The 57,671-nt window shown below is 50.2% G+C and carries 56 protein-coding genes and 3 tRNA genes (2 of these 59 running past the window's edge); 29 read left to right on the plus strand and 30 right to left on the minus strand.

Annotated features, from left to right (window positions below; genetic code table 11):
- Positions 1 to 328: the end of a Na/Pi symporter gene (locus tag QP938_07265; GenBank protein ID WIO73113.1), read on the plus strand. Its footprint begins 1,352 nt before the window's first position; the window shows 328 of its 1,680 coding nt (coding positions 1,353-1,680); the start codon falls outside the window, past its left edge; its stop codon occupies positions 326 to 328.
- On the opposite strand, the gene QP938_07270 is transcribed toward QP938_07265, so the two are convergent.
- From QP938_07270 to QP938_07280, 3 genes are all read right to left on the minus strand, one after another.
- Entirely contained in the window at positions 278 to 1,471 is a 1,194-nt protein-coding gene (locus QP938_07270; GenBank protein WIO73114.1) for a cation:proton antiporter, read from the minus strand. The genes QP938_07265 and QP938_07270 overlap by 51 nt on opposite strands.
- A 7-nt stretch (positions 1,472 to 1,478) precedes the next feature.
- Positions 1,479 to 3,311: an SLC13 family permease gene (locus tag QP938_07275; GenBank protein ID WIO73115.1), complete on the minus strand. Its 1,833-nt coding sequence runs from the start codon at positions 3,309 to 3,311 to the stop codon at positions 1,479 to 1,481.
- A 69-nt stretch (positions 3,312 to 3,380) separates the two neighbouring features.
- Complete coding sequence (locus tag QP938_07280) at positions 3,381 to 4,802, minus strand: mannose-1-phosphate guanylyltransferase/mannose-6-phosphate isomerase (protein ID WIO73116.1); 1,422 nt, start codon at positions 4,800 to 4,802, stop codon at positions 3,381 to 3,383.
- A gap of 148 nt (positions 4,803 to 4,950) precedes the next feature.
- Here QP938_07280 and mfd point away from each other — a divergent pair, with 148 nt between their 5' ends.
- Both mfd and QP938_07290 read left to right on the plus strand, forming a co-directional pair.
- Positions 4,951 to 8,427: a transcription-repair coupling factor gene (gene mfd / locus QP938_07285; GenBank protein WIO73117.1), complete on the plus strand. Its 3,477-nt coding sequence runs from the start codon at positions 4,951 to 4,953 to the stop codon at positions 8,425 to 8,427.
- Positions 8,428 to 8,440: 13 nt separating this feature from the next.
- A complete protein-coding gene (locus tag QP938_07290) occupies positions 8,441 to 9,376 on the plus strand; it encodes a CsiV family protein (protein ID WIO73118.1) in 936 nt (311 codons plus the stop codon).
- Between the two features lie 211 nt (positions 9,377 to 9,587).
- On the opposite strand, the gene QP938_07295 is transcribed toward QP938_07290, so the two are convergent.
- The 6 genes from QP938_07295 to nagZ all read right to left on the minus strand — a co-directional run bounded on the left by QP938_07295 (position 9,588) and on the right by nagZ (position 14,412).
- Positions 9,588 to 10,019 (minus strand): hypothetical protein, encoded by a 432-nt coding sequence (locus tag QP938_07295; protein ID WIO73119.1) that lies wholly within the window; start codon positions 10,017 to 10,019, stop codon positions 9,588 to 9,590.
- Positions 10,020 to 10,247: 228 nt separating this feature from the next.
- Positions 10,248 to 10,817 carry a DUF4878 domain-containing protein gene (locus tag QP938_07300; protein ID WIO73120.1) on the minus strand — a complete coding sequence of 190 codons (570 nt, stop codon included), beginning with the start codon at positions 10,815 to 10,817 and terminating at the stop codon, positions 10,248 to 10,250.
- Between the two features lie 106 nt (positions 10,818 to 10,923).
- On the minus strand, positions 10,924 to 11,673 hold the full coding sequence (locus tag QP938_07305; GenBank protein WIO73121.1) for an S-methyl-5'-thioinosine phosphorylase: 750 nt from the start codon (positions 11,671 to 11,673) through the stop codon (positions 10,924 to 10,926).
- A 16-nt stretch (positions 11,674 to 11,689) separates the two neighbouring features.
- Positions 11,690 to 12,250: a hypoxanthine-guanine phosphoribosyltransferase gene (locus QP938_07310; GenBank protein WIO73122.1), complete on the minus strand. Its 561-nt coding sequence runs from the start codon at positions 12,248 to 12,250 to the stop codon at positions 11,690 to 11,692.
- Positions 12,251 to 12,253: 3 nt separating this feature from the next.
- Positions 12,254 to 13,372 (minus strand): mechanosensitive ion channel family protein, encoded by a 1,119-nt coding sequence (locus tag QP938_07315; protein WIO73123.1) that lies wholly within the window; start codon positions 13,370 to 13,372, stop codon positions 12,254 to 12,256.
- A gap of 29 nt (positions 13,373 to 13,401) precedes the next feature.
- Entirely contained in the window at positions 13,402 to 14,412 is a 1,011-nt protein-coding gene (gene nagZ / locus QP938_07320; protein WIO73124.1) for a beta-N-acetylhexosaminidase, read from the minus strand.
- A gap of 168 nt (positions 14,413 to 14,580) precedes the next feature.
- Between nagZ and QP938_07325 the strand changes: the two genes are divergently transcribed.
- The 4 genes from QP938_07325 to QP938_07340 all read left to right on the plus strand — a co-directional run bounded on the left by QP938_07325 (position 14,581) and on the right by QP938_07340 (position 18,174).
- Entirely contained in the window at positions 14,581 to 15,774 is a 1,194-nt protein-coding gene (locus QP938_07325) for a glycine C-acetyltransferase (GenBank protein WIO73125.1), read from the plus strand.
- Between the two features lie 134 nt (positions 15,775 to 15,908).
- Entirely contained in the window at positions 15,909 to 16,934 is a 1,026-nt protein-coding gene (gene tdh, locus QP938_07330; GenBank protein ID WIO73126.1) for an L-threonine 3-dehydrogenase, read from the plus strand.
- A gap of 95 nt (positions 16,935 to 17,029) precedes the next feature.
- The gene (locus QP938_07335) at positions 17,030 to 17,518 is read left to right on the plus strand and encodes an asparaginase domain-containing protein (GenBank protein WIO73127.1); all 489 of its coding nucleotides are present in this window, start codon (positions 17,030 to 17,032) and stop codon (positions 17,516 to 17,518) included.
- Between the two features lie 344 nt (positions 17,519 to 17,862).
- A complete protein-coding gene (locus QP938_07340; protein WIO73128.1) occupies positions 17,863 to 18,174 on the plus strand; it encodes a hypothetical protein in 312 nt (103 codons plus the stop codon).
- 25 nt (positions 18,175 to 18,199) lie between these two features.
- Here the strand turns inward: QP938_07340 and QP938_07345 are convergent, their stop codons facing one another.
- Positions 18,200 to 18,856, minus strand: coding sequence for a TIGR00730 family Rossman fold protein (locus QP938_07345; GenBank protein ID WIO73129.1), 657 nt, complete (start codon positions 18,854 to 18,856; stop codon positions 18,200 to 18,202).
- A 116-nt stretch (positions 18,857 to 18,972) separates the two neighbouring features.
- Here QP938_07345 and lexA point away from each other — a divergent pair, with 116 nt between their 5' ends.
- Complete coding sequence (gene lexA, locus QP938_07350) at positions 18,973 to 19,587, plus strand: transcriptional repressor LexA (GenBank protein WIO73130.1); 615 nt, start codon at positions 18,973 to 18,975, stop codon at positions 19,585 to 19,587.
- 81 nt (positions 19,588 to 19,668) lie between these two features.
- Here the strand turns inward: lexA and QP938_07355 are convergent, their stop codons facing one another.
- A complete protein-coding gene (locus QP938_07355; GenBank protein WIO73131.1) occupies positions 19,669 to 19,920 on the minus strand; it encodes a hypothetical protein in 252 nt (83 codons plus the stop codon).
- A gap of 158 nt (positions 19,921 to 20,078) precedes the next feature.
- Between QP938_07355 and QP938_07360 the strand changes: the two genes are divergently transcribed.
- The 9 genes from QP938_07360 to minE all read left to right on the plus strand — a co-directional run bounded on the left by QP938_07360 (position 20,079) and on the right by minE (position 28,786).
- Entirely contained in the window at positions 20,079 to 20,963 is an 885-nt protein-coding gene (locus QP938_07360; GenBank protein WIO73132.1) for a S1-like domain-containing RNA-binding protein, read from the plus strand.
- Positions 20,964 to 20,972: 9 nt separating this feature from the next.
- Complete coding sequence (locus QP938_07365; GenBank protein WIO73133.1) at positions 20,973 to 21,878, plus strand: histone deacetylase; 906 nt, start codon at positions 20,973 to 20,975, stop codon at positions 21,876 to 21,878.
- A gap of 42 nt (positions 21,879 to 21,920) precedes the next feature.
- Positions 21,921 to 22,406, plus strand: a complete 486-nt coding sequence (locus QP938_07370; protein ID WIO73134.1) for a YajQ family cyclic di-GMP-binding protein — start codon at positions 21,921 to 21,923, stop codon at positions 22,404 to 22,406.
- A 28-nt stretch (positions 22,407 to 22,434) separates the two neighbouring features.
- The gene (locus QP938_07375; GenBank protein ID WIO73135.1) at positions 22,435 to 24,195 is read left to right on the plus strand and encodes a DEAD/DEAH box helicase; all 1,761 of its coding nucleotides are present in this window, start codon (positions 22,435 to 22,437) and stop codon (positions 24,193 to 24,195) included.
- 109 nt (positions 24,196 to 24,304) lie between these two features.
- Entirely contained in the window at positions 24,305 to 25,786 is a 1,482-nt protein-coding gene (locus QP938_07380; protein ID WIO73136.1) for a glutamate--cysteine ligase, read from the plus strand.
- Complete coding sequence (locus tag QP938_07385) at positions 25,787 to 26,791, plus strand: succinylglutamate desuccinylase/aspartoacylase family protein (protein WIO73137.1); 1,005 nt, start codon at positions 25,787 to 25,789, stop codon at positions 26,789 to 26,791.
- Positions 26,792 to 26,899: 108 nt separating this feature from the next.
- A complete protein-coding gene (gene minC, locus QP938_07390; GenBank protein WIO73138.1) occupies positions 26,900 to 27,646 on the plus strand; it encodes a septum site-determining protein MinC in 747 nt (248 codons plus the stop codon).
- A gap of 76 nt (positions 27,647 to 27,722) precedes the next feature.
- Entirely contained in the window at positions 27,723 to 28,535 is an 813-nt protein-coding gene (gene minD / locus QP938_07395) for a septum site-determining protein MinD (GenBank protein ID WIO73139.1), read from the plus strand.
- Entirely contained in the window at positions 28,535 to 28,786 is a 252-nt protein-coding gene (gene minE / locus QP938_07400) for a cell division topological specificity factor MinE (GenBank protein WIO73140.1), read from the plus strand. Before minD ends, minE begins: the two co-directional genes overlap by 1 nt.
- A gap of 46 nt (positions 28,787 to 28,832) precedes the next feature.
- Here the strand turns inward: minE and QP938_07405 are convergent, their stop codons facing one another.
- From QP938_07405 to QP938_07415, 3 genes are all read right to left on the minus strand, one after another.
- Positions 28,833 to 29,393 (minus strand): hypothetical protein, encoded by a 561-nt coding sequence (locus QP938_07405; GenBank protein ID WIO73141.1) that lies wholly within the window; start codon positions 29,391 to 29,393, stop codon positions 28,833 to 28,835.
- 63 nt (positions 29,394 to 29,456) lie between these two features.
- Positions 29,457 to 29,753, minus strand: coding sequence for a winged helix-turn-helix domain-containing protein (locus QP938_07410; GenBank protein WIO73142.1), 297 nt, complete (start codon positions 29,751 to 29,753; stop codon positions 29,457 to 29,459).
- Between the two features lie 2 nt (positions 29,754 to 29,755).
- Entirely contained in the window at positions 29,756 to 29,950 is a 195-nt protein-coding gene (locus tag QP938_07415) for a hypothetical protein (GenBank protein ID WIO73143.1), read from the minus strand.
- A gap of 185 nt (positions 29,951 to 30,135) precedes the next feature.
- Between QP938_07415 and QP938_07420 the strand changes: the two genes are divergently transcribed.
- Complete coding sequence (locus QP938_07420; GenBank protein WIO73144.1) at positions 30,136 to 31,362, plus strand: GGDEF domain-containing protein; 1,227 nt, start codon at positions 30,136 to 30,138, stop codon at positions 31,360 to 31,362.
- Between the two features lie 3 nt (positions 31,363 to 31,365).
- Here the strand turns inward: QP938_07420 and QP938_07425 are convergent, their stop codons facing one another.
- Together QP938_07425 and QP938_07430 are read right to left on the minus strand one after the other, a co-directional pair.
- Positions 31,366 to 31,968: an SRPBCC family protein gene (locus QP938_07425; GenBank protein ID WIO73145.1), complete on the minus strand. Its 603-nt coding sequence runs from the start codon at positions 31,966 to 31,968 to the stop codon at positions 31,366 to 31,368.
- Positions 31,969 to 32,062: 94 nt separating this feature from the next.
- Positions 32,063 to 33,265, minus strand: a complete 1,203-nt coding sequence (locus tag QP938_07430; GenBank protein ID WIO73146.1) for a PilT/PilU family type 4a pilus ATPase — start codon at positions 33,263 to 33,265, stop codon at positions 32,063 to 32,065.
- 225 nt (positions 33,266 to 33,490) lie between these two features.
- Between QP938_07430 and QP938_07435 the strand changes: the two genes are divergently transcribed.
- Together QP938_07435 and QP938_07440 are read left to right on the plus strand one after the other, a co-directional pair.
- Positions 33,491 to 33,955, plus strand: a complete 465-nt coding sequence (locus QP938_07435; GenBank protein WIO73147.1) for a hypothetical protein — start codon at positions 33,491 to 33,493, stop codon at positions 33,953 to 33,955.
- Between the two features lie 60 nt (positions 33,956 to 34,015).
- Positions 34,016 to 35,143, plus strand: a complete 1,128-nt coding sequence (locus tag QP938_07440) for a DUF2891 domain-containing protein (GenBank protein ID WIO73148.1) — start codon at positions 34,016 to 34,018, stop codon at positions 35,141 to 35,143.
- Positions 35,144 to 35,323: 180 nt separating this feature from the next.
- On the opposite strand, the gene folD is transcribed toward QP938_07440, so the two are convergent.
- Positions 35,324 to 36,166, minus strand: coding sequence for a bifunctional methylenetetrahydrofolate dehydrogenase/methenyltetrahydrofolate cyclohydrolase FolD (gene folD, locus QP938_07445; protein WIO73149.1), 843 nt, complete (start codon positions 36,164 to 36,166; stop codon positions 35,324 to 35,326).
- Positions 36,167 to 36,462: 296 nt separating this feature from the next.
- Between folD and fusA the strand changes: the two genes are divergently transcribed.
- Positions 36,463 to 38,547 carry an elongation factor G gene (gene fusA, locus QP938_07450; protein ID WIO73150.1) on the plus strand — a complete coding sequence of 695 codons (2,085 nt, stop codon included), beginning with the start codon at positions 36,463 to 36,465 and terminating at the stop codon, positions 38,545 to 38,547.
- A 406-nt stretch (positions 38,548 to 38,953) separates the two neighbouring features.
- Positions 38,954 to 39,172: a hypothetical protein gene (locus QP938_07455; protein ID WIO73151.1), complete on the plus strand. Its 219-nt coding sequence runs from the start codon at positions 38,954 to 38,956 to the stop codon at positions 39,170 to 39,172.
- A 171-nt stretch (positions 39,173 to 39,343) separates the two neighbouring features.
- Here the strand turns inward: QP938_07455 and QP938_07460 are convergent, their stop codons facing one another.
- On the minus strand, positions 39,344 to 40,687 hold the full coding sequence (locus QP938_07460) for a dicarboxylate/amino acid:cation symporter (protein WIO73152.1): 1,344 nt from the start codon (positions 40,685 to 40,687) through the stop codon (positions 39,344 to 39,346).
- Between the two features lie 272 nt (positions 40,688 to 40,959).
- Positions 40,960 to 41,571 carry an SOS response-associated peptidase family protein gene (locus tag QP938_07465; protein WIO73153.1) on the minus strand — a complete coding sequence of 204 codons (612 nt, stop codon included), beginning with the start codon at positions 41,569 to 41,571 and terminating at the stop codon, positions 40,960 to 40,962.
- An 80-nt stretch (positions 41,572 to 41,651) separates the two neighbouring features.
- Between QP938_07465 and umuD the strand changes: the two genes are divergently transcribed.
- Complete coding sequence (gene umuD, locus QP938_07470) at positions 41,652 to 42,077, plus strand: translesion error-prone DNA polymerase V autoproteolytic subunit (GenBank protein ID WIO73154.1); 426 nt, start codon at positions 41,652 to 41,654, stop codon at positions 42,075 to 42,077.
- Positions 42,071 to 43,321 carry a Y-family DNA polymerase gene (locus QP938_07475; protein ID WIO73155.1) on the plus strand — a complete coding sequence of 417 codons (1,251 nt, stop codon included), beginning with the start codon at positions 42,071 to 42,073 and terminating at the stop codon, positions 43,319 to 43,321. Before umuD ends, QP938_07475 begins: the two co-directional genes overlap by 7 nt.
- A gap of 36 nt (positions 43,322 to 43,357) precedes the next feature.
- Here QP938_07475 and QP938_07480 read toward each other — a convergent pair whose 3' ends face one another.
- The 4 genes from QP938_07480 to QP938_07495 form a co-directional block, all read right to left on the minus strand.
- Positions 43,358 to 44,443, minus strand: a complete 1,086-nt coding sequence (locus tag QP938_07480) for a beta-eliminating lyase-related protein (protein WIO73156.1) — start codon at positions 44,441 to 44,443, stop codon at positions 43,358 to 43,360.
- A 198-nt stretch (positions 44,444 to 44,641) separates the two neighbouring features.
- Positions 44,642 to 44,717 (minus strand) — tRNA-His (locus QP938_07485).
- A gap of 28 nt (positions 44,718 to 44,745) precedes the next feature.
- Positions 44,746 to 44,822 (minus strand) — tRNA-Arg (locus QP938_07490).
- 100 nt (positions 44,823 to 44,922) lie between these two features.
- A tRNA-Pro gene (locus QP938_07495) sits at positions 44,923 to 44,999 on the minus strand.
- 231 nt (positions 45,000 to 45,230) lie between these two features.
- Here QP938_07495 and gap point away from each other — a divergent pair.
- Genes gap through QP938_07510 form a run of 3 tightly spaced genes read left to right on the plus strand, consistent with a single transcriptional unit; the run spans position 45,231 to position 48,210 of the window.
- On the plus strand, positions 45,231 to 46,241 hold the full coding sequence (gap, locus tag QP938_07500) for a type I glyceraldehyde-3-phosphate dehydrogenase (GenBank protein WIO73157.1): 1,011 nt from the start codon (positions 45,231 to 45,233) through the stop codon (positions 46,239 to 46,241).
- Positions 46,241 to 46,984 carry a glycerophosphodiester phosphodiesterase family protein gene (locus tag QP938_07505; GenBank protein WIO73158.1) on the plus strand — a complete coding sequence of 248 codons (744 nt, stop codon included), beginning with the start codon at positions 46,241 to 46,243 and terminating at the stop codon, positions 46,982 to 46,984. Before gap ends, QP938_07505 begins: the two co-directional genes overlap by 1 nt.
- Entirely contained in the window at positions 46,984 to 48,210 is a 1,227-nt protein-coding gene (locus QP938_07510; GenBank protein WIO73159.1) for an FAD-dependent oxidoreductase, read from the plus strand. Before QP938_07505 ends, QP938_07510 begins: the two co-directional genes overlap by 1 nt.
- On the opposite strand, the gene QP938_07515 is transcribed toward QP938_07510, so the two are convergent.
- The 5 genes from QP938_07515 to QP938_07535 all read right to left on the minus strand — a co-directional run bounded on the left by QP938_07515 (position 48,155) and on the right by QP938_07535 (position 54,429).
- Positions 48,155 to 49,561 (minus strand): FGGY family carbohydrate kinase, encoded by a 1,407-nt coding sequence (locus QP938_07515; GenBank protein ID WIO73160.1) that lies wholly within the window; start codon positions 49,559 to 49,561, stop codon positions 48,155 to 48,157. The genes QP938_07510 and QP938_07515 overlap by 56 nt on opposite strands.
- 41 nt (positions 49,562 to 49,602) lie before the next feature.
- Entirely contained in the window at positions 49,603 to 50,085 is a 483-nt protein-coding gene (locus tag QP938_07520; protein ID WIO73161.1) for a DUF2269 domain-containing protein, read from the minus strand.
- Positions 50,085 to 51,221, minus strand: a complete 1,137-nt coding sequence (locus tag QP938_07525) for a saccharopine dehydrogenase NADP-binding domain-containing protein (GenBank protein WIO73162.1) — start codon at positions 51,219 to 51,221, stop codon at positions 50,085 to 50,087. The genes QP938_07520 and QP938_07525 overlap by 1 nt, the downstream gene beginning before the upstream one ends.
- Positions 51,222 to 51,278: 57 nt before the next feature.
- Entirely contained in the window at positions 51,279 to 52,658 is a 1,380-nt protein-coding gene (gene cysS / locus QP938_07530) for a cysteine--tRNA ligase (GenBank protein WIO73163.1), read from the minus strand.
- Between the two features lie 112 nt (positions 52,659 to 52,770).
- Complete coding sequence (locus QP938_07535) at positions 52,771 to 54,429, minus strand: glutamine--tRNA ligase/YqeY domain fusion protein (protein WIO73164.1); 1,659 nt, start codon at positions 54,427 to 54,429, stop codon at positions 52,771 to 52,773.
- A gap of 528 nt (positions 54,430 to 54,957) precedes the next feature.
- On the opposite strand from QP938_07535, the gene QP938_07540 reads away from it, so the two are divergent.
- Positions 54,958 to 55,467, plus strand: coding sequence for a peptidylprolyl isomerase (locus tag QP938_07540; GenBank protein WIO73165.1), 510 nt, complete (start codon positions 54,958 to 54,960; stop codon positions 55,465 to 55,467).
- 93 nt (positions 55,468 to 55,560) lie between these two features.
- The gene (locus QP938_07545; protein ID WIO73166.1) at positions 55,561 to 56,277 is read left to right on the plus strand and encodes a UDP-2,3-diacylglucosamine diphosphatase; all 717 of its coding nucleotides are present in this window, start codon (positions 55,561 to 55,563) and stop codon (positions 56,275 to 56,277) included.
- 243 nt (positions 56,278 to 56,520) lie between these two features.
- Here QP938_07545 and QP938_07550 read toward each other — a convergent pair whose 3' ends face one another.
- Positions 56,521 to 57,039, minus strand: coding sequence for a YbaK/EbsC family protein (locus QP938_07550; GenBank protein WIO73167.1), 519 nt, complete (start codon positions 57,037 to 57,039; stop codon positions 56,521 to 56,523).
- Positions 57,040 to 57,212: 173 nt separating this feature from the next.
- A protein-coding gene (locus tag QP938_07555; protein WIO73168.1) for a paraquat-inducible protein A crosses the window boundary here: on the minus strand, positions 57,213 to 57,671 show its 3' portion. Its footprint extends 27 nt past the window's final position; 459 of the gene's 486 nt are visible here — the last part of the coding sequence; the start codon falls outside the window, past its right edge; it ends in the stop codon at positions 57,213 to 57,215.

The raw sequence follows: 57,671 nt of genomic DNA on the forward strand, positions 1-57,671 counted from the left end.
CTCGAAAAAATACCGAAACAGCCTGAAAACTATCTATCAGGATCTACTGGAACTGGCCTGCTCGGAGCATAGCGAAGACTACATGAAAGAAGAGCTGGAAAATTTACGAGAGGTTAACGAGCGGCAACACCAGCAATTTCACGACTTGATTTCACAGGACAGCCAGCAGGGGGCAATCCAACCTGAACAGCTTTCCACATTGTTGAATGTAAACCGTATGCTGTGGCTATCGACACAAACCCTCTTGAAAGCAATGACCTACTGGCAAGGCCTCGAATCACCGATCACTCTCAACCCCCTCCCCTCCGGCCTCACCAAGCCGAAATAAAACCATTCTGGTAGCTACCGGCCCGATCAACTCAAACACCACTGTCGAAACCACCACAACGGTAAGCAGGACACTCTGGTATTGGGGCATCAACTGTGCAGATACAAACGCCATTGCCATCGCCACACCGGCTTGCGGAAGCATGGCTGCTCCAACCCATTGATTGCGGGGAGCATCGCACCAACTCGGTATAGTTACCAAGCGGGCACCGATAAGCCGTGCGACAACCCGAAGCAACAGGTAAGCAGCCCCTACCCAGCCAACGTAAGTCAGGGCCTCCACGGAAAGACTGGCACCAGACAACACAAAAAACAGGATCACAAACGGCCATTCAATATCTTCAATGGCGTGAAAAGGCCGGTTGTGATGCGGTGCCAGATTAACCACCACCGCGCCCATGGTTACTGCAGCCAAAAGATAGGAAACCTCCAGCCAGATTGAGAGTCCGGCACACAAAAACACCATGCCCAGCGCTTCCACCAGAGTCGGCTCATTGGCGTGTATTCTTCCGGTTAGAAACGCCATCGGAACGCCCAACAAGCAACCTACCAAAACCGCTCCGGCCAACTCCCAGAATCCGTGCAAAAGCAGCCCGGAGTGATAATTACCCCCTTCAAACAACTGGGCCAAAACCAGAACCAGACTAAAGGCGATCAACCCCCAGGCATCATCCAGTGCCACCACACCCTGCAACAACCTGGAGAATGGCCCCCTGGCTTTGTATTCACGAATCACCTCATTAGTGGCAGCTGGATCAGTAGCAGTTGCAATAGCCCCCAATAAAAGTGCCAAAGCAGGAGGAACACCGACCAACCACAACCCCGCCGCAACTATGATCAGAGTAATTATCACCATCATTCCGGACACCCAAAACACCTGCCTCCCCTGGCTGGCGAGCATTTGGCGTGTCAATTTGCCACCAAGCAGAAAACCGATCATGGCTAGCGCCATATCTGCTACCAGCGGATACCAGCTTGCGGTCGTTTCACCAATAAGGCCAATTCCGGATGGCCCAACAAAAATGCCCAACAGGATCAACATCGTAATGCGCGGCAGACGAGTATTTCGGCCGATTGCCTCTGCCGCCAACCCGAGCAGTAAAATAAACCCCAGTGGAATAAGTACTGCAGCTGCGATATCCATCGTAAATTTAGAAACCGTACATTGTCGGCAAAAGCCAACCGATCACGCCACATAGTATTAGCGTCAATGGCAGCCCAACCCGGACAAAATCGGAAAAGGTGTAGTTACCGGCGTTCATCACAAGCAGATTGGTCTGGTACGCCATCGGTGTGGCAAAGCTCATATTTGCACCGAACAGCACCGCCAACACGAACGCTTCCGGCGGCAGCCCAAGTTGTTGAGCAATACTCACTGCGATCGGTGTACCAATAACCGCCGCCGCATTATTGGAGACAACATTGGTAAGTACAGCCATCAAAAGAATCAGTGCAATAAACAGCGCTTTCGGTGGAAACCCACTTGCTGCGGAGACAAAACAACTGGCGATGTACTCTGTTGCCCCTGTTTCTGTGAGTGCACTGCCCAGTGCCAAACTGGCCGCCACAATTAAAATAACCTGCACACTGAGTGCACGCTGAAGATCCTGCCAACTCAAGCAGTTGGCAAAAAGCATCAATAACGCACCACAAAGCGCACTGATGGCGATGGGTACAATACCCAATGCAGCAAAAACAATAACCCCAGCCATAATCAACAGAGCGCGCGGAGCACGGTGCGAGTGAGGCAACTCGCGAGTGGAGTCAAGAACCAGAAAATCACCGCCCCTTTTAACTTCCTCAATTTTTTCACCCGGCCCCTGAATCAGCAACACATCCCCCAGACGCAGGCGAACCCTGCCAATGCCACCATCACTGAACTCTACCGGCTTACCTTTGCGGTGAATGGCTATTACCGCCACCTGATAACTTTGCAGAAAACGCATTTCGTTCAAGGTGCGGTGTACCAGTGGCGATCCGCGATCAATTACCAGCTCAGCCAGGTGTTGATCGGGCTCCGAAAGCGGATTTTCCTCATCAACCAATAAACCACTGGAAAACAGCTTGGCTCCCAAAACGGTTTCATACTCTTTCAGGTTATCAGGTGTATCCCTGACTACCAGTCGATCACCGGCAAGCACCTGAGCATCCGGCAGCGGGAAAATATCAGTCTGCTTACCGCGTCTAATGCGGGTGATTTGCATTCGTCCGCCAGATTTTTCGAGGATGTCGCGAATCACTTTGCCGTCGCAGAAACTCTCCTCTGGAACTGACAGATGCGCAGTAAATATTCGTGGAGAACTGTCCTCCATCAAGGTTGCTCTATTGGGGAGCATGTGCGGGGCAATCAACCACAGATACAGTGTTCCAACGCCCATCAAAACCATTGCCGGCACAAAGAAATCAAACATTTGAATCTCTTCGAGCCCCAGATCCCTGGCAACGCTCACCACCAGCAGGTTGGTAGAGGTACCAATCGTTGTTGCCATCCCCCCCAAAATGGTGGCAAATCCCATAGGCATCAGCACACCAGAAACTGACGACTTGGTCCGTACCGCCACACTTACCAGAATTGGCAAAAGCAAAACGACAATGGGCGTGTTATTAACAAATGCACTGAGTAAGCCGGAGACAATCAACGTCACCAGTAACGAAAAGAACGGGCTGAACGACCAGAGCTTTGCCAGCGCCCTTCCCACCGGCTCCAATGCCCCGGTACGAACCAGGCCATAGCCCACAACCATCAAGCCGCAAACCGCTATTAGCGCCTGATGACCAAAACCGGCAAAAAAACTGGATGCCTTCAATTCACCGTCTTCGTCCGCATAAGGAAAAAAGGTAAATCCAAGAGTCAGAATGACTATTACAAACAAGCTGGAAGTTTCCAGTGGAATCCGCTCGCGGGAAAAAAGAAACAGGGCAAAAAGAGTCAGCAACAGTGTGGCAATTGCATGAGTGTTGGGGAACGCTGGGAATACTTCCATTTTTTATTCTCGTTACAGCTTAAACAATAGGTTAGCACTCAGGGTGGGAGTACACCATCACCGGTTACGTCAGCAGTCGCCGCGCCCGTAAATGTCCTCAAAGCGCTCGATATCATCTTCACCTAAATAGGCACCGGTCTGCACCTCGATCAATTCAAGCGGTTCCATACCTGGATTAGCCAACCGATGGCAGGTACCCACCGGAATATAGGTGGATTGATCTTCATTGAGCAGGAAGGTTTTGTCGCCCGAGGTAATCTCACCAACACCTCGCACCACTACCCAGTGCTCGGCACGATGCTTGTGACGCTGCAGCGATAACGCTGCACCGGGTTTAACCATCAGCCGTTTAACCTGAAAACGCGGGCCAGATACCAGACGCTCATAACTGCCCCAGGGACGGTAAACCGTTCTGTGCTCCTGCAGTTCAGAGCGCTGCCCGCTTTCCAGCTGCTTGACGATGGCGCGAACGTCCTGAGCTCGCGAACGATCCATTACCAGTACCGCGTCGGCGGTTTCCACCACCACCTGGTTATCCAGACCAAGAACAGCTACCAATCTGGATTCGGCACGAATATAGCTGTTGCTCACATCTTCGGTTACCACCTGGCCACTGCAGATATTGCCCCGTTCATCACGAGGTTGCTGGTCCCACAGCGCCTGCCATTCACCAATATCCCTCCAGCCACAATCAAGCGATACCAGAGCAGCTCGCTCAGTGCGTTCCATCACGGCGTAATCAATGGATTTGGTCGGGCAGGATTCCAATGGTTTAAGGGGAAGGCGAATAAAATCGAGATCATTTTCAGCATTGAGAAAGGCAGCCTGAGCCGACTTGGCAATATCCGGCTCAAACGACTCCAATTCCGACAAATAATCCACTGCCGGAAAAACAAACATACCGCTGTTCCAGCAATAATCACCACTGTCGATAAAGCCCGCTGCCTTCTCAAGCGTCGGCTTTTCAACAAACCGGGTAATACAACTCCCCTCACCACCTGCCAACGCCTCGCCACTTCGTATATAGCCATAGCCGGTATGTGGTGATTGCGCCTTCACACCCATAGCCACCAAGTGGCCTTTTTGCGCCAGTAGACATGCCTGGTTTACGGCTTTCGCAAACGCTTTCTTATCTTCAATAAAATGGTCTGCCGGCAGAACCAGAAGCGTAGCATTTTCATTTATTTTCAGTGCCTGGTGTGCAGCGAGCGCCAATGCCGGCGCAGTATTACGAGCGACCGGTTCGAGCATAATGGCCGCCGGCTTCACATCAACCTGGCGAAGTTGTTCGGCGATCAGAAATCGATGTTCTTCATGGCAGACCACAATCGGCTCAGCCATATCATCACACGCGGACAAGCGCTGCACGGTTTGCTGCAACAAAGAGAGGTTATCATCCAGAAGCGGCAAACACTGCTTGGGATAGCGCTGACGAGAGAGCGGCCACAACCTTGTACCGGCACCGCCAGAGAGAATTACAGGGATCAGCATATTTGTATCCGAATAGAGCGAAAACGCAGAGTACTGTGTACAACTGCGTCTAGCAATCTAGAGCCTGTACCCCGCACCTCCCTGCCGCTAAAATAGCCAGCTTTTTACGGTATTACCGTTCCAGCCTGAAAAATCATTGGAAGACGCTATGACCCTGCTGCACCCGCCCGCTCCACCTTCTCCTGGACAGAAACACTGCTGGGGCGGACTGGCCGGTGCCGGGCAGGCACTGGCGATCAGTGAAGCCGCCCAGGAGTTTGAGGGCCTGACCCTGGTTATTACTGATACCGCCAAGCAAGCGGCGCAACTTGAAACTGAACTGGAGTTCTTTGGCAGTGGCGAATTGCCAGTCCTCCACTTTCCAGACTGGGAGACCCTGCCCTACGATCTGTTCTCGCCCCACCAGGACATCATCTCCGACCGACTGCGCTGCTTGTATCGCCTGCCCAAGGTAAAAAAAGGCATTCTTATCGTACCAACAAGCACTTTAATGCACCGCCTGCCACCTGCCAGCTTTATCGGTGGCCATGCCTTCGTATATCGAACTGGCGATCGAGTGGACGTCAACGATCTGCGCGACCGGCTCCAACAGGCAGGCTATAAATGTGTCGAAACGGTTTACGAACACGGAGAGTTTGCTGTCCGTGGTGCGTTGGTGGATATTTTTCCTATGGGATCCAGGGAGCCGTTTCGTCTCGATCTGTTTGATGATGAAATCGAATCACTGCGCAGTTTCGATCCGGAAAGTCAGCGCACCATCGACCAGCTGGAAGAAATTAATCTACTGCCGGCGCGGGAAATACCACTGGATAAAACCGGCATTCGCCAATTTCAGGACAGTTGGCACACCCGCTTTGATACCGACCCACGCAACTCCACTTTTTACCAAGACATCAGCAACGGTGTTGCGCCACAGGGTGTTGAATATTTTCTGCCAATGTTTTTTGAGCAGTGCGCCACCCTGTTTGATTATCTACCGGGGAAAACCCAGGTTTTTACCAGCGGTAATATAGAGCCCTCAGCCAGTAACTTCTGGAAGGAAGCAAGCAGCCGGTTTGAAGAGTACGGTATCGATCGGGAACGCCCCCTGTTACCCCCCCACGAAGTATTTATTCCGGTTAATGAATTGTTTGGTGCACTGAAAAGCTGCCCTCGTATAGATCTGTCCAGCGCTGAACTGACCACTGATAGCGGCACCAGTAATTTCGCAATCAGTAAAGCACCTGAAGTAGCCGTGGATGCCAGAGCCAGCCAACCTTTGTTGGCACTGGAAGCATTCCTTCTTAATGATCAAAAACGGGAAGACGGTTCACATCGTATTCTCTACTGTGCCGAGTCCGCCGGTCGCAGAGAAACCCTGCTGGAAATGCTCGATGAAATTCGCCAGACACCTGAACCGGTTAAAAACTGGCAGGAGTTTTTAAAAAGCGATATTCCAGCTGCAATCACAATAGCTCCCCTTGAGCGCGGCCTGTTATTGGATCACCCCGCTATTTGCGTGATCACCGAAGGCGACCTTTTTGGCCAGCAGGTAATGCAGCGCAGACGTCGTTCTCGCACTCAGGATCAAGCTGACAACGTCATCAAGAACCTGACCGAATTGCGCGAAGGCGCTCCCGTTGTCCATATAGATCACGGTGTCGGTCGCTATCGTGGCTTACAGACTCTGCACGTAGATAACGACCCCCAGGAATTTGTCACCCTGGAATACGCCGATGACACCAAACTCTACGTTCCGGTCGCCTCACTGCATTTGATCAGTCGCTACAGCGGTTCCGACGAAGACACGGCTCCCCTGCACAGACTTGGCAGCGAAAGCTGGCAAAAAGCCAAAGACAAAGCTGCCAAGGAGATTCGTGATACTGCTGCGGAACTGCTTGAAGTCTACGCCCAACGCGCTGCTCGCCTGGGGCACAGTTTTGCCGATCCTCAACAGGATTACCTGGCCTTCTGTCGCGACTTCCCCTTTGAGGAAACACCGGATCAACAAGACGCCATCGATGCGGTTAAAAAAGACTTACTCTCCGAACAGCCAATGGATCGTTTGGTGTGTGGGGACGTTGGTTTTGGTAAAACCGAAGTGGCAATGCGTGCTACGTTTATTGCGGTCAGCAACAGTAAACAAGTAATTATTCTGGTGCCCACCACCTTGCTGGCCCAACAGCACTACGACAATTTCAAGGACCGCTTTGCCAACTGGCCGGTGACCATCGAAGTGCTGTCACGTTTTCGCACCGCCAAAGAGCAGGAAGCGGTAATTGAGCGTGCCGCCGAAGGTAAAGTGGATATTTTGATCGGCACCCACAAGTTGCTGAATAGCAATATCAAGTACAAAAACCTCGGCCTGCTGATTATCGACGAAGAACACCGCTTCGGTGTGCGCCAGAAAGAGAAGATCAAGGCACTGCGCGCAGAAGTGGACATTCTCACCATGACTGCCACACCGATTCCTCGCACCCTTAACATGGCGTTTGGTGGCATACGTGACCTTTCCATAATTGCCACGCCACCAGCCAAGCGATTGGCGGTTAAAACCTTTATTCGCCAAAGTGAGCAACGCTTGGTTCGCGAGGCGATACTGCGGGAAACCCTCCGTGGCGGACAGGTCTACTTCCTGCACAACGAAGTAAAAACCATCGAAAAAATTGCCCATGAACTGCAGGAACTTGTTCCGGAAGCGCGTATAGGAATCGGCCACGGCAAAATGCGCGAGCGCGAACTGGAAAAAGTAATGTCCGACTTCTACCACCAGCGTTTTAACGTATTGGTGTGCACCACTATCATTGAAACCGGTATCGACGTTCCAAGCGCAAACACGATTATTATAGAGCGCGCCGACAAATTCGGCATTGCCCAGCTGCACCAGTTGCGTGGCCGGGTCGGTCGCTCTCACCACCAGGCTTACGCCTACCTGCTGACACCCCACCCCAAAACCATGACCAAAGATGGCGTGAAACGGCTGGAAGCCATTCAGGCCGCCGACCACTTGGGCAGCGGCTTTACCCTGGCCACTCACGACCTCGAGATTCGTGGTGCAGGTGAGCTGTTGGGTGACGAGCAAAGTGGTCATATTCAGCGAATTGGTTTCTCGCTCTATATGGAGCTGCTGGAAAAAGCCGTACGCGCCATTCAGAGCGGCAAAACACCGGATGTAGAAGCCAGCATGCGGGATAATGTCGAGATCAATCTGCGTATACCTGCACTGATTCCAGACGACTACCTGCCCGATGTGCCAATGCGACTGATGATGTACAAACGCCTGGCCAACTGTAAAAACCGCGATCAATTAAAAGAGCTCCAAGTAGAAATGATCGACCGTTTTGGCCTACTGCCCGAGTACGTCAAAAACCTGATTCGCGTCACCGAACTGCGCCTTGAAGCAGAAGCACTTGGCCTTACCAAAGTGGAGGCTTCGGCGACCAACATCACAGTTAACTTCAGCAGTAACACTTCTGTGGAACCGATCACCATTGTGCAGCTTGTACAACAGCAGCCAGACCGTTATCGTTTCCAGGGTGCTACCGAACTGAAATACTCAGCGCCGATGGCGACTGCAGATTTGCGCATTAACAGTGTTCGCAAGCTGCTGGAAACCCTCACTCCCGCTTCAACTAAAACCGGATAATAAAGGCTCAGTAATGCTGAAACGCAACACCCTCACAACCCTTTCCGCCGCCATTTTTGCCTGGTTTGGCGCCTGCTGTGTTGTCGCCGCTCCGAACGACAGCGAGCCGGAGATCTGGTATCAGGTTGAAGTGATTATCTTTGCACGCCAGGACCCTTACGGCACCGAACAGCCGCGCCGCGATATACACCTGAGCTATCCGAAGAAAGTCGTGGAACTCGTGAATCCCGATGTTCAGGAGGTAGCCGATCAAGCGCCTTCCTCTGGCCAGGAAACTGGGGCTCCCTTACTGACCGATACTCTGACGGATTCACAACCTCAGGGCGAGAAACCATTTATCCAGTTGGATCGCAGCGAACGCAGCCTGAACCCCGATGCAACGGCCATTGATCGTCAGCCGCAATTTCGCGTGCTCTATCACCAAGCCTGGCGCCAGCCCGGCATCGACAGCTCACAAGCGCCCTGGGTGCTGGTACGCGGTGGCGAACGCTACGGTCAGCACTTTGAACTTGAGGGCAGCATCCGCCTGTGGCGCTCCCGGTACCGTCACTTTGAAGCCAATTTATGGCTCAGCAAATTTGATAACAACTTTGGACAGCAACCCGAAGATTGGCCGCCCCTGCCAGCCTACCCTGTTATAAATATTCCCGAGCCGGAAAGTGAATATACCGACGAAAACTTCAGCCTTGAGCTGCCCCCCGAGTCTGTTGAGTTAGGGGTAGCAGATGGTTCAATCCAGCCGGGCTTTGAAACTGAAACACAAGTCCCCTACCTGATCAGTGAAATCCAGAAAATGGAAATGAGCCGACGCATGAAGCCGGACGAAATTCATTATCTGGATCACCACAGAATGGGGATTGTGGTGAATGTCACCACTTATGAAGTGCCACAACCGAAGAAGGAAGAGGAAACATCAGCAGTGCCGTTGATGTTACATACTCAGAACTAAGGCCTCAGCTGGCAAAATTTTGTCTCTGAATACAGCAATAAAAAAGCACGCCAGATTTATAATCTGACGTGCTTTTTTATATCGCAGATGGATTTTGCAATTGGTGAAATAGAGACATCAACGCTGCCAACATGGGGCGTAATGTAGTGGCAAAGCCGCGAAATGGAGGTCCTGACAGATTTGCTCGCATTCGAGCTTGGCTTGTTAGCGCTCAACCAAACAGCCACGATAGAAAACCTCTTTTTTTGACCTTAACTGCAGAAATTGTGCATATATGATGAAGTGCTGATAGATCAACACCTGGATCGATATACTGCTGACCACATTCAGCAATTGAGGCATTCCCATCAAAACAATGCTTCAGGCAGCGATTCTCTGAGTCAATCGTATAACAGTTATCATATTCATCATCCGAGCTGGGTATAAAATATGTTCTTCTTGTTATCCCATCGAAACCAATTACATCATCGAATTTCACCTTGGATTCCGGATAACTAAGATAATTAACAGCAAACATAAACTGCATCTCGTCAGCTTTTGGTAGCACCACTACATACTGTCTAAACCCTGAAAAATATACCTCTATATTTTTTGAGAATTCTTCATCAAAATATAGGTTTGCAAAGCTTTGAACTGCTTCCAAGACTAATTTTCTATCGTGAAATCTTACTAGAATGTATTTCGTAGTCATCCGTTTCCCTTTCGATCGCTAACACCGAAAAAATGATGAAGGCATATCAATGCGACAATCCAGTAATTAACCTGGTTAAGTCGCCACACCATGATTCCCGTGAGACCACTTTACTAAGTAGCTGTAGCGCTTTACTGCCAGATCACTCGCCAACCACACCCCGCACTTAATTCCCTTAACTCACTTCTTCTCTTTTTGCTTGTTTTCTTCCGCTTTACGAAGTTCATCCGCAACCTGCTGCATCTCCTCAGCGAAGTCCTGAAGCGCACGGTTAAATTCCTGTGCGGCCTCGGTCATTGCTTCGCCCACCACCTCACCTACGGCCTCTCCCATCTCTTCAATATTTCCCTGAAGCGCTGTGCCCAGATTATTAAATGAGTTGGCTAGCATGGAGCGCATACTGGCATCGTATTCAACTTTCCACTGTTCATCTTCGCGAACCAGGACGGTATCGAACTTCATCACCAGGTCACGCTTGGCTGTAGATCTTTGATAAGCCGTAGGCACTCGGGCGCTGTCACCCTCAATGACCGCATCACCAAACAACAGATCCGTCATTTCGGTCTGCTCATGTTTACTAACGCCACGCTGACTGTCTTCAGTGGCAAGCTCTTTGGCACGATTGGTATCACCCTCTGCCATTGCCTGCCAAAATTGTTTAGTCACCGACTCCGGCGTTGGGTTCGCAGAGCAGGCAGTAAGAGAAACTACAGCCAAAAACAGTAATAAAAATGATCGCACTTGTCTCATGGTAAAGCTCCTTTTTACGAGTTAACTGTCTCTACACTCTAGTCATACTGAGATCCTTCGCTGCACTCAGGATGACAACTATTTGTTCAGAATGAGAAGCATTTGATCAGGATGACAGCTGACACTTACACAACTCGGCAAGTACACGCCTGACTCCAGGCATGGCTTCATCAATAATCTGTTGGATATCGCCCATGGTGATAGGTTCACGACAGCGCCCTGCAGCCGGGTTTACTACCAGCGACAGCGAGGCATAAGCCAAACCCAACTCGCGAGCGAGAGACGCCTCCGGCATGCCAGTCATGCCAACAATATCGCAGCCGTCTCTTTCCAAACGATCCACTTCTTTGGCAGTTTCCAGTCTCGGCCCCTGTGTAACCGCCATGGTACCGCCACATATAAATGGTTCACCGCAGGCATTCATGGCCGCTTTCAATGCCTCTCGCAACTGACCATCATAGGGCTCGGTAAAGTCGATATGCTGTAGTGGCGCTTCAGGGCCATCGGAAAAGCTCGGCTCCCTGCCCCAGGTGTAATCAATGAGTTGATCCGGTATTACCATAACGCCTGGACGCAAATTTCGGCTGATTCCACCTACGGCATTAACCGCCACAATGTGAGAGACACCTTCGCCCATTAACCCAGCGATATTGGCTCGGTAATTTATGTAGTGTGGAGGAATGGTATGGCCTTCACCATGACGAGCAAGAAAAACCACATCCATTCCATTCAGGACACCACATACAAGATCCGCTGAAGGTTCACCATAAGGTGTGGCTACGGACTTGAATTGCACATCAATCAGCTCCGGCATATCTGCCAGCCCGGTACCGCCGATAATTCCAAGTTTTTTCATTATTTTTCTTAGTGCTCTATTCTTCGTATTCGACTTTTAAGCCATAGATCCCGGGAAGGTTTCGCCAGTAACCCTGGTAGTCCATACCGGAACCAAACAGGTAAAGGTCACTGGTACTCAGGCCAACAAAATCCGGACGGATGTTGGCTTTTTCGCGATCGTGGCGTTTTTCCACAAGTACCGCCGTATGCACTGAGTCTGCACCTTCTCGCTTGCAGTATTCGATAATGGTTTCGAGTGTGTAGCCTTCATCGAAAATATCATCCACGATCAACACTGCGCGCCCTTTCATATCGGACTGGGGAGTCGCCAACCAGTGCACCGAATCACCAATGGTGGCACCGCGATAACGGGTGGCGTGAAGGTAGTCGAACTCCAGTGGAAAACGCAGGCGAGGCAACAGCTGCCCGGTAAATACAATGCCGCCGTTCATCACACAAATTACGATGGGATTTTTTTCGCCCAGCTCTTTAGTAATATCGCTGGCGATTCGATCAATTGCAGAGTCTACTTCCTCGCCGGAGCTAAGCTCCAAGGCATAATCCAGTATTTCAATGACGTCTGGTAATTCACTCAATGGTTATTCCTCTGCTTTCATAACAGCAATGCCTTCCGGCATATGAATGGTGGAAGTCGGGTAAGCGATTTCAGCACCGTGACGAGTAATAATGTCGGAGATTTTCAGCAACACATCCTGCTTCACTTCGTGGAAGTGAACCCAATTTACAGTTTTGGTAAATGTGTAAACGAAAAAGTCCACAGACGACGCCGAGAATGCATTGAAATTCACAATCATGGTCTGTTTTGTATCAATCTCTTTGTGCTTTGTCAGCATCTCTTTCACGTCGTTGACGATGTCAGCCATTTTGCTGATATCGTCGTAACGGATACCAATCGTTTCGTAGATACGACGGTTGGTCATTCGCGACGGGTTTTCAATAGAAACCTGGGTAAATACTGAATTGGGGATGTAAAGCGGCCTTTTATCAAAAGTGCGAATGCGAGTCATGCGCCAGCCAATGTCTTCCACCGTGCCTTCGATTTCTTTATCCGGTGAACGCACCCAGTCTCCCACTTTAAAAGGGCGATCAAAATAGATCATCATGCCGCCAAAAAAGTTGGCCAGGAGGTCTTTGGCAGCAAAGCCGACAGCGATACCACCAATACCACCAAAGGCGAGTAGACCGGCAATCTCGATCTCAAATTGATCCATCAGAATCAATGCAGCACTGACGATTACCGAAGCACGCAATAATTTACTGACGGCCCTGACAGTAGTTTCATCAACTGGCGGAGTATTGTATTCGGGGCGTAGGAAATTACCTTCCGCTCTACGCACAAAGTGAATCAGGAACAGTGTTGGCAAAAAGATCAGGGCGATGGTCTCCATACTGTCGATGACAAGGGCCCAGCCATGAAGCCCCTTGCCCTCTTCCGACTTGGTGGTAATTCCGGCAAAAACAGACGCAAACTTGATGCCCATTACCCAGATTAGCCAGACCAGGGGCCTACGGCAGGCCTCTACCAGCGCATCATCCCAAACATTGGCAGTTTTTGCGGTGCGACGCTCAACCAAATCAATGATTTTATTTACTACATAACCGAGCAGCAGCGCAGTAAAAACAATGAGGAAAACCTGGGTGATCCAGACAAAATCCTCACCGGTATAAGTGGCAAGCCAGTTTCCAAACTTCTCCACCTTGGTACTCTCCTTAACCAAAAAAAGCTTTAAACCAACAGTGCTAATTGTTGTTGGGTTTTCTGATATCTCTCACTGGAGACAAGAGTATCCCAATCTGTTTTCCCCTTGGCGGCCATTGAGGCCAGTCGCTCTGAAACAGGCATCACCTGACTCTCGAGATACGACAGCACTTCCAGTGCACCTGGACGGTCATTGCAAACAAGTACCATATCGCAACCGGCACTAAGCGCCGCACTAGCCTTCTCGGCATAACCGCCAGCGACATCCGCCCCTTTCATGGACAGATCGTCACTGAAAATAACGCCATCGAAATCCAGCTCTCCCCTCAAGATCTGCTGCAGCCAGAATGGAGAAAAGCCCACTGAGTCTGGCGAGATATTCGGAAATACCATATGAGCCGGCATAACCGCGTCGTACTCGCCTGCCAGTCGCTTGAATGGAATCAGGTCGTGCTCACGCACCTGATCCAGGGTGCGTTCGTCGTAAGGCGTTTCAAGATGGCTGTCAGCAACTACCGAACCATGGCCGGGAAAATGTTTAGCCGTTGTTGCCATACCTGCTGCCTGCATTCCTGCAATAAAGGCACCTGCACAGGCCACCATTTCATCAGGGTCATCTGAAAAAGCGCGGTCTCCAATCACTTCACAGTGATCCCGGTCCAGATCCAGCACCGGGGCAAAACTGAAGTCCACACCACAAGCCAACACTTCACTGGCCATCAACCAACCAGCATCAAAACATAAAGTTAGCCCCTCATCGCGGTGTCCGCGATAGAGATCTCCCAGCTTCTGCATAGCTGGCAATCGGGTAAAGCCTTCACGAAAGCGCTGCACCCTGCCGCCTTCCTGATCCACTGCCAGCAGTAGCTCGGGGCGAACTGCACGAATCTCTGCTACAAGTTCGCAAATCTGCTCACGGGATTCGAAGTTACGGGCAAAAAAGATAACGCCACCCACCAACGGGTTGCGAAGCAAGGTTTGTTCTTCAGAAGTTAATGTGATGCCTTCAAGATCAAGCATCAAAGGGCCGATTGGCATAGGTAAAAATCCGTGGTGGTTATTCTTGAAGCCACGTTAAGGAGGCTTGTGTGGAAAGTCAACGGTAAGCCTCAAACTGCTAACTTTACTGGACGAAGTACCGCGTAAAACCTAGAATAGTCGCCCTTTGGCCCAGGCCTTGGTTCAGCACTACAGGAACATCAAATTATGTCAAAAGAATTCCTTTCCCACCTGTCTTCGGAGCTCGATCAGATTAAAGCTGACGGCCTCTTCAAGGGCGAGCGCATTATCACGTCCCAACAGTCAGCGGACATCGAAGTGGCTGGTGGTCAGCACGTGCTGAACTTCTGTGCCAACAACTACCTGGGTCTGGCTAACCACCCGGCTCTGATTGAAGCCGCCAAGAATGGCCTCGACAAGCATGGCTTTGGTGTTGCCTCAGTGCGTTTCATTTGTGGCACCCAGGATATCCACAAAACCCTCGAAGCGAAGCTGAGCGAATTTCTCGGCACCGAGGATACTATCCTCTACTCATCCTGCTTTGACGCCAACGGCGGCCTATTTGAAACCCTGCTTGGCCCAGAAGATGCCATCATCTCCGACTCACTGAACCATGCTTCCATTATCGACGGTGTGCGCCTGTGTAAAGCCAAGCGCTTCCGTTATGCCAACAATGATATGGCCGAGCTGGAGCAGCAACTGAAGGCGGCCGATGAAGCCGGTGCCCGCTTCAAGATGATCGCCACAGACGGTGTGTTCTCCATGGACGGCGTGATCGCTGACCTGAAAACTGTCTGTGACCTGGCTGACAAGTACAACGCTATTGTGATGGTGGACGACTCCCACGCGGTTGGCTTCCTCGGTGAGAACGGCCGTGGCTCCCACGAGTACTGTGAAGTGATGGGTCGCGTAGACATCATTACCGGCACCCTTGGTAAAGCGATGGGTGGCTCTTCTGGTGGTTACACCTCCGGTCGTAAGGAAATTATCGACATCCTGCGCCAGCGTTCGCGCCCCTACCTGTTCTCTAACTCCCTGGCGCCAGCAGTAGTTACCGCGTCAATCAAAGTGGTAGAGATGCTGTCCGAAAGCAAGGAGCTGATCAGCAAACTGAACGAAAACAGCCAATACTTCCGTCAACGCATGAGCGAAGCCGGATTTACTCTGGCCGGTGCCGACCACGCCATTATTCCGGTGATGATCGGCGACGCCCGTCTGGCAAGCGAGTTTGCCGACAAAATGCTGGATGAAGGCATCTATGTAGTTGGCTTCTCCTTCCCGGTTGTTCCACGTGGACAAGCGCGTATTCGCACCCAGATGTCTGCTGCACACACTCGCGAGCAGCTGGATAAAGCGATTGATGCGTTTATCAAGGTAGGCAAAGAACTCAATATTATTTAACAACCCCAGTGCGCTGGAGGTTCAGTGCTTTTAGCAGCGGGTCGCACGTCGCACGCTAAAAACACCGATCCTCCAGGTTTCTGCCACACAGCGTGCGACGTATAGCGTGCGACGTGCGACCAAAGGTTTTTACTATGAAAGCACTTTCAAAACTCAAAGCGGAACCCGGCATCTGGATGACCGATGTTCCCAAGCCGGAAGTTGGACACAACGACCTGCTGATCAAGATTCGCAAGTCCGCCATCTGCGGTACTGATGTTCACATCTACAAGTGGGATAAGTGGTCCCAGGACACCATCCCGGTGCCTATGGTTGTCGGCCACGAATTTGTTGGTGAAGTGGTTGAAGTTGGCCAGGAAGTGCGCGGCTTTGAAATTGGCGATCGCGTTTCCGGTGAAGGCCACATTACCTGCGGATACTGTCGCAACTGTCGCGCCGGTCGCCGTCACCTGTGCCGCAACACAGTTGGTGTTGGTGTAAACCGCCCGGGTTCATTTGCCGAATATCTGGTGATTCCGGCATTTAACGCCTTCAAGTTGCCAAATGATATCAGCGATGACCTGGCTGCCATCTTCGACCCGTTCGGCAACGCCGTACACACTGCCCTCTCATTTGATCTGGTGGGTGAAGACGTACTGATTACCGGCGCAGGCCCGATTGGCATTATGGCTGCCGCCGTTGCCAAGCACTGCGGTGCACGCAACGTGGTAATCACAGATCTCAACGATTACCGCCTGGATCTCGCCAAGAAAATGGGTGCCACCCGCACCGTAAACGTCAGCAAAGAAAAACTGCCGGACGTAATGAAAGAGCTTGGCATGACCGAAGGCTTTGATGTGGGTCTGGAGATGTCCGGAATTCCGGTCGCTTTCAATGACATGCTGAAAAACATGAACAATGGCGGCAAGATTGCCATGCTCGGGATTCCCCCCGGCGATATGGCTATCGACTGGAACCTGGTGATTTTCAAAGGCCTGGTAATCAAAGGTATTTATGGCCGCGAAATGTTTGAGACCTGGTACAAAATGAGCAGCCTTATCCAGAGCGGCCTGAACCTGGACCCGATTATCACCCATCAATACAGCATTGATGATTTCCAGGAAGGCTTTGACATGATGTGCTCAGGGCAGTCCGGCAAAGTAATTCTGAACTGGGATTAATTTATGACACCCTGAGCGTAGCGAAGAACCTCACGTTCAAAAACACAGAGATCCTTCGTTACACTCAGGATGACAGCGCATAGAGAAAAGAACCTATGAAAATTAATATCATTACTACCGGCGGCACCATCGACAAAATCTACTTTGACGCCAAAAGCGACTATCAGGTTGGCGACCCGGTTATCGGTGAGCTGCTGAAGCGCATGGAAGTGGGTTTTGAATTTGAGGTGACATCTGTACTTCGCAAAGACAGCCTTGATCTGACCGAAGAAGATCGTCAACTGATCGTTGAAAACGTTAAAAACTGCGATAGTGATTACGTATTGGTCACACATGGTACCGACGGCATGGTGGAAACCGGTCGCTGGCTACGAGAGCAGGTTCCAAGCAAGCACATTGTAATGACTGGTGCCCTGCAACCTGCGGCTTTTCGCGAGACAGACGCTGTTTTCAACATCGGCTGCGCAATTGGCGCACTGCAGGCCGTACAACCCGGTGTTTACATTGCCATGAACGGTCAACTGTTTGATTCTGCAAAAGTCGTTAAAAACGTTGCCGAAAACCGTTTTGAACCCATTCAGTAAGACCTGATATACCCCCAGTCATCCAGAACGTAGCAAAGGACCTCTAAAACTCAGTCAGTTTCAGACCCTTTGCTACGCTCAGGATGACGTATCTATACATCTATTCTTAGATAATTTTTTACTCACCCAAACTCTCCTTAGTACATTCAGCTATTAAAGAATTACCTCCCCAATATTTAATTCATTGTTTTTAAAAATTTTTCTTACCGACTACTAAAATCACTTAATTTCAATACGCAATTTCCCTTCCACCGTTTATCAATAGAACAATGCAGATCTGTTTTTGCAGTGATATGTTGATCAATGAACAAACAAGATATAAAAGGTTTTAAGGGAGATACAACATGGCAAAGATGTATCCTGTTATTGGTGAGTGGTATCAGGAGGCTGCTGAAGACCTGTTTTTTGAAGTCGTAGCCGTAGATGAGGCTGGCGGAACTGTCGAAGTTCAACTGATCGGTGGTGAAATTACAGAACTGGACTTTGACACCTGGAATCAGATGATTTTACTTCCGGCTGAGGCACCCGAAGATTGGAGAGCCTCTTATACTTTAAGTCGTGAAGATAGACACGGACTGGACGATGTTTATATCCCGGACAATTACCAGGATCCGCTGGGTAGCATTGAGCCAGATGGCCTTGACGAGTACTACTAAACAGCAGCACTCATCTTCTAAATCCTCAAGAGCCCTGCTCTTGAGCCTTTAGCATTCTTACATGTTTCAATATTACCTCAGCAGCTTGATCAGCATTGTCCACCAAGGTTATCAACTGCAGTTCCCGTTCCGTAATGCACCCCCTTGAAATCATTTGATCAATCATCCAGTCAATTAGTCCCTGCCAGAATTCGGAGTTGACCAGCACGATTGGGAACGGCATAACCTTACCGGTCTGGACCAGCATCAATGCCTCATACAGTTCATCCATGGTTCCATAACCGCCGGGGTAAATAACAAACCCCGCGGCATGTTTTACGAACATAAACTTGCGAACAAAAAAGTATCGAAACTCAAGGCTGATATCCTGGTAAGGATTTGGTTTTTGCTCAGTGGGTAAAGTGATATTCAAGCCCACGGTATCACTGGCCGTTGAGAAGCAGCCGCGATTGGCAGCCTCCATAATGCCGGGACCACCTCCAGTGATCACCGATACGCCTTCCTTACCAAGCATTTCACCCAATCTCTCGGCATCCCGGTAAAGAGGAGATCCCTCTGCAATTCGGGCACCACCAAAGACGATTACCCCACCATTCAGCCCGGATAGGTTTTCAATACCATCCACCAATTCGGATTGAATCCTTAAGACCCGCCACGCTTCCGGCACCGCTGCATCTTTCATAACAACTCCAGGAAAATAAATTTCTTTGTTTACTAAAGACTTGCATCCATTAAACAACATCGCCATACTGGACACAAATACAGCCTGTATAAAGAATCAGACCCAGGGTAAAGACCATGATCAATCTGACTGCTCGTCAACAGCAAATTCTTGATTTGATTAAAGATCATATCGATGAAACTGGCTACCCTCCAACACGTGCCGAAATTGCTGATACCCTCGGCTTTAAATCTCCCAACGCTGCCCAGGAGCACCTTAAGGCTCTGGAACGCAAAGGGGTTATTGAGATTGTTCCCGGTGGCTCGCGCAGCATTCGTCTATTGGGGCAGGACGATGAACCAGACGGCATTCCGGTAATTGGCCGTGTCGCAGCAGGTAGCCCGGTTTTGGCAACTGAAAATATCGAAGACTATTACCAGGTTCCCGAACAACTGTTTTACCCCGCCGCATCCTACTTCTTGAGGGTTCAAGGCGAAAGCATGAAAAATGTTGGCATCATGGATGGCGACCTGCTGGCTGTACACCGCTGTGCAGATGCTGAAAATGGCCAGATCGTAGTGGCACGTATCGACGACGAAGTTACCGTAAAGCGTTTTAAACGCAGCCGCAAAAAATATGAAGTGGAGCTGATTGCAGAAAACGATGATTTCGCACCTATTATTGTCGATCTCCGCGAACAGGATTTTGCTATCGAAGGGTTGAGTGTTGGTGTGCTTCGCACCCAGCTCTGAGGACCTCACACAGTCAGACATTAAAAAAGCAGCTTAAAGCTGCTTTTTTAATGTCTTGAAACTTGAGTAAAAATTATCTGCTCAGTGTAGCACTCGTGGCTTGTCTGCCTTGATTTTGGCCTCGCCACCCACTTCACCATCAGAAAGCTGTTCAACAGCCTCAATACCGGCATCAATCATTGCGCGAGCAACCGCTGAACTGCCATTTCGCAAAAAGTGTTGTGCTTCCTTTGAAAAACGAATTCGAACCAGTGGCTCACCATCACCATCGCTGCGTTGCAGGGCGTACTCACCATCGGGAAGTTGCACAATTTCGTAAAGATTGCTGGCCATCAAACTCTCTTGGGTACTCTTCTAGCTACTCTTTTAGCTACTTACCTGGGTAAATTATCAAACGACGCCATTCTAACACATTGATGTTGTTGAATCAGGGTCAACTCCCCTCTTTTGCGATAGAATATCGCCATACACACTCTATTCTGAAGATCATCATGAGCATATATCGCAACAGCCATCACTCCAACGGCAACAAAGGGCAGCAACCGGTTCGCATCGGCGATTTCAACGAGCTGGAAGTAGTCAAGGAAGTTGACTTTGGCGTCTACCTCGATGGTGGCGACCTGGATACCATTCTGTTGCCTGGTAAATTTGTACCGGAGAACACCCAACTGGGTGACAAGCTGCGGGTGTTTATCTACCTGGACTCCGAAGACATGCTGATTGCAACTACCCAGCGCCCCAGGGTAAAGGTAGGTCAGTGCGCACACCTGGAGTGTGTAGCAGTGAACGAGATCGGCGCCTTCATGGACTGGGGGTTGAGTAAAGACCTGCTCGTGCCCTTTGCCGAACAGAACAAGCCAATGAAAGTTGGCCAGTCTTACACCGTATACGCCTACATCGACAAAGCCAGTGAACGCATCGCTGGTTCCACTAAGCTCAGCAAATATCTGAAAGAAACCGCCGACATCAACCACAAGCCAGGCATGGAAGTTCAACTTCAAGTTTGCGGCCGTACCGATCTGGGCTACAAGGCAGTCATTAATGGCACTCATCTCGGCTTGATCTTCAAAGATGAAATTCTCGATACCCCTAAATATGGGAAGCGTATCACCGGCTATATCAAAAACATTCGCCCGGATGGCCGAATTGATTTATCCCTGCAATTACGCAACAAAGCAGGCAGAGATGCCCTGCAGGACCAGATTCTCGATTACCTGAAGGCTCAAGGGGGTATTTCGTACCTGACCGACAAGAGCCTGCCAGAGCAGATATACAATGAATTCAAGGTAAGCAAGAAGAGCTACAAAAAAGCTTTGGGTGCTCTCTACAAGCAAAAGCTGATCAATATCGAGCCAGATCAAATTACTCTGCTCTGAGATCTTTGAATGGCATTGCCACTGGTCACTCATCCGGCCTACTCCTATCCATTCCCGGGGAAGCACCGCTTTCCAATGGAAAAGTTCGGGTTGCTGCACAAATATCTTCAGGAGAAAGGTATTGCTACTCGAGCCAATACCTTTCGTCCCGGCAAAGCCAGTACAGAGCTGCTGTCTCTGGCTCATTGCCCCGATTATCTGCACCGCTTCACTGAAAACCAGCAATCCCCAAAGGAGCTACGGCGCATGGGCTTGCCCTGGAGTGAAGGGCTGAAACGCCGCACCTTGATTTCTCCGATGGGCACCCTGCTGGCAGCGCGTTATGCACTTCATCACGGCATCGCCTGCCATCTTGCCGGTGGCACACATCACGCTCACTACGACTTTGCCTCTGGCTTTTGCATTCTCAACGACCTTGCGGTAACCGCCAAAGTGTTACTGGCTCAAGGACGGGTGAAACGCGTATTGATATTTGACTGCGACGTGCATCAGGGTGATGGTACCGCCACCATTTTGCAGAATGAGCCGCGGGCTTTTAGCTGCTCAGTTCACTGCGACAAAAATTTCCCAGCCCGTAAAGCACGTAGTGACTTTGATGTCGAAGTGCCCAAGGGTACTGGCGACAGGGAATATCTGCAGATAGTCGAAAAAGCCTTGCAGCAGGCAATTCAGCGCAGTAATCCCGACCTGGTATTGTATGACGCAGGCGTAGACATTTATAAAGATGATCCACTTGGACTGCTTAACGTGAGTCTCAAAGGCTTGGCTGAACGAGATCGACTGGTACTGGAGGTCTGTCGAAATCGTGGCCTGCCCGTCGCCACGGTAATCGGTGGCGGCTACGACAATGATCGACACGCCCTCGCTCGCCGCCACGCCATTGCTGTGGAAATTGCCAATGAACTGTACGGGTAGGCTAAAATACCCCTTTACTCAGAATAACCGGAGTCTGTGAACATGCCCTCTTTCGATATTGTCTCTGAAGTCGAAAATAATGAAATTGCCAACGCTGTCGAGAACTCACGTCGTGAACTCGGCACCCGCTTTGACTTTCGCAACGTAGAGGCCTCCTTTGACCTGAAAGATGATGTCGTCACCATCAAGTCCGAATCCGATATGCAGTGCCATCAGCTGCTGGATATCCTGCGCAACAACATGACCAAGCGCGGTATCGACCCCTATGCCCTGGACGTCAAAGACGACCTGATCCGCAGCGGCAAAACCTTTGCCATTACCGTTGGCTTCAAACAGGGTGTTGAACAGCCTATGGCAAAGAAAATCATCAAACTGTTGAAAGACTCAAAGATGAAAGTACAGGCATCCATTCAGGGTGACCAGGTTCGAGTAACCGGCAAGAAACGCGACGACCTGCAAGCGGCCATGCAATTGATTCGTGAAGGGGATTTGGGCCAGCCTTTTCAATTTAAAAACTTCCGGGATTAATTGGTTTTAACTGGCTCCTGTTTTTCGTGTGACTATTAAACTCCGCCCCTACCAGCAAGAAGCCGTTCAAGCCACCGTCGAGCATTTTCGCCGCACTGACGATGCTGCGGTGATTGTCCTCCCCACTGGAGCTGGTAAAAGTCTGGTAATTGCCGAGCTCGCCAAGCTGGCTCGGCGACGGATTCTGGTGCTTGCGCATGTAAAGGAGCTGGTTGAGCAAAACCACAGCAAGTACGAACATTATGGTTTTCGAGCCAGCGTCTTTGCCGCTGGATTAAATCGCAAGGAAGCTGACACTCAGGTGGTATTTGGAAGTGTGCAGTCAGTGGCTCGAAATCTCGATGCGTTTAACGATGAATTTTCGCTGCTGATTATCGACGAATGCCACAGGGTTTCATTGGATGAAAACAGTGAATACCAACAGATTATTCGGCACCTTAAAAGTCATAATCAAAGCTTAAAAGTGCTCGGCCTCACCGCCACTCCCTTTCGTTTGGGCAGCGGCTGGATTTATCAGCAGCACCGTCAGTTAAATTGCGTACGCACAGCTGAAGCGACACCATTCAACACCTGTATCTATGAATTGCCGCTGCGCTACATGATCAACAATGGCTACTTGACGCCAGCTAATGTTCTAGACGCGCCAGTTGCGCTGTACGATTTTGAGCAGCTGCGTCCCAACCAGTATGGTGGCTACTCGGAAACCGACCTGAACCGCCTGTTCAGCAGCAGCAAACGCGCCACAGCACGAATTATTGAGCAGGTAATTGATCTTGCCAGCGATCGTCAGGGTGTAATGATTTTTGCCGCCACTGTTGCCCATGCCAAAGAGATATACGGCTACTTGCCACCTGAATGCTCTGCGATCATCACCGGTGAAATGAAAACCAAAGCCAGGGATAGCGTGATTTCCGCGTTTAAAAACCGGCAAATTAAATTTCTGGTCAATGTGTCAGTATTAACAACCGGTTTTGATGCCCCCCACGTCGACTTAATCGCCATTCTTCGCCCCACGGAGTCTGTAGGGCTCTATCAACAAATTGTCGGTCGTGGATTACGCCTGAGCGAGGATAAGCAGGATTGCCTTGTGTTGGACTACGCCGGAAATACCCACAGTCTGTTCCGGCCGGAAATCGGAGAGCTGAAACCTGATTCCAACAGTGTGGTTGTCGATGTGCCCTGCCCGATCTGCAGTCACACTAATCAATTCTGGGGGTTAGTAGATAGTGACGGGGATCTTATCGAGCATTATGGCCGTCGCTGTCAGGGGCTGGTGGATATCGAAGGTATTAAACAACAATGCGACTTCAGATACCGGTTCAAGGAGTGCTCCAACTGTGGTGCAGAGAATGATATTGCTGCCCGCCAATGCCACCAGTGCCAACAGCTACTTGTTGACCCGGACCAGAAGTTGAAAGATGCATTGCAATTACGCGATGCCAAAGTGCTGCGATGCTCGGGTATCAGCTTCAAGACCGTCATCACAAAACAGGGAAACAACGCCCTTAAAGTAACTTATCACGACGAAGATGGTGCCGAATTGAGTGAACAGTTTCGGCTGGAAACTGGAGCCCAGCGAGGTGCGTTTTACCACAACTTCCTGAAGCAGCACTTAAAAGATCGCACTGATAAATTCTTTCCACAAAGCCCGGATGAAGTGATCCAAAACCAACACCGCCTGCGATTCCCGGACTTTGTAATTGCCCGTCAAAAAGAGCGGTTCTGGGTAATACGAGAAAAGCTCTTTGATTACGAGGGTCGATTCCGCCGCGCCCATGAAATGGCATAGAGCCTGCCGACACTGTTTGATACCTATCAAACTCTATTAAGTTTACACCACACCTTTATCGACACTGTTCTACGCTTACAGCAAAAGCATTGAAAATAACAGGTGGCCTATGGGGCAGGAGATCCAGCAACAACAATTTACCGAGCACGATTTCCAACGCTTTGACGACAAATTGAAGCAGAATATTCAGCAATTGAAAACACTGCTGGATACTCCAGGATTTGGCCTTGGTAAAACCAGCATTGGTGCCGAGTTAGAGATTTACCTGGTCGATCGCGATGGCTCGCCACTTTACCTCAATGAGCAACTGCTCAGAGACCTGAATGACCCTCAGCTCACCATGGAGCTAAATCGTTATAACCTTGAGTTCAATTTAACCCCGTACCCACTCGACAGGCAGGCACTGTTTGCTACCGAGCATGAGATTCTCGAAAAGCTGGCCAATTTGCAGCACTGTGCCGACAAATACAGTGGACGAATTGTCCCCATTGGCATTTTACCAACCCTGCGAGAAGCTGACTTCGGCCCCCAATCCATCAGTAATCGCCAGCGCTATCACCTGCTTCTGGATGAACTTAAGAAACGCCGCGACGGCCAATTCGACACCTGCATAGAGGGGCCCGGCGGTCGAAAACTGCGGGTTTCAATGGCCGATATTGCCCTGGAGGGAGCCAATACCTCATTTCAGTTGCACTACCGGGTGAATCCCGATGACTTCTCCGATACCTATAACGCTTTCCAGCTGATTATGCCGCTGGTACTCGCTATCAGCACCAATTCACCGCTATTGTTTGGCCGTGAGCTATGGCACGAAACCCGTATCCCACTTTTTAAACAATCCATCGATACAAGGCGGCATGCCGATCGTAAATGGCAGGAGCCTGCTAGAGTCAACTTTGGCCACGGTTGGCTATGGGATGGCGCCCTTCAGCTTTTCAGGGAAGCTGTGAGTCTTTATGAACCGCTCCTCCCCGAATGCACGGATACTGACGAAACCATCAATCCACCGAAGCTTGCCGAGCTAAGACTCCATATGAGCACCATCTGGCTGTGGAACCGCCCGGTCTACGACGACGCCGATGGTGGCCATTTAAGAATTGAGCTACGCGCCCTGCCCGCCGGCCCTACTCCGGTAGATATGATGGCAAATGCCGCTTTCGCCATTGGTTTGGCCGAAGGGCTTAAACCTCAACTGGCCGAACTGATGGCCGGGCTGCCATTTAAAATGGCGGATCACAACTTTCACAGAGCCGCACAATTCGGACCACACGCAAAACTGATCTGGCCAAGGCTACATCCAGATCAGCCCAGAGAAAGGCAGGTGCTGAAATTAGCCGAGGAGCTACTACCCATTGCTCGCCAGGGGCTACTGTCAGCCCATGTATCGGCCAATGAAATTGACCACTACCTGGGTGTGATTGAACGTCGAATCCAAACTGGCCAAACAGGATCCGTATGGCAGAAGGAAATGCTGACCCGATTAGGTAATTTTCACAGCCGCAAAACTGCCCTGCATAAAATGCTGGAGCAATACATACATTTGAGTCGCAGCAATACACCTGTTGCCGATTGGGCTCAGGATATCATCTAAATGAGCTTATTTATTGAACTGATAAATCCGACATCTGAGCAACTGGGCAGCAGCCCGGAGGAATTTCTCCGTACCCATGACGCCCCCCTTTCCATTCAAATTACAGGCAAAGACCCCTACCGAAACCGCACCTTGATCACTTTGCTGCACGGGAATGAGCCGTCGGGACTTAGAGCGGTGCATCGCTGGCTCAAGATGGGGCGAACTCCGGCGGTATCACTAACGATTCTTGTTCCATCGGTAAAGGCCGCATTACAGGCACCAGTGTTCTCACATCGAATGCTGCCAGGCTTTCGGGACCTCAATCGATGCTTCAAGCCACCATATCGCGACAGCCAGGGGGCCCTAGCCAAAGAGATTCTTCGTAAGTTGGTCCAGTCCATGCCGGAAGCCATCGTCGACATGCACAACACCACCGGCTCGGGACCGGGATTTGCGGTCTGTTTACACACCTCGAATGAACATCTTTCACTGGTTGAACGATTCTGCCAACGACTGGTAATTACCGAGCTGAGGCTCGGAGCCTTGATGGAGACTGAATATTCCGCCGCTCCCGTTGTCACCATTGAATGTGGCGGTCGATTGGACACTGAAGCAGATGAATTTGCCTGGGATGGGCTCTGTCGATATTTTGAAGAACCGGATGTACTGACACCCATGAAGTCTGACTGGCAACTGGAATTGCTTCGCCATCCGGCTCGACTTAGACTTCGTCCACCTTGTCACTTGGCTTATGCCAACCATCCACAAACTGATGCTGACCTGACTTTAAGGCAGGATATAGAGCATTTTAATTTTGGTATCGTCACTCCTGACACACACCTTGGTTGGGTGGGTAAAAATGGCCTTTCGGTATTCACACTTAGTGGTAATCAACGGGTTGAAGATGTACTGGTAGTGAGGGAGGGAGCTATCTACCCATCGCGCCCATTCAAACTGTTCATGATCACCACAAACCCCGAGATTGCTCTAAACGACTGCCTCTGCTATCTGGTTATTGATTGAATAGGGCCTCTCCTCCATTTTTTTCCACCATCTCCCTCTACCGTTTCGACGTCAAACAGGTACACTAACACCCTTTGCAATCACAACAATAAGGCCGCAGTCGCTGTAATGAGCCGTACCCAATCCGATGCCTGCTTCCAGATTAAAGGCAGTAACGTTACTTCTATCGTCCTCGAACTGACAGAATACCCGTCTCCACAGTTCGCTACCCAACTGACTGAGAAGGTCACCCAGGCTCCGGCGCTGTTCCAGCAGTCAGCAATCGTAATCAGTCTTGAGAAGCTGGCGTCCACTGCTCTTTTTGTGAATCTCAACGCGTTAATCGCCGAGTGCCAACAAGCCGGCTTACAACCCATGGCCTTCAAAGGTGGCGACGACAGTTTTGCCGATGCGGTTAAAGAGACTGGCCTGCCCTGGCTGCCCGCAGGCAGCGGTCGCAACCAGCCACTGACCGTGCGATCAGAGCCGGAAAAGGTGGTTGAGACAGTTGTAGAGACGGTAATTGAAGAGCGTCTGGTGCATCGCCCCAGCAAAGTGATTGATCGCCCGGTACGCGGCGGACAGCAAATTTATGCCGAAGGCGCAGACCTGATTGTGCTGGCGCAGGTCAGTGAAGGCGCGGAAGTACTCGCCGATGGCCATATCCATATCTACGCTCCGCTTCGTGGACGAGCACTGGCCGGCGTTAAAGGTGACCAGAGCGCGAGAATCTTCTGCCAGCAGCTTGAAGCGGAGCTGGTATCAGTAGCAGGCACTTTCAAACTCAGCGACGACCTGCGCGATACCAACTGGAAACAACCGGCACAAATTTATATCGAGAACGACACGCTGAAAGTCGTCCCACTCACAAAATAACCATAGCGGGCTAACAACAGTAATCGAAAGCCTGCTCAATAACTGAACATTGGAAAAACTGACAAGGGTGAACAAAGTGGCAAAGATCATCGTAGTAACCTCAGGCAAAGGTGGCGTGGGTAAAACCACTACCAGTGCCTCTATTGGCACCGGACTGGCCAAGCGCGGCTTTAAAACCGTCATCATCGATTTTGATGTGGGCCTGCGTAACCTCGACCTGATCATGGGTTGTGAACGCCGTGTGGTGTACGACTTCGTTAACGTTATCAATGGCGAGTCCACCCTGAACCAGGCATTGATCAAAGACAAGCGCATTCCTGAGCTGTTTATCCTGCCTGCCTCGCAAACACGCGACAAAGACGCACTGACCGAAGAAGGTGTTGAAAAGGTTCTGCAAGAGCTGAGCAAAACCTTCGACTACATTGTCTGCGACTCCCCTGCCGGTATCGAGCGCGGCGCACAAATGGCGCTGTACTACGCCGATATGGCCATTGTTGTTACCAACCCGGAAGTCTCATCCGTGCGCGACTCCGACCGAATCCTGGGCATTCTGCAGAGCAAATCCCGCCGTGCCGAGCGTGGTGAAGAGCCTGTTGAAGAAGCATTGCTGCTGACCCGTTACAATCCGGATCGCGTTGTTGAAGGAGAGATGCTGAGCGTTGAAGACGTCACTGAGATTCTCGCAATTCCACTGCTGGGCGTCATTCCGGAATCAGAAGCCGTATTGAAAGCGTCCAACCAGGGCACTCCGGTAATTCTGGATGAGGAAGCTAAATCTGGCCAAGCCTATGCAGATGCGGTTTCACGCCTGCTGGGTGAAGAAATTGAACATCGATTCCTAAACGTGGAGAAGCGTGGGTTCTTTAAACGACTGATTGGAGCAGCTTGATGAGTATTTTTAGTTATTTTCGAACCCAGAAAAAAACCAGCTCCGCTTCCGTCGCTAAAGAACGCTTGCAGATCATTGTTGCCCATGAACGCAACAAACGGACTCAGCCCGACTATATCGAGGCGATGCAGCGGGAAATCGTTGAAGTGATTCGCAAGTACGTTGCCATCAATAACGATCAGGTAAACGTAAATGTGGACAACAATGATGAGTGCTCGATTCTGGAATTGAATGTCACTCTTCCGGAATAATTAATTTCCGATAAAAAAGCCCGGTATTTACCGGGCTTTTTTTGTATTAATTGAGGTCTTTATCCTTCCAGAATTTCAACCCGTCTACGGTTGCTTCAAGAGCGACACCCGCTTTGGTCAATTCATAGGTAACAATGTCGAAATCAACAGACTTGGCAACATTTACAGAAGCGCCCTGATCATCTGATTTTGCAGTGGCTCCTGCCTGGCCGGAAACATCCCACCCATTATCCACAAAGCTGTCAAAATCGTGCTTTTTGCGGAAGATCATAATTAAACGCATATCACGCAATCCAGCCCCAAGGCCCAAACCGCCGCCAGCCATACGCATGTAGGTTTTACTTCCACCGCTCGTTGCCACTCCGTATCCACCACTTGTGGTCACAAAGATCAGGTTGGTGTTGATATTGCTGAAAACTGCATAACCTGCGGAACTGGCAATTTGCTGCCTTGCCTGCGGGTGCTCTTTGTAAAGTTCCTGCAATGCATCGCGACGCATATCGTCAACATAGGCACGCTGCTCTGCAACGGTACCGCCCTTGATGGTGGAACACCCACTGACCACCATCACAGTCACTATTGATAACAAAAGACCCAGCTTTTTCATATTACACCTCCCTTTACATCCAAAGTAATGAGTATATCTATAGCAAATTACAAAAACGATTAACTACAACACAGCTTTGATTGATTCCAGGTGATTCTTGACCCACTTCTTGTGAATTGGCCCCCAACTGGACACCTGATAGCTGCCCTCATTGTGGCGAGCCCCTGGTTTGGGAGTAAAAACCACTTCAATACCAATGTCAGACAGGGTTTTCAACGTATCCTGGATCGTTCGCCGAGGCATGCCCGTCACCTCCTCCAGAGAAGGGACACTGTATTGGCCGCTATCAATCAGGTGGGCGAGATAGAGCTTTCTATTGAATGCGATAGCTTGCTTGCTGGGTCTTGAATCCGTATCCATAGTCAATGCGCCATTACCTTTTGCTTTCCGCAGCGCTCGCAACGATAAACCGTTACCAACTTGCCCTCTTGAGAGTCGAACTGCTTGTCCTTGCATATTTTCCAACGATGGAAACCGTGCTCACACATACCCAGCACCTTGCCTTTCTTGTTTTTTGCCTTGCCCGCTGGCTTTTTGAACGGCACTACTTCACCCATCGACTTACTCTCCATCTATGCTTCGACTCAATGTAGCCAGTGCCAGAAGAAATAACAATGATGAAAATCGCCCAAAATTAACACTATAGTATGAGAGTTTGGCAATTTTGGCGATGATCTGCTGTTTACGGGCCTCAATTGAGCCAATAAAATTCAGGGAGATAATAAAAGTAAAATGACCCCGAATGATGGTTCCAGCTTTAAAAAAAATGCTTGCTCCGTCACTGTGCCTTCTGGTGTCAGTTGCTCTTCTATGGCAACAAACCCTACTCAACGATAGGCATTTGGCAATTCTGGAGAGCCTTCCCTACCTGCTGGGAGGTTTATCGTTGCTAATGGCCTTATTGGCCAATCATATTCGAGAGCTCTCCACTACAGTGATAACCTTGATGAGTTTCTGGCTGATCAAGACTTTCCTGCAAGCCCCACTTTCTACTGAACCTGCCGGCCAGATTTTTCAATTGATATCCCTGGTCCACCCTCTATTGCTGGGGTTTTTGCTGTGGCTGCCAGAGACCGGCTGGAGACACAGAACAGGATTGATTGGATTGCTTATCGCCCCAACTCTTGTGCTGTTCTCTGCCCTGTTATTCAAATTGAGTCCCACATGGTTCAGTGCCATTTCCATTGAGCTTTTTGCGAATTCACTCTACGGCCTGACAATCTCAGCCATTGCCGGATGGCTCTATATTGCTGTCGCGGCTGCCGGGTTGGCTCTGCTACTGGGTAAAGGCAGCAATATGGAAAGCAGCCTGGTTGGTTGCAGCCTTTTTGGCATGATCACTTTCGGCTGGTTTGGCGTGCAGAATATTTCGATGATCATGTTTAGCGGAGTCACCTTACTGCTGGTTTTAAACCAGCTCGGAAATCTTCTGCTATTAAGCTATCGAGACGAATTAACCCAGATACCTAATCGCCGTGCTTTGCATAAAGCAGCAAAAGCACTAGGCAGCAATTACAGTCTGGTCATGGTTGATATCGACCACTTCAAAAAGATTAACGACACTCATGGCCATGATCTGGGCGACCAGGTACTCAAGCTGGTTGCCTCTCACCTTCGCAGAGTTCGCAGCGGCGGCAAGGTATTCCGGTATGGGGGCGAAGAGTTTTGCATCCTGTTTCGCGGCAGGAGCGCAGACGAAATTACCGAAGACCTGGAACAACTTCGAAAAAGCATAGCCGAATACGACATGGTATTGCGCGACAGCCACAGTCGCCCCAAGCGAAGCCAGCAAGGTGTCAGAAAACGCGGAGCCACTCGTCGCAAAGGCAACATTCGCGTCACAGTAAGTATGGGTCTTGCAGACAGCAGACAGACTCCCAGCGGAGTTTTTGAATCTGTTATGAAGGCTGCTGATAACGCTCTTTACGGCGCCAAGCGCAACGGTCGCAACAGGTTGATCGTTGCCTGATCGTCAGCCCTGATTAACAGCACTTTCCTCTTCTTCGTCCGTATCATCAACTTGAGGCTCCTGCTCCACTTCAGCAGGGGGAACGGGCTTGGATTCAATCACCTGTTTAAGATGGCTCAGCCCTTCTTCGTAATCCTTGCCAATAAAGCCATCGAGCATCAGACCGAAATAACGCTCTACAATGTTCCATCCATGATCAGCATCAAAAGACCACACGACTTCCGTCATATTATCTTTGTCGCTAAGGAAGAAGCTGGAACTACCACTGCCCTGCCCGTCAAAGTTTAAAGCTAGCTCTATATGGCTAAAGGCTTCAGAAGAAACGATGCGCATAATTCCGCTACCGACATCGTCCTTCTCACTACTCCAGCGCATAGTGCTACCAACCCCCTGCTCCGGGCCACTAAACTCGTAGTTCGCGAATAAATCTCTCTGCACCCAGGGAGACCATTCATTAAAGTTTTTTAAGCGATTGAGATAATTGAAAATCGTTACCTTATCGGCATTGATTTCTACAGATCGCTCAACATGGCTGGACGACGGTAAGAAAATACCCGCCACCAGCAATGCCGCTACGATCAGTAGCAGTTTTTTGAAAAACATCATCCTGCTGCCCCCAAAAAATGCGCCCCTGAATTCTTCACACCCTCAAACAAGTTAAGCACCGGATAGCCCAAGTGCCAAATCAGAGGTTAAATCCTTACCATTTGAGGCTGCTTTCATCTTCTTCCTCCTCCTCAACTACTGACTCCAGTTCCAGTGTCAGTCCCGAGCTGGTCTTCATCTTGACCGAAGACTTTTCATCCCCACTTTCCTCTTCAGCTTTTTCTTCAGCGATAGCTTCACCAGCTGCCAATTTGATTCGAAGCCGCAAATTGTTGGCAGAATCGGCATTGCGAATAGCCTCTTCAAGAGAAATTCGCCCAGCCTGATACAGCTCAAACAGCGCCGCATCAAAAGTACGCATACCAAGACGCTCCGACTTCTCCATGATCTCCTTGATCTGGTGGAAGTCGCCTTTGAGGATCTGCTCCTGGATGGTTTTGGTACCTAACAGAATTTCGATTGCCGCACACCGTTTGCCGTCTACAGTAGGAACCAATCGCTGGGAAACAATGGCGCGCATATTGGCAGACAACGCCATCAACAGCTGCGGTCTTCTTTCCTCAGGGAACAGGTTAACGATGCGTTCAAGCGCTTGGTTCGCGTTGTTGGCGTGCAGAGTCGAGATAGCCAGGTGACCTGTCTCGGCAAATTCGAGAGCGTGTTCCATGGTTTCGCGATCGCGAATCTCACCTATCAGAATCACATCGGGCGCCTGGCGAAGGGTGTTCTTCAGGGCATTTTTAAAGCTGCGGGTATCGGTACCAACTTCCCGTTGATTCACTACGCTCTTTTTGTGGCTATGAACAAACTCCACCGGATCTTCAATAGTGATGATATGCCCACCGGCATTACTATTGCGATGATCTATCAAAGCCGCTAAGGAAGTGGATTTACCCGAGCCTGTCGCGCCGACGAACAGAACCAGGCCGCGCTTGTTCATGACTACTTCTTTGAGGGTTTCAGGCAATCCCAGGTCTTCCGCTTTTGGGATTTCGGTATGAATATTCCTCGCCACCAAGGCAACTTCATTGCGCTGCTGAAAAATATTGATTCGAAAGCGACCCACACCGGGTAGCGAGTACGCCAAATTCATTTCCAGCTCTTCGGCAAACTCTCGCTGTTGGGCTGGATCCATCAGCTCCTGGGCAATTGCAGCAATCTCCCCGGGCTTCATAGACTCTTTGGACAAGGGTTTTAATACACCGTGGAATTTCGCACACGGAGGTGCACCGGTACTCAGGTACAGGTCAGAGCCATCATGTTTAACCAAAACCTGCAAAAAATTATTCAGGGTCATTCGGGGATTTCCTCTTCTTGTTGTTCCCGATAGTAAGCGGCACATTTTACCGACGACCTCTCACCGACCTTGATAACTGGATCACAAAATCAACCAGTACAGTTGGCATAACTCCTGCTTATATCAATCAGCTATTACCGATAGTGCTTTGCAAACCACTAAAGCGGCAAATATCAGCCGTAATGGCGGCAATAACTGTCATAACAAATGGAAAAAGGATAGACGATGGCCCACCTGGCATCTGCACAATCTCTGAAAGAGCTGAAAACCATCTATCGAAAGCTTGCTTCGATTCATCACCCTGATCGAGGCGGCTGCGTTGAATCCATGCAACAACTGAACCTGCAATATCAACTGCACCAGGAACGGTTACAACTCGCTGCTAACGACCCACTGTTTTCAGTATCCACACACTCCAGCTGGGAGAACGGTTGGGAGTCGATACACTCCAGAAATAAACAACCCACTCCCCCACCGTGTAACTTCAACTCAATAGCAGTCGGCGACAAAATATATATCAATGCCACGCTATGTAAGGTACTTGGTGTAACGGATGACAGCTTTCGAGCCCAAGCCATTGGCCGGGAACGCCAATCGGTATTTGATAAAAAAACAGGCATTGGAATTTTTAATCGCCGCCTGCGGGCGAGCTACTCCCCTTTAGACCGGCAAAGATACAACTGCCACTAAGGTCTGGACACAAAATGGTGATTACCCTGTAAAATTTCGAAATCAGAAAGAGGGTTACATATGACTAGAAAAATTATCCTGACTTTGGGCCTATGCCTGTTAACCAGTGCAGCGTTGCAGGCTGCGGAGCCAGCCCGTTTTACAAAGCCTTACATTAAACGGGTGACAGAACTTGCACTGGGCTGCATCCACACCGAATACCCCAATATTCTCAGCTACTTAAAAGAAAAGAACATTAAGTCAACATACTTCTCGGATACCCCGTTTAGCGGCGATTCATACAAACAACAGGCTCCCGCTTTTTACGGCTGCTTTGACTGGCACTCAAGTGTTCACAACCACTGGGCATTGGTGCGAATCCTGCGACTATCAGCCAACCCCGAGCAGCAGTCACAGATTATCGATACCTTAAATTCCAGCTTCACCCCAGAGAATATTGCCACTGAAGTAGCCTCTTTCCAGTCACCTGAAATGCATCGTGGTTACGAGCTGCCATACGGGTTTACATGGTTCCTGCAACTTACTGGCGAATTACGTCAATGGGACAACCTACAAGCCCGTCAATGGCTCGCTAACCTCAAACCACTTGAAGATTTGATAGTCGAGCGGCTGCAAATCTGGTTAGCCAGCATGAATACACCGTTGATTATAGGTACTCATAACAACACAGCCTTTAACTTGGGCCTGATGCTGGACTGGGCCAAAGTCAGTGACAACTCCCATATCGCCAGACGCATTGAATGGTTTACTAAAAAACACTACGGAAAAAAAGCCAGCTGTCCTATCGCCAGTGAACCTGAGCGCAAGGACTTCCTCTCTCCCTGTCTGGCAGAGGCTGACCTGATGCGTCGCGTACTGACTACAGCAGAATTCGATAAATGGTTCAGTGATTTTCTGCCGACAGTACCGCTCAACGGTAAAGCCGGCTGGTTATCTGTACAACTTAGCGCTGGCGAAGACACGCATCTTTTCGGCCTTAACCTCACCCGCGCCTGGATGCTGGATGGCATAGCTCAGGCATTGCCAGAAAAAGACCCACGCATCGCTACCCTGAATGCCGAATCCAAAGCCCACCAGGAAGCTGGCACTGGCATCGTACTTGGTGAACTCAACTATATGGCTTCTCACTGGCTAGGCAGTTTTACGGCTTACCTGCTAACCGAGAGAGGTGTCAGTATTGAGAACTGATTACTGCCATCAGAACTCATAACCCATAACTAAAAATCCCCACTGATTGACGTAACGTGGTTCACCTAAGAAATATCGTCATTCCCGCGTAGGCGGGAATGACAACTACTTCCGAAAACTTAAGTGAACAGCATTACGCTAATTAGCGAGGATTTTTGTAACTACCTACTGCCGGTCAACTCAGTCCAGCTTTTTCTCTCCTGCATCAACCGATTGCAGAATCAGTGTATTGATGGTCATTGGGCCAACACCACCTGGCACAGGAGTGTACGCCGCAACACGCTCTTTCAGTGGCCCCAACTCAATATCACCCACGCCCGGAGGGTGGTAACCGGCATCAACCACAACAGCACCATCTTTAATCCATTCAGCCTTAATAAACTCCGGCTTGCCGACTGCACCCACAACAATATCAGCCTGCTTGATGTGATCAGCCAGGTTTTGGGTACGGGAGTGACAAATAGTGACGGTGGCATTGGCATTAAGCAGCATTGCAGCCATAGGCTTACCCAGAATCGGGCTGCGACCAACCACCACAGCGTGCTTGCCGTTCAGATCGATATCGTAAGCCGCCAGCAGGCGCATGATGCCCTGTGGAGTTGCAGACCCGTACGCCTCTTCCCCCATAGCCATGCGGCCATAACCCAGGCAGGTAACACCATCCACATCCTTATTGAGAGCAATAGCATCAAAGCAGGCACGCTCATCAATCTGCTCTGGCACCGGGTGCTGCAGCAGAATGCCGTGGCAATTTGGATCGGCATTCAACTCTTCAATTTTTACCAACAACTCCTCGGTAGTGGTCTCTTCCGGCATCTCTACCGCAATCGAATCCATGCCAACACGCTTGCAAGCGTTCTGTTTCATGCGCACATAGGTTGCTGAGGCGGGATCTCCGCCCACCAGAATGGTGGCCAGAATTGGAGTGGCACCGCTCTTTTCTTTAAGCGCGGCTACTCGCTCACTGAGCTCGGCTTCGGTGCGTTTGGCAATTTCTTTACCGTCGAGAACGATCGCAGTCATTGGGGCTGGTTCCTAGAAGTTTGCTGAGGTGTAAAAAGGCGGTAATTTTCTCATGCCACCCTTCCCCTGTGAAGAGCAAGCCGCATTTCTTGACCAGATTTGCGCCTCCTAGAGCCTATAGACAGCAAAAACGCACTAGCTGGCCTCGCTCAGCCCCAGAAATGACGTGGCTTTCAGCCCAAACGCAGGCAACTTGCGCTGAAAACAGTAAAACTTTCCATTAGGGGTCTTTTTTAGGGGGCATTTGCTGTATAATTGCGCGCTATTTTGACCATGGCTCACTTTAGAGAGAAGCAATGACTGACTTATCACTCTACCGCAACATCGGTATCTTCGCGCACGTTGACGCCGGTAAAACAACTACTACCGAGCGCATCCTGAAGCTGACCGGTAAAATTCACAAAACCGGTGAAGTACACGATGGCGCTGCCACTACTGACTTCATGGAGCAGGAAGCCGAGCGCGGAATTACCATTCAGTCCGCTGCTACTACCTGTTTCTGGAAAGGCCACCGGATGAACATCATCGATACTCCGGGACACGTTGACTTCACCGTTGAAGTTTACCGCTCCCTGAAAGTATTGGACGGTGGTGTTGGCGTATTCTGTGGTTCCGGCGGCGTTGAGCCTCAGTCCGAAACCAACTGGCGCTACGCGAACGAATCAGAAGTATCTCGTCTGATCTTCGTAAACAAGCTGGACCGTATGGGTGCCGACTTCTACCGCGTTGTTGAGCAGGTTAAGAAGGTTCTGGGCGCTAACCCACTGGTTATGACCCTGCCGATCGGCATCGAAGACGACTTCAAAGGCGTTGTAGACGTTCTGACCCAGAAAGCTTACATCTGGGACGATTCCGGCCTGCCAGAGAACTACGAAGTAACCGACATCCCGGCCGAAATGGTTGACGATGCCGCCATGTACCGCGAGCAGCTGATCGAAACCGCTGTTGAGATGGACGACGACCTGATGATGGCTTACATGGAAGGTGAAGAGCCGTCCATCGAAGACATCAAGCGCTGTATCCGTAAAGGTACCCGCGACCTGGCATTCTTCCCGACTTACTGCGGTTCTGCCTTCAAAAACAAAGGTATCCAGCTGGTTCTGGACGCCGTTGTTGACTACCTGCCGAACCCGACCGAAGTTGATCCGCAGCCGCTGACCGACGAAGAAGGTAACGAAACCGGCAAATTTGCCACTGTTTCCGAAGAAGAGCCACTGCGCGCTCTGGCGTTCAAAATTATGGACGACCGTTTCGGCGCCCTGACCTTTATTCGTATCTACTCCGGCAGATTGAGCAAAGGTGACACCATCCTGAACTCCTTCACCGGCAAAACCGAGCGTATCGGCCGCATGGTGGAAATGCACGCCAACGATCGTACCGAACTGGAAACGGCTCAGGCTGGTGACATCATTGCTGTTATCGGCATGAAGAACGTTCAAACCGGTCACACCCTGTGTGACGTTAAGAACCCTTGTACTCTGGAACCAATGGTATTCCCAGAGCCGGTAATCTCTATTGCCGTTGCTCCAAAGGACAAAGGTTCTGTTGAGAAAATGGGTATTGCCATTGGCAAGATGGTTGCAGAAGATCCATCCTTCCAGGTTGAAACCGACGAAGACTCCGGTGAAACCATCCTGAAAGGTATGGGTGAGCTGCACCTGGACATTAAAGTAGACATCCTGAAGCGTACCTACGGCGTTGAGCTGGTAGTTGGTAAGCCGCAGGTAGCCTACCGCGAAACCATCACCACGCCGATCGAAGACAGCTACACCCACAAGAAGCAGTCTGGTGGTTCTGGCCAGTTCGGTAAGATCGACTACCGTATCAAGCCGGGTGAACCTGGCACTGGCTTTACCTTCACTTCCACGGTTGTGGGCGGTAACGTTCCTAAAGAATTCTTCCCGGCTGTTGAGAAAGGCTTCAAGAGCATGATGGAAACCGGTCCTCTGGCTGGCTTCCCGGTTCTGGACGTTGAAGTTGAGCTGTTCGACGGTGGCTACCACGCTGTTGACTCCTCGGCCATCGCGTTCGAAATCGCTGCCAAAGGTGCTTTCCGTCAATCCATGCCGAAAGCTGGCCCTCAGATGCTTGAGCCGATCATGAAAGTAGACGTGTTCACTCCAGATGATCACGTTGGTGATGTTATCGGTGACCTGAACCGTCGTCGCGGCATGATCAAGGACCAGGAGCCTGGCGCTACTGGTGTACGCATCAAGGCAGATGTACCGCTGTCCGAAATGTTCGGCTACATCGGCCACCTGCGTACCATCACTTCCGGCCGTGGCCAGTTCTCTATGGAGTTCAGCCACTACATGCCTTGCCCGCAAAACGTAGCGGACGAAGTGATCGCGAAAGAAAAAGAGCGTCAAGCCAAGAAGTAATTGGCCTGAAGTTCCAGATTTAATACAGCCAACGGACGAGCGGCTGCGAACGAGATACCCATCTCACAGCGCTGCTTCCACGAGCTGTAAAAACACCAGGGGCATGCGAACAGGTTCTACCTTCAGCGCCCCGCAAAAGAAACCCCGGCAGCACAGCTGTCGGGGTTTCTTTTTATCAAGCTTTTAAAGCTTGGCCCAATCTATTGATATCGAACAGTTTTTGACTTTAAGCCAGCCAAAAACCAGAACCACAAACTCCACCACGGTCGTGCACAGATCACACTTTTGACTTTTTCTCTGTAGATACCATACTTTTGCATTAGCTTTTATTGAGCCAGCGCACGGAAATTCACTTTAATCGACGGTTGCACATTCGCCAACAATACAGCGCCTGCATGGAGGCATCGTGGACATACTCAAAGAAATCTATATCGCTGAAGACTCTTTTCGCCGTGAAAATGGATCCAAACCAAAGCACATCCAGATCAATGAGCAAGGGGGAGAGCTGATCAAAAAGGCGCTCTACCCTAACTTGAGGTTACCTAAAGGTATCATTATCCCTAAACTGGACGGCATTCCCTTGATCGTAAAACCCCGCCAAAATCGGCTTTGGCAGTTTGCCTGAACAAACAGTTAAAGTGATCAAAGGGATTCGATACCTACCGAATCCCTTTCTTTTCTACAAACCAAACAAACACACTCGCACACCATCCTGGCATCCACATTAGGAACACCGACACTCCCTTATCCGCTGCAAAGATGGCCCTCGTGCAAAACGAAATCTGCGATATTTACGTCAAGACTCTGGTGCTTTCTGAACTTCTTTACCGACTCGGTTTCTAGTCAAATGTTGAACCGTAGTGCAGGCGACAACATCGCCTAATACATTCACAGAAGTTCGGAACATATCCAATATCCTGTCTACACCAAGAATAAGTGCGACACCAACGGCAGGAATACCAACCCCTTCAAGTACCATACTCAAGATTACTATCCCTGCTCCCGGTGTTGCAGGTGAGCCGATTGAAGCCGCAACCGCCATGGTTACAATAAATAAATAACTCACAAAACTCAGCTCAACATTGAATACCTGAGCCAAAAATACGGTTGCAATGCCCTGGTACATAGCTGTACCTGCCATATTAATAGTTGCACCCAATGGCACTAAAAAGCGGGCAATTTCTGTTCTTACTTGTAATTTATCTTCAACGACCTGCATGGTAATAGGCATCACCGCTGCTGAGCTACTGGTAGAAAAGGCCAACAAAAGCAGCTCTCGGACATTGGAAAAAAATTGGCGTAACGACTGAGTCAGGGTCAGTTTTGCGACAATCAAATAAAGTATGGCAATGATGATTAATCCGACTACCACCGTTGCGACATAAACAGCCATGCCCGCAAGTACTTCAATACCCAGATTTGCCACCAATCTTGTTATCAACCCAAAGACCGCAATAGGTGCAAGAAGCATTGCCCACGATACGATACGAAGACTGACCTCCTGTAAGGCACCCATCAAATCAAACAATGGTTTCGACTTTTGCGCAGGGATAGATAACATGGCGGCGCCAAGGACCGCTGCAAACAGAATGACCTGGAGCATTTCTCCCGACGCCATAGAATCCAGCGGGTTTTTAGGTATAAGCGCAGAAACTTTATCGGGAAGTTCAGCGAACCCGGGGAAACCATGGGTCGCTGCACTGGTTAACGGAGCCACGCTTGCATCATTCAGCACACCAGCCTCAACAAAGTGTCCTGGCTGGACATTTAAAGCCAATACGATGCCAATAGCGGCAGCTAGTGCCGTTGAGATCACAATAAACAATATGGCGATCAGTCCATTCTGTTTCAGGGCAATCGGATCGTTACTGACGGCCAATCCTCGAACAATAGATGCGACGACAAGGGGAACCACTATCATTTGAATAACAGCAAGAAAAACCTGTCCCGGCAAAGCCAACCAAGCTGTAATGACCTTAACGGCTTCGCTTGAAATTAAACCTAAATCTGGCCCCAGTAAAATTCCGGTGACGACGCCTAATACCAGTGCAATAAGTACCTTTAACCACAGTCTCCCGCTAATCAGACGATCAAGCTGCCCGGTCAAATTTTTTAGGGAACGGTTGATAGTATGATTCATCCGTTGACCTCCTGTGGTTATCTATCAGGTTTACCATCCTTTTGGCTAAATCCAACTTTGGTATATGGAACACCAACCAAAAAGCAATTCCCAGAGAAAACAATAGATTCGATAGCCCTTAATGTGAAGAAACTGACGGAGCTTTTATTGAGGCATATCAAGCCGTGAGGCAGTATGAGAGGAACACCGAAAAGCAATTCGCATCAATCATGGCGGACAGGAGGTAATAGCTGCCTTCAGCCTGAAATAGCTAATTTACTAGCTGGATGTAATCACTCTTTTATTACCCTCGTACTCCCCACCGGTTTTTTACTACTTGCCCTATCCACCTGCACTGCCTCAAGTGGTGCCCTGAGATGTGGTATCAGCAGGTCGTCAAAACAGGCGGTGTCTGTCACATTGGCATCCAGCCATGGATCATAGGCATCGTCTGGCAGCCACAGTGGAAATGCTTTTTTGTGGATCTCTGCCAGTGCTGGCAAGCCAGGCAGTGTGATGATCGAGGCGGAATATACGGTTTGTTCTGTTGCCTTGTCGTGCCATGCCTTCCAGAGCCCACCAAAAGCGATTGCGGAGCCGTCCGCCGGTCGTAACTCATGAGGCTTTTTGCCCTGCTGGCTTTCTACGAATGAACTGGCCATTATGATGCAGCGACTGTGGCGGTATTCTGGCTTTTGGGGCAACTTGGCGTAGTTGGTATTTACACTGAAGTAATCCGGATTCACCTTCATACCACGCTCGGTTTGCTGCAGGTACAACCACCAAATAGCATCCAGCACCTGCCGTTGCCCGCCCCGCTCCACCACAATACTGATGATATGCCCGGGACGAATATCCGGGCTGTAACACAGCTTCCGGTCATCAATTCCCAACCGATCTGCCAATACAGCAGTTCCATTTGTCTTGATTAATGCGAAATTCGTACACATAATTCAGCTGTATATATTTACAGTGTCAAATCAAAATGAAAGCAACCATTGAAGCCCGACCTCTTGCCGGGACAGTTTTCTACGCTCCGCTGTATGGGTCCCACGTTCAGGCGGGATTCCCTAGTCCTGCTGACGACTATATCGAGCAACGACTGGATCTTAACGAGCACCTGATCAAGCACCCTGCTGCCACGTTTTACGCCCGTGCTGCCGGTGACTCCATGACTGATTTCGGTATTTTTAACGGCGACCTTTTGATTGTAGACCGTGCACTACACCCTAAGCACGGGGACATTGTAATCGCAGCACTTGACGGTGAACTCACCTGTAAAATTCTGAACACACGCCACCATCAACTGTGCTCGGGCAATCAGCAACACCCTCCCATTCCAATTTCCAGTGACTCAAGCCTGATAATTGAAGGCGTCGTGGTCGCCTCAATTAGACAGCACCGATGCTAGCCCTGGTCGACTGCAATTCGTTTTATGCCAGCTGCGAACAGGTTTTTCGCCCCGACCTGCGCGGCAAACCGGTTGTTGTGCTGTCCAACAATGATGGATGCGTGGTGGCGCGCTCCAAAGAGGCAAAAGCTTTAGGCATCCCCGACCTGCACGCCTTTTTCAAAATTGAGCACTTGCTGCGAAAACACAACGTCGCCATCTTCTCGAGCAATTACCCTCTGTACGGAGATATCTCCAACCAAGTGATGACCACCCTTCAGCAGTTCAGTCCACGACTGGAGGTGTACAGTATCGATGAGATGTTTCTGGATCTGGCTGGCATGCCGGAATTGATGACCTACAGCCACCAAATTCGGCAAACCGTATGGCAGCATGTTCGAGTACCGGTAAGCGTTGGCATTGCACCGAGCAAAACCCTGGCCAAGCTGGCCAATCGTGCCGCCAAAGTGCTTGCCAAGTGCAATGGTGTCTGCGTGCTGGACCAACCCCAAAAATGGGAGTGGTTGTTGCGCCGCCTGCCAACCACCGCGGTCTGGGGAATTGCAAAACGCATGGCCCGCCGACTGGAGGAGATTAATATCTACAGCGCCTGGGATCTCGCCAGCAGCAACCCAAAGTGGGTACGTCAGCGCAGCAGTGTCTGCTTGGAGCGAACCATCGAAGAACTTAACGGCCACCCCTGCCTGGAGCTGGAAGAGCTACCACCAGCCAAAAAGCAGATTTACTGCACTCGCTCTTTTGGCAAGTCAGCCACCGATCTACATACAGTCCAGGAAGCCATTGCCCTGTATGCCACGCGAGCCGCGGAAAAATTACGCAGCCAACGGCACCTGGTGCAAACCATGCAGGTATTCATCCACACCTCCCCCCATAAGCCGGACTTTTACAGTGACAGCCGTATCGTGCAGCTACCCTTTCCAACAGATGACACTCGCCTGTTGGTGCGCCACGCCCGTCAGGCCGTGGCACAACTGTTTCAGCCGGGACACGCTTTTTTGAAAGCCGGAGTGGGATTACTGCAACTGACCGATAAGCGCTACCACCAGTTTGACATGCTTACTGCAGGCCAGAGCTACCGCGCCGACCGGTTAATGGAAGTCATTGACCGAATCAATCGCACCCACGGAAAAGGCACCGCACAACTGGCATCTCAGGGCACCAGCAAACCCTGGTATATGCGACAACAATTTACATCTCCGGGTTACACCACTCGATGGACAGAAGTTCCCACAATTAAAATGTGATGTCACCGTGAAAACCCAGCTGATAAAAATGGAAAGTTAATTGTCACCAACAACATATCGAAACAGCCTTTCCACCTCCCCATCACTCACTTCCAGCGCTTTCTCTCCAACATACCACTCAAATCGGCATACACCTTCAGAATCTGTTGGCTGAAGCTCGGCAAAACTCCAAATCTTTTCGCGCTCGGCAAATTCCAACGCCCTGCCGGCAAGCACTTTCGCATCACCGGAAAAATGGATATGAAACATATTGATTTGAGGGTTTTCCGGAATCACCTTCACCCCCTCAATAGAAGAAATCAATTGAGCAACTTCTTTAGCTCGCTGATGGTAGAGCGGAAAGCGTTGCAGCTTTTCTTCAACACCCTTCCTGGCAGCGAGGTAATTTGGAAAACTGGTAAACACATTACCACCATGACGACGAATCCAGACTCTGGCCTGCTTGATAAATTCGCCAGAGCCTAACAGGGCAGCACCAGAAGGCGCACCGATGCCTTTATAAAAACTGACATAAACACTATCGAACAACCCGGCAATTTCCGCGTAGGACTTATTATAAAAATCACGACACTCCCAAAGCCGGGCGCCATCGAGATGCACTTTCACGCCTTTCGAGCGCAGGTACTCTACCTGCTCGAGCAACTCACTCCACTGCGGTAACTGGCCGCCAATTTCCCGAAGCGGTAACTCCATAATCAACGCTGATGGCAACGATGGCATTTTTTGCAAATCCGATAACGTCATCACCTGATCAGCTTCACCAACCTTAATGGCTTGTAAATTGTGAAGATGCTGGTAAGCCTTCTCTTCATGCAATTCAAGATGAGATGTGGGATGAAATGCAATCAATGAGTTTTGGGCCTGATCCGACCAGATGCGCATCGCCACCAGCTGCGCCATGATTCCACTTGGCAAAAACACGCACTGCTCCTGCCCCAGCAGGTCGGCAAGTTCTGCCTCAAACTCCTCCAACGCTCCACCTTTGCCATAAACATCTGCAGTCACATTTTCATCGGTATAATTGGCGAGCTGAGAAAAATACTCTTTTGGAAGAATCGCCCCCTGCCCCTTCAACTCCTTGGTACAGTTGGCGCGAATTTGCTCAATACTTTTAGGGCTCACTGATCAGTTCCTTAATTACTCTGGTTTGAGAAAGAGAATAACCGGAACGGTTACCCGACACCATGAAAGGAAGACCAAAGACGCTGGATTACTTCGCAGCCCTCACAATGACAACCTTACGAGTGCGGCGAACCTATCGAATGGCTTGAAATGGAAAATAAAAAGGCCCGATACTTTCGTATCGGGCCTTTTGGAATATGGGGTGGCCGACGGGGATCGAACCCGCGACAACAGGAATCACAATCCTGGACTCTACCAACTGAGCTACGGCCACCAGAGAGTCATTTGTCTATCAAGGCAAATGGCACGCCCGGCAGGATTCGAACCTGCGACCATCCGCTTAGAAGGCGGATGCTCTATCCAACTGAGCTACGGGCGCTCAACAAGCTCTAATCCTGTGGGCAACACTTAAAAGGGCTTTAAGTGAAACCTGCTCAGCCCCGAAGGCGGCACCGAGCTATTTACTATCTAAAGAAAAGTGGTCGGGGTAGAGAGATTCGAACTCCCGACATCCTGCTCCCAAAGCAGGCGCGCTACCAGACTGCGCTATACCCCGATGTTTCATCTCACATTATCCTGAAGCGGCATCGCTGCGAGAGGTGCGCATAATACTGATGCTCTACCCTCTCGTCAATGGGTTTCTTAAACTATTCTCACATTTCTAAGCGATTGAAATTTGAGCACTATTTAGCCACACGTGGTCGATATCCAACCTTTTGGCATCCAGACGTGCAACAGCGAGATTTTGGTCCAAACTGTAAATAAGAACCATAACAAAGGAGAGGCTATGATTCGCATTGCTATCAATGGCTATGGACGCATCGGGCGCTGCCTGCTGCACGCTATCTACGAAAGCGGCCGCGACCAGGAGTTCAATATTGTCGCTATCAACGATCTCTGTGAATTTGATCTGTTAACGCACCTCACCCGCTATGACTCTACACACGGCCATTTCCCTGCCGATGTGGCACTGGAGGGCAATCAACTTCGGGTGAACGACCACCGGATTCAGCTGTTGCATCAGCAAGATCCTGCCGACCTGCCCTGGAAAGCGCTGGAAGTGGATCTTGTCGTTGAATGCAGCGGCCGAATGAAGTCTCGCGAGCTTGTGGATCACCACCTGCAGGCTGGCGCTCCACGAGTACTGGTGAGCCACCCACTGGCCGATGCTGACCTGACCGTAGTGTACGGGGTCAATCACCATCTGCTGGATGGCTCACAGCGAATTGTCTCAAATGCCTCCTGCACTACCAATTGTCTGGCGCCGGTTGCCAAGGTGCTTCATAAAGGACTGGGCATTGAGTGTGGCCAGATGACCACTATCCACGCCTATACAAATGACCAGCATCTGCTTGATAACGCCCACAGTGACTTCTACCGTGCCAGGGCGGCAGCTCTGTCAATGATCCCGACCAAAACCGGTGCCGCAGCGGCAGTTGGCCTTGTTCTACCTGAGCTCGCGGGAAAACTCGACGGTATGGCAGTGCGGGTGCCTACACCCAACGTATCTATCGTGGATTTTCACTTTACCGCCAGACGGGAAACCAGCCGCGAAGAGGTTAATCAAATGTTGCGCGATGCCTCGGAAGGTGATTTAAAAGGCGTGCTAAGCTTTAACGAACAGCCCTTGGTGTCTGTGGATTACAACCACAACCCCGCCTCCAGTATCGTCGATGCACCGCAAACAAGGGTGCAGGGTCGGCAAGTGAAGGTAATGAGCTGGTACGACAATGAATGGGGATTTTCAAACCGGTTGCTGGATGTGGCAGCAGCTATGAATAATAGGGCAGATGGATAATGCTGAAAGACCGTCTGGTGGCTCATCGGGGCTACCAACAGCTGTACCCTGAAAATACGCTGCTCGCCATTGAGAAAGCCATTGAAGCTGGCGCACACTATATCGAAATTGATATTCAATTCAGCTCCGATGGCGTGCCGATGATCTATCACGATGCGACGTTAAAGCGAGTCAGCGGCATTCATAAAGACGTTAATCGCCTCACCGCCGGTGAATTGGTTCAGCTTACTGCCTGCGAGCCCAAGCGTTTTGGCGATCAATTTTCCGATGTCAAAATCAGCCGCCTAAGTGACGTGCTTCCACTACTGAAAAAACACCCGGAAGTCACCTTGTTTGTTGAAATCAAAGAAGATGGTATCTATTACCTTGGACGACAACAGGTGCTGGATGCCATACATGATGTACTCCACCCCCTGATCGGGCAGTGCATCCTGATCAGCTTTGACCGCGAATTTATTCTGTTGGCACATCAGTCTGGCTGGCCATCGGTTGGGGTCGTGGTAGAGTCCTGGAGTGATTTGAGCCTCTCTTCCCTTAAAGCCATTCACCCGGACTACCTTTTTATTTCCCACAAGAAAATACCCAGTGAAGGTTTACTGGAGAGTAACAGCAGCGCTGAACTTGTGGTGTATGAAATTGGCACCGCAGAGGCGGCTGTCGAATGGTTTCGACGTGGCGCAGATATGGTAGAGAGCTTTAACATTGGTGGGCTTCTCCACGACCTTTCTCATCGAGCACTATGATGGAACAAAAGTCTGACGAAGACTTTGATATCACCATTATCGGCGGCGGAATTCAGGGCGCCGGTATTGCCCAGGCTGCGGCGGCAGCCGGTTATCGCACACTATTGGTGGAAAAAACTGATTGGGCCGCCGGCACATCCAGTAAATCTTCAAAATTGATTCACGGCGGCCTGCGCTATCTTGAACATGGCCAGTGGTCATTAGTAAGGGAAAGCATCAGGGAACGGGAGCTATTGATAAAGCTGGCCCCCGAATTGGTGCAACGAAACGACTTTTTTATTCCGCTTTACAAGAACAGTAGACTTTCGAGCACACAACTTCGCTGTGGATTATGGGTCTATCAGCTTCTCAGCGGCTTTAAATCGAGCAGTCGTTTTGAACAATTGAAGCCGGAGGATAAACCTTTTTTTTCGCAGTTAAATAGCGACGGGTTGCACTCAATTTTTCGCTACAGTGATGCGCAAACCGACGATCAGGCATTGACCCGTGCCGTAGTTCAATCAGCATCGGATCTGGGGGTAACACTGACTTGCCCCGCCGAGATGCTCCACGCAGAAGCCAATTCAAGTGGTTACAATCTGCAAATCAGGCATAAGGGTAAAACACTGTCCCTGCATTGCCAGGTATTGATTAATGCCTGTGGCCCGTGGGTAAACCACCTGCTGCGCTCCATATCCCCAATGCCTAGACGCATTGAAATTGAATTGGTTCAGGGAACCCACATCTTCTTTGAAGAACAATTGAGCCCCTATTGTTTCTATCTTGAAGCACCGCAAGATGGCCGAGCTGTTTTTGTAATGCCCTGGAAAAATGGCACTTTGGTCGGTACAACTGAAACGCTTTACCTTGGACACCCCGATCACTGTCATCCACTGGACTCCGAGGTCGACTACCTGCAAACAGTGCTGAATCACTACTTTCCGAATTGGATTAAGACCCCAAACGATGCATTTTGCGGACTACGAGTATTACCCAAAGCCCTTGGCAGCGATCAGCGAATCTTCAGTCGAAGCCGGGAAGTGATAGTGAAAGCAGAAGGTCACTATATAGGGGTTTATGGCGGAAAGTTAACCGGTTACCGAGCCACAGCCGAGAAGATAATCAAACAGGTCCGTGAAATTATTGGCCGCCGTCAGGAAGTTGCACGTACCGATAAATTAACACTCAAATCTAGCGATTTACCCCCTCAATCATCGCTTCACACCAGCGCTCATAGCGACCGCTGATTCCGTCGCATTCCGTATTGGCGTAGAAGGTTCGGTACTGCTCAGGCCAATCTGGACAGTCGGCCATTAGCCACGCCAAACCTTTAGCCGTTGCCTCTAGTGATTCCGGACGAAGGATTGTCAAACCGGTAGCATCCGCCAATTTTTGGCAGAAGCTGTCAAAACCGGCCAAGCCACCACCCACACGAATTTGATTGGCACAACCGCCACCATGACAGAGCTGCTGAAAATTACATTTCAATAAAAACACTACACTCTCCAGCACGGCGACCATCCTGGCTTCGCTACAACCTTCACCAATAAATTCACTGGCAAAATTCTCTTTCCAAAATGGAGAAGCCAGTCCGCCTATTCCGTTGAGGAACAGCGGAGGATCACTATAAGTTGCAGACCAGGCATCAAGCCGATCGAAACTGGGCAGAGATAACGAATTCGCTGCCCACTGCAAAGCACTGGCAGCCCCATTGACCGTACCCTCGGCGACAAAATGCCGCTCGCCACCCTGCTCCCATAAAAGGGTTTGCAATAACCGCTCGGGGGGAGCTTCAGTAGCGGTCAAACTTTTAGCAATAAAAGCGCCGGTACCAGCGTTAATGACCACAGATTCAGGCTCACCTCCGCCTAACCCGGCTATAGCCGCACATTGGTCGCCAGTCACCCACCGTAGCGGAATCTCTCGTTCTCCTACGACCAGGCTGCCCCACTCGGAACTGCTTGGCTGGATGATTGGCAAAAGTGGTTCGTGTATATCAAACAGTGTCATCAGCTGGGGATCCCAGCTTCCGGTGTGAATGTTATACAGAAGCGTTCTTGATGCATTGGCGGGATCAACAACAAAGGGAGTGCCTTTCAGTAATCTACTCAAAAGATAACTCGCCAATGGCGCAATACAAAGACGCTGCTCAACCTTTGCATGCTGGACTTCAGGAACATGCTGCAGGCACCAATGCATCTTACTGGCACCAAAATGTGCATTGGGATAAAGGCCAGTGTGCTCGTAGATTGCCTCAGCATTCAGGGAAAGCTGGTCAAGCCAGTCAGCAGCACGGGTATCCTGCCAACTGAGTATGGGTGTCAGGGCATTACCCGTTTCCCTATCCCAACACACCAGACTGGATCGCTGTGTGACCATACCAGCAATAACAGTTCGATCTTCTGGAATTTTCACCTTGGAAAGACATTGCTGCAGTGACTGAACGACCTCATCCGGGTTCTGCTCAACCCAGCCTCGATGCGGGGTAGATGTAGAAACCCGCTCTGAATGTAATTGCAAAAGCGACCCATCACTTTCATAAAGCGCGACGCGTGAGCTTTGCCCACCTTGATCCAGAACCAGAAGCAAATCATTCATAAGGAATAAAATAGCCTATGGGGGGGACTTGGGGTTAATTTTTAGGTAAGAGGTAGAGGCTTGAAAACCATCAACCCGACAATAACCAGAATGGTTGTAAATGCCACCACACCCAGTAGCGTCCAACCTCTCATCAAACTTTTAAAGCTAGATTCTGTGTCATCAGTTGATCTTCCGGCGATCACTTCAGCGGATAGCTTTCTCAACTGATATTGGATTTTGACTACGGTCAACCAAGAAAAGGCAACTACTGCATAAAGTACCAATACCGCAATAAACCACTGTGAGTTAAAGGCCCAACCAAGATGGCTCATCAGTAGAACACCAGTGACTATCTGAACCACAATCGATGGTGTAGTAAACAACCAATCCGCCAGTACAACGTGTCTGGCAGTAACCGCAATCGCCTGCCAATTACCACTTCGGTATGCCATCAGCATAAAAAAAGCGATTCCCGCACCGGTACCAGTAACGATAATGGCAGCAATAATATGAAACCACTTCAACATCAGGTAGTAATCCATTAATTCGTCTCCTTCTCTACACTTACGCTGTGATGAATACCAAACTGTTTGGCCAATTGATCAAACTCAGCCATCGAATACATCCCCAAACAAGGAGTCGCTCCAACCACAGACTGGCCAGCAACTAATTTTTTAGCCACCAAAATCGTTGAAAACGTCGGTATATAAGGGCCAATCCCGTTCGCTGCATTCAACTTCCAGGATAGGGATAAGGGTTTGCCTTGCTTGTCTTCACCGAAAAGAGTGACCCGCATCCCTCCTATATCTGTACCAAATCTTCGCAACAGGTTACTTAATCGAAATATAGGGCCCGATAGTGGTAACCAGTTTTTGACGAGTTTAATCTTGCACAGCCAGGCCATAAAACTCATAGACAGGTGCAAAATCGGCAACTCCAAACCTGCCTGAAATCTTACGGTTTGCACAGTGCTGTACCTGGTTGGAAACAGCTCCAGATCCGGGACATCTACATTGGCAAGCCAGCGCTTTCCAACCCCGTCACCAAAATTCCAGCGACGTATCGACATCCAGCCATAGCGCTGCTGCCAGCTGCCATTTTCATAAACAGGAAATGGATGACCTGTGTAGGAAAGAATCCCTTTTACCGTAGCCTCACCGCGATCTGCTTTATTACCCGGTGCGATTGCAAAATCAATGGAATCCAACCGCTGAAACTGATCCCGATACTGGTCAATCACAACAGATGACAAACCGGGTACCGAGCTGGCACCACTGATTATTTGCACACCTGCTGCTTTGGCGGCTTGATCAAGTGAGTCGATATCACAAACAAAGCGTCGATCATCAGACAGATCGACATAATGACAACCGCAGGCAATGCAGGCTTTCGGCACTCGATAATCCTGCCCCTGAAAAGGACCACTTGTGTGGATCACCAGATCCGGTTTCAGGTCAGCAAGTTGAGAGGTAAAGTTAGCGGCATTCAGATCAATCGGGGCACACGCTAATGATGCCCTGGCACCGCTTTCATTTAATTTCTGGCAAATAGATTCGGCTTTGACAGCGCTGCGCCCGGCAATAATCAGGATGAGTGAGGCATCTTTCGCGAGCTGCTCGGCAATACGTTTTCCGAAATTGCCATAGCCGCCGAGTATTACTATCCGTTTAACACTCACGTTTTATCTCTTTTATCCAGACATAAAAAAAGCCGTCATCATTGACGGCTTTTTGTTTTACTCTCGACGCCACTTCGTGCCTTGAGGAGAATCCTCCAACACAACTCCGGCAGCTTGAAGTTCATCGCGGATTTGATCCGCTCTTGCAAAATCCCGGTTCTTTTTAGCGTCTGCCCGCTCAACAATTAATGCTTCAATTTGTTGCTCGGAAATTGCATCGTCACCACCGCGTGCCTGCTTGAACCACTGTTCCGCGTCACCTTGCAGCACTCCCAGCATGGCACCTGCAGCCAACAGGCGACCCTTGCAGACCGGCTTGTCGGCATCGCTGGCTTTATTTAAATCACGCGCCAATTGGTGCAGTTCACTAATGGCCAGCGGAGTATTGATGTCATCATACAATGCCTGCAAAAAAGCACTGTCAGCCAGATCAACCTGCGCCGCCTCAACTTGCTGGGCGTCGCGCAAGGCGCCGTACAGGCTGTCCAGCACCTTCCAGTTACTTTCCAGCATCTCGGCATTAAAGTTCACATCGGAGCGGTAATGCGCAGAGAGCAGCGCAAATCGCAGCAACTCACCAGGATATTCCGACAACAGATCGTGCACCATGCGGAAGTTACCCAGCGACTTGGACATTTTCTCGCCGTCGATATTTACGTAGCCGTTGTGCATCCAGTAACGCACAAACTGCTTACCGCCGTGGGAGCACTGACTCTGGGCGATTTCGTTTTCGTGGTGCGGGAACACCAGATCACGACCACCACCGTGAATATCAATGGTTTCACCGAGGTGTTTTTCAATCATTGCCGAGCACTCCAGATGCCAGCCTGGACGACCACGGCCCCAGGGGCTATCCCAGCCCGGCTCACTGTCGCTGGAAGGTTTCCAGAGCACGAAGTCACCGGCGTATTTTTTATACGGCGCGACCTCTACTCGTGCTCCGGCGAGCATATCTTCCAGTGAACGGTTGGAGAGCTTGCCGTAATCGGCCATAGACTCTACGGAAAAGAGAACATGCCCTTCTGCCTCATAGGCATAACCACTCTCAATCAACCGCTCGATCATGGCGATCATTTCCGGCAGGTGTTGGGTGGCGTAAGGAATCACATCCGGCTCAAGATTATTGAGCGCGGCCATGTCCTCAAAATAGGCTTTGGCATAACGGGCCGACAGTTCGGAAATATCTTCTTTATTTTCCGCAGCGGCCTTCATGATCTTGTCGTCGATATCGGTAATATTACGTGCGTAGGTCACTTCCCCATAAAGCGATTTCAGCAGACGATAAAGCGTATCGAACACCACAACCGGGCGAGCATTACCAATATGAACGCGGTTATAAACCGTCGGCCCACAGACATACATCTTCACCTTGTTTGCTTCGAGGGGTGTGAAGATTTCTTTTTTACCGCTGTGGGTGTTGTAAATTTTCAGGGTCATAGTTGAGTCCGACATTTGGTCGCACGCTACACGTCGCACGTCGCACGCTTAAACCCGACCCCAAAAGTGCCAAGTTTTTAGCGTGCGACGTGCGACGTGCGACGTCTGACTATCATTTATTCCAGCTTTCTTTCAAATCAATTGTGCGGTTAAACACAACAGTCTCACCGCTCGCCTTGGAGTCACGACAGAAATAACCTTCCCGCTCAAACTGGTAGGCCTCTTCCACTGGCGCATTGGCCAGACCAATTTCTGCTTTACAGCCGGTGAGTACTTGCAGTGATTCCGGGTTGATGTGATCGAGATAATTTTTATCGCCACTGTCCGGAGCCGCCTCATTGAATAGACGATCGTAGAGGCGAACCTCGCAATCAACGCAATTATTTGCATCGACCCAGTGAATCACACCGCGCGGGCGAATATCTCCCGGCGGGTTTTCACCAACAGTACCTGGAACGATCGAGCAACGCAGTTCAGTCACGTCACCCTGCTCATTTTTGATCACATCGTCGGCCTTGATCACATAAGCGCCGCGCAGGCGTACGTAATCACCCAGAACCAGACGTTTGAACTTCTTGCGTGACAGAGTGGTATCTTCGCTGAAATCAGCGCGATCAATATAAATTTCCGAACTGAATGGCAGTTCTCGCTCGCCCAGATCTTTATCCGGGTGTGCCGACGCAGTCAGTATTTCATTGGCATCAACGTTGCTGAACACTACCTTGATCGGGTCCAAAACACACATGGCGCGCTTGGCATTTTTATTGAGGTCTTCGCGAATAGAGAACTCGAACTGCGCCATATCGACAATACCGTCAGTTTTAGCCACTGCCAGAGAGTCACAGAAGTTGCGAACCGCTGCTGGCGTAACACCACGACGACGCAGGCCGGAGATAGTCGGCATACGCGGATCATCCCAACCATCCACATGACCTTCATCCACCAGGTTTTTCAACTTGCGCTTACTGGTAACGGTGTAGTTGATATTGAGTCGGCCAAATTCATACTGGTGCGGCTCGCTCGGCACCGGCAGATTCTGAACAAACCAGTCGTACAGCGGGCGATTGGCCGCAAACTCCAGAGTACAAATAGAGTGAGTAATGCCCTCGATGGCATCTTCCTGACCATGAGCGAAGTCATAGGCCGGATAGATATTCCATTTATCACCAGTACGGTGGTGGTGGCGCTTGCGAATTCGGTACATCACCGGATCGCGCAGGTTCATGTTGGGCGACGCCATATCGATCTTGGCGCGCAATACCATACTACCCTCTTCCTTCTCACCATTCTTCATGGCCTCCAGAAGTGCCAGGTTCTCATCCACCGGTCGATCACGATACGGGCTGTTCTTGCCCGGCTCGGTCAGCGTGCCGCGATACTCACGGGTCTGCTCGGCGCTCAGTTCACACACATACGCCTTACCCTCACGCACCAAATACTGCGCCCACTCGTAAAACTTGTCGAAGTAATCCGAGGCAAAGCGAACCTCGCCATCCCACTCAAAACCGAGCCAGCGTACGTCTTTCATGATCGAATCAACGTATTCCTGCTCTTCTTTTTCCGGATTGGTGTCATCAAACCGCAGGTTGCAGGCACCGCCATACTGCTGGGCAAGGCCAAAGTTCAGGCAGATGGACTTGGCATGGCCAATATGCAGGTAACCATTGGGCTCCGGCGGAAAACGGGTCACGATCTTTTCGTACTTGCCCTCAGCCAGATCTTTTTCAATGATTTTTTGGATAAAATTGAGCGGTTTGGACTCTTCAGACATTCTCTTCTACAACCAGTCGGTTAGTGATCTCAAAGTGGCTGATTATAGCTGCTGGGGGTTGATGGCTACACCCCCTGCTGGCAAATAATCCGTGTCTTCTGGCACTTCGTAGCTCGCAATTTGATTTGGTGGGCAAGTGGTTCCTCATATAACTGACAAATCGTCACAACTTGCCCACCAAACCAAACTGCTAGATAAAATCAATGTCAGTAGATGCCACTGGTAGCGCTTTAGTGGTGGGGAGTTGGTTAGTCCGATTTGTCAGTTATATGAGGACTGGCCAACTCCCCATCACTTAAGCGCGGATTCAAAACACAAAATTCAACAACTTCTCTGCCAGATAAAGCGACCCAAACGTAGCGATTCAGTGATTGGGCGTTGGTTGGCCCGATTTGTCAGTTATATGAGGGCTGGCCAATGCCCAAGCACTGAAACGCGAATTGAACAATCACAACAAAATGCAAATTGCCTAACCGCCCCCCAGCCCTTACCATATCGCCACTTTTACGAATCAAGTGGGAAAGAGACATGATTACCCTGCACACCAACAAAGGCGACATCGCCATTGAACTGGACTTTGACAAAGCCCCCAAATCCGCTGCCAACTTTCTGCAGTACTGTAAAGACGACTTCTACAGCGGCACCATTTTCCACCGCGTCATCAAAGGCTTTATGATTCAGGGCGGCGGCATGAATGCCGACATGCAGGAACAAGCTACACGCGCTTCAATTGAAAACGAAGCCGACAACGGCCTCAAAAACGAAATCGGTACCCTGGCCATGGCCCGCACCATGGATCCGCACTCCGCCTCCAGCCAGTTCTTCATTAACGTGGCCAACAACAGCTTTTTGAACCACACAGGCAAAAACCCACAGGGCTGGGGTTATGCCGTATTTGGAAAAGTGGTTGAAGGAATGGACGTAGTGAAAGATATCGAAGGCGTAAAAACCGGTAACTCCGGCTTCCATCAGGACGTACCGACCGACTCCATCGTGATCGAAAGCATTACCGTTTCTGACGAGTACGCCGAGAAGTAACACCCCGAGAGACGGGAGATGGGAGATGAGAGATGCAACAGGCTCCGCTCCTGCCCCGTCTCACATCTCCCATCTCTCATCTCACGAGCAGCAATGACCACCCTCCTTATCTCCGACTTGCACCTCGCTCCCGAACGCCCTGCCATTACCAAGGCGTTTTACGATTTTCTGGAAAATGAAGCCAGCAAGGCTGAAGCGCTCTACATACTCGGCGATCTGTTTGAAGCCTGGGTGGGAGATGATGATCCTTCCGAATTTCTGGCAGACGTAATTTCAAAACTCAGAAAGCTCAGCGACAGTGGAACCAGGCTTTACTTCCTGCACGGCAATCGCGATTTTCTGGTGGGCAAGCGCTTTGCCAAAGCTGCTGGCTGCATATTACTGCCAGAGCATCACGTAATTGACCTCTATGGAGATAAAGTCCTGTTGCTGCATGGCGACACTCTTTGCACCAAGGATATCGATTACCAGCGTTTTCGCCGCAAAGTACGCAACCCCATTGGCACCTGGCTGCTCACTCGAATCCCCCTGAAAAAACGCCTTCAGATAGCCGCCGACTGGCGCGCCAAGAGCATGCAGGCAAACAGCAACAAGGCCAGCAACATCATGGATGTAACGCCCGATGAGGTGGAGCGTTTGCTAAGAAAATACGGGGTATCAAAAATGGTTCACGGCCACACCCACCGCCCTGGTCGCCATCATCACAATAATGGTGAGCGTATTGTGCTGGGAGACTGGGAAGACTACGGCTGGTGTTTGAGAGCCAGAAATAATGGCTCTTTGGAGCTGGAGTCTTTTCCTATTACATAAGTGGTGCGCACGGTGCACCCTACGGGGGCAACTCCGTCATTCCCGCGCAGGCGATAATCTATATATTCTCATCACTACTCAATATGGATCCCCGCTTTCGCGAGGATGACGAAAAAACGGCATAGCACCAAGTAGCTCTACTGCAGCCTGACAGGTTGCGACGATTTGTGGGTATCATGAGGAGTGGCCTGTCAGGCTGCAGTTAGAGCGGGCTCAATAACTAAATTTGGTGCGCTAAGCCCCTTATATCCTGAAGCGCTTGTGTTCACGGATACTTATCGGTGGTGACATGCCTGCCGGTGAAATTCCACTGGTGATTCCAATCGGATTTACCAAATTGACAAAATCACTGAACTTCATTCGAATCAGTTCGGAATGACTGCCGGCACAGAAAGCAATATCCTCATCCGCAGTAAATACCGTATCCATAAAAACATCCATTCCAAACAGATTGCCAAAAGGTGGAATGGCTCCCAGCTCACAACCAGGGAATCGCCCAGCAAACTCAGCCTCCGATGCCAGGTGAATCTCTTTGGCACCAATTGCATCACGCAAATTTTCCAGCGCCACATGATAGTGCGCCGGTAACACAACCATAGCCAGCTGGCCGTCGGCGCTGACAATCACCACCTTGGCCAGGTTCTGGCCATGAATATGAGCCGCTTCAGCCACTTCCTGTGCCGTGTAGGCAGGTGAATGATTTAGGGTTTTAAAAGGGGTATGTCTGGAACGTAAAAACTCAAGGACAGTACGAATAGCCATAGCAACCTCCTAAGGCTTGTTGGCACTACACCTATAAGGATAGTTTGTATAAGGATGTACTGAGGCTGCGCTCGTCATCCAATATGACCAATGTATGGGGGTTGGTATTGCTAGATGAGAGATGAGAGATGAGAGATGAGAGATGAGAGATGAGAGATGAGAGATGAGAGATGTTACCCTGATTTGTCCCAGCCAATCACTCTTGAGGTGATTGTCATAATTGACAGGACGCCAGCGCTGAAAAGGTAAAGTCCCAGATGGGTTTCGATATCGGCAACGGCTGTGATTTTGACCGCCACAACCAGCATTGCCACCACCAGTACATCCAGCATTGACCAGCGACCAAACTGGTGAATCAAGTGAATACAGCGTTTAACCCGATCGCTGCCCATTCTGCCGGAGTAAACCACACGAAACAGCACGCCGACTTTCACAATCGGCAAAAGGATGCTGAACGCAAACACCAGAATAAAAAGACCTAACTGATTGCCTTCCACCAATTCCATCAGGCCGGAAAGCACCGAAAAGGTACTGTCCAGAATAAAGAACTGCTCGATAGTGGCGATCGGCATTACCAATCCGGCGCCAAACAGCGCCACCGCCAACAGCAAAGCGATGCGCATAGCGACTTG

The sequence above is a fragment of the Porticoccaceae bacterium LTM1 genome, from assembly GCA_030252795.1.
Lineage (GTDB): Bacteria > Pseudomonadota > Gammaproteobacteria > Pseudomonadales > Porticoccaceae > SCSIO-12696.

Bases quoted from the DNA above. Each gene is read 5' to 3' on its own strand.
- QP938_07270 (WIO73114.1), bottom strand. From the start codon at position 1,471: ATGGATATCGCAGCTGCAGTACTTATTCCACTGGGGTTTATTTTACTG.
- QP938_07280 (WIO73116.1), bottom strand. From the start codon at position 4,802: ATGCTGATCCCTGTAATTCTCTCTGGCGGTGCCGGTACAAGGTTGTGG.
- QP938_07440 (WIO73148.1), top strand. From the start codon at position 34,016: ATGACTAGAAAAATTATCCTGACTTTGGGCCTATGCCTGTTAACCAGT.
- QP938_07335 (WIO73127.1), top strand. From the start codon at position 17,030: ATGAAAATTAATATCATTACTACCGGCGGCACCATCGACAAAATCTAC.
- QP938_07415 (WIO73143.1), bottom strand. From the start codon at position 29,950: ATGGGTGAAGTAGTGCCGTTCAAAAAGCCAGCGGGCAAGGCAAAAAAC.
- QP938_07515 (WIO73160.1), bottom strand. From the start codon at position 49,561: ATGAATGATTTGCTTCTGGTTCTGGATCAAGGTGGGCAAAGCTCACGC.
- QP938_07380 (WIO73136.1), top strand. From the start codon at position 24,305: ATGGGGCAGGAGATCCAGCAACAACAATTTACCGAGCACGATTTCCAA.
- fusA (WIO73150.1), top strand. From the start codon at position 36,463: ATGACTGACTTATCACTCTACCGCAACATCGGTATCTTCGCGCACGTT.
- QP938_07540 (WIO73165.1), top strand. From the start codon at position 54,958: ATGATTACCCTGCACACCAACAAAGGCGACATCGCCATTGAACTGGAC.
- minE (WIO73140.1), top strand. From the start codon at position 28,535: ATGAGTATTTTTAGTTATTTTCGAACCCAGAAAAAAACCAGCTCCGCT.
- QP938_07430 (WIO73146.1), bottom strand. From the start codon at position 33,265: ATGACCCTGAATAATTTTTTGCAGGTTTTGGTTAAACATGATGGCTCT.
- QP938_07345 (WIO73129.1), bottom strand. From the start codon at position 18,856: ATGAAAGATGCAGCGGTGCCGGAAGCGTGGCGGGTCTTAAGGATTCAA.
- QP938_07290 (WIO73118.1), top strand. From the start codon at position 8,441: ATGCTGAAACGCAACACCCTCACAACCCTTTCCGCCGCCATTTTTGCC.
- QP938_07300 (WIO73120.1), bottom strand. From the start codon at position 10,817: ATGAGACAAGTGCGATCATTTTTATTACTGTTTTTGGCTGTAGTTTCT.
- QP938_07385 (WIO73137.1), top strand. From the start codon at position 25,787: ATGAGCTTATTTATTGAACTGATAAATCCGACATCTGAGCAACTGGGC.
- lexA (WIO73130.1), top strand. From the start codon at position 18,973: ATGATCAATCTGACTGCTCGTCAACAGCAAATTCTTGATTTGATTAAA.
- QP938_07550 (WIO73167.1), bottom strand. From the start codon at position 57,039: ATGGCTATTCGTACTGTCCTTGAGTTTTTACGTTCCAGACATACCCCT.
- QP938_07275 (WIO73115.1), bottom strand. From the start codon at position 3,311: ATGGAAGTATTCCCAGCGTTCCCCAACACTCATGCAATTGCCACACTG.
- QP938_07435 (WIO73147.1), top strand. From the start codon at position 33,491: ATGGCCCACCTGGCATCTGCACAATCTCTGAAAGAGCTGAAAACCATC.
- QP938_07475 (WIO73155.1), top strand. From the start codon at position 42,071: ATGCTAGCCCTGGTCGACTGCAATTCGTTTTATGCCAGCTGCGAACAG.
- cysS (WIO73163.1), bottom strand. From the start codon at position 52,658: ATGACCCTGAAAATTTACAACACCCACAGCGGTAAAAAAGAAATCTTC.
- QP938_07365 (WIO73133.1), top strand. From the start codon at position 20,973: ATGGCATTGCCACTGGTCACTCATCCGGCCTACTCCTATCCATTCCCG.
- nagZ (WIO73124.1), bottom strand. From the start codon at position 14,412: ATGCCAATCGGCCCTTTGATGCTTGATCTTGAAGGCATCACATTAACT.
- tdh (WIO73126.1), top strand. From the start codon at position 15,909: ATGAAAGCACTTTCAAAACTCAAAGCGGAACCCGGCATCTGGATGACC.
- minC (WIO73138.1), top strand. From the start codon at position 26,900: ATGAGCCGTACCCAATCCGATGCCTGCTTCCAGATTAAAGGCAGTAAC.
- QP938_07535 (WIO73164.1), bottom strand. From the start codon at position 54,429: ATGTCTGAAGAGTCCAAACCGCTCAATTTTATCCAAAAAATCATTGAA.
- QP938_07410 (WIO73142.1), bottom strand. From the start codon at position 29,753: ATGGATACGGATTCAAGACCCAGCAAGCAAGCTATCGCATTCAATAGA.
- gap (WIO73157.1), top strand. From the start codon at position 45,231: ATGATTCGCATTGCTATCAATGGCTATGGACGCATCGGGCGCTGCCTG.
- QP938_07420 (WIO73144.1), top strand. From the start codon at position 30,136: ATGATGGTTCCAGCTTTAAAAAAAATGCTTGCTCCGTCACTGTGCCTT.
- QP938_07305 (WIO73121.1), bottom strand. From the start codon at position 11,673: ATGAAAAAACTTGGAATTATCGGCGGTACCGGGCTGGCAGATATGCCG.
- QP938_07360 (WIO73132.1), top strand. From the start codon at position 20,079: ATGAGCATATATCGCAACAGCCATCACTCCAACGGCAACAAAGGGCAG.
- QP938_07520 (WIO73161.1), bottom strand. From the start codon at position 50,085: ATGGATTACTACCTGATGTTGAAGTGGTTTCATATTATTGCTGCCATT.
- folD (WIO73149.1), bottom strand. From the start codon at position 36,166: ATGACTGCGATCGTTCTCGACGGTAAAGAAATTGCCAAACGCACCGAA.
- QP938_07510 (WIO73159.1), top strand. From the start codon at position 46,984: ATGGAACAAAAGTCTGACGAAGACTTTGATATCACCATTATCGGCGGC.
- QP938_07545 (WIO73166.1), top strand. From the start codon at position 55,561: ATGACCACCCTCCTTATCTCCGACTTGCACCTCGCTCCCGAACGCCCT.
- umuD (WIO73154.1), top strand. From the start codon at position 41,652: ATGAAAGCAACCATTGAAGCCCGACCTCTTGCCGGGACAGTTTTCTAC.
- QP938_07460 (WIO73152.1), bottom strand. From the start codon at position 40,687: ATGAATCATACTATCAACCGTTCCCTAAAAAATTTGACCGGGCAGCTT.
- QP938_07505 (WIO73158.1), top strand. From the start codon at position 46,241: ATGCTGAAAGACCGTCTGGTGGCTCATCGGGGCTACCAACAGCTGTAC.
- QP938_07425 (WIO73145.1), bottom strand. From the start codon at position 31,968: ATGATGTTTTTCAAAAAACTGCTACTGATCGTAGCGGCATTGCTGGTG.
- QP938_07370 (WIO73134.1), top strand. From the start codon at position 21,921: ATGCCCTCTTTCGATATTGTCTCTGAAGTCGAAAATAATGAAATTGCC.
- QP938_07355 (WIO73131.1), bottom strand. From the start codon at position 19,920: ATGGCCAGCAATCTTTACGAAATTGTGCAACTTCCCGATGGTGAGTAC.
- QP938_07340 (WIO73128.1), top strand. From the start codon at position 17,863: ATGGCAAAGATGTATCCTGTTATTGGTGAGTGGTATCAGGAGGCTGCT.
- QP938_07405 (WIO73141.1), bottom strand. From the start codon at position 29,393: ATGAAAAAGCTGGGTCTTTTGTTATCAATAGTGACTGTGATGGTGGTC.
- QP938_07325 (WIO73125.1), top strand. From the start codon at position 14,581: ATGTCAAAAGAATTCCTTTCCCACCTGTCTTCGGAGCTCGATCAGATT.
- mfd (WIO73117.1), top strand. From the start codon at position 4,951: ATGACCCTGCTGCACCCGCCCGCTCCACCTTCTCCTGGACAGAAACAC.